We start from the raw sequence: 53,317 nt of genomic DNA, 5'->3' as shown, positions 1-53,317 counted from the left end.
AAGGCTGTACTGCTGATTGGCGTCCTGCTGACTTTGGCGCGTGTCGGCACACGCGCGGCTGAGCGCGGCCTTACGAACAATCAAGACATAACACCATCGATGCAGGTTCTTCTGGCCAAGGGTATTCAGGTGCTGCTCTACGGGGCGGTGTTCATGGCGGCGATCCGCACCCTCGGGTTTGATCTGACTGGCATAGCGTTGCTGTCCGGGGCCATTGGCGTCGGGATCGGGTTTGGCCTGCAAAAAGTGGTTTCGAACCTGATCTCAGGCATTATCATCCTGATGGACCGGTCGATCAAACCGGGCGACGTGATTTCACTCGGGGACACATTTGGTTGGATTAACGCGCTGGGCGCGCGCTATGTCTCGGTGGTTACGCGGGATGGTCGGGAATATCTGATTCCAAACGAAGATCTGATTACCAATCAGGTTGTAAACTGGTCGCATTCCGACCGTTTCGTGCGGTTGGATCTTGATTTCGGCACCAGCTACGACGACGACCCGCACAAAGTCCGCGCGACAGCGATCCGTGCCGTCAAGACGGTTGGTCGAGTGCTGAGTGGAGGCAAACATGAACCTGTCTGCCATATCACTGGTTTCGGTGACAGCAGCGTGGACTATGTGTTGCGCTTCTGGATCAGTGATCCGAACAAGGGTCTGACAAACATTCGGGGCAATGTTTTCCTGGCGCTGTGGGATGCGTTCAAGGTCGAAGACATCTCGCTTCCGTTCCCGCAGCGTGAAATCCGCGTATTGGGCGGCCCGGAGGCCGACGCCGAGGTGCAACATCTCGCCAAAGAGTGACTGGATGTGGGGCGCAGCGTCGGCCCTTTCATTGAAATGTTGCAATCCCCTTGTTACCCTATTAGTACCCCGGCGCCGGGGTTTGGCGGCGCGCAGCAAAGGAGGACTATGTCCTGTCTCTACATACACAGGCGGGTTTGCCCGCCGATGATGGGGCCGGTGTAATGGCCCACTCTCAGTCAATCAGCGACAAGCTGCTTGAACGTATCCTTTCCTCACTTTCCGATGACAAGGCCGAAGACGTCGTGCAGATCAACCTGCAAGGTAAGTCTTCTGTTGCGGATCACATGGTGATTGCCTCTGGTCGGTCGACCCGTCAGGTCTCGGCCATGGCGGAAAAGCTGACGGATCGCATCAAGCAGGAATTCGGTTTCACCTCGAAGGTCGAAGGCAAGGATGCCGGCGACTGGGTGCTGATCGATACGGGCGACGTGGTCGTCCATATCTTCCGCCCCGAAGTGCGTGAATTCTATCAGCTGGAAAAGATGTGGCTGCCTCAGGGCGGCAGCGCCTCGGCGAATTGAGGCGCCATCCCGGCCTGTATTGAGGGGCCGGAGGCGAGAGAGACATGCGTATCAGCATCGTTGCGGTCGGGCGATTGCGCGCCGGACCGGAGAAATCCCTGCTTGACGACTATCTGACCCGATTTGACCGGACCGGCCGCGCGCTGGGGCTTGGGCCTGCGCGCGTGATCGAGGTTGAAGACAAGAAAAACGCTGGCATGGGGGCCGAGGCCACCCTGCTGCGCAAGGCGCTGCCCAAAGGTGTGGTGATCTGTACCCTAGATGAGCGCGGACGGGTGTTGTCCTCGCCTGATTTTGCAAAAAAGCTGGGTGGATGGCGCGACGCGGGCCGACAGGATCTGGCGCTGATCATCGGCGGAGCGGACGGAATAGACCCTAATCTGCGGGCGGAGGCTGATTTTTCCCTATCCTTTGGGTCAATGGTCTGGCCCCATATGTTGGTCCGTGTGATGCTGGCCGAGCAACTTTACCGGGCCGCGACCATCCTTTCAGGCGGCCCTTATCACCGGGTCTGACATGGCGCAGCTATTGATCGTCTACCACTCGCGCACCGGCGGCACCCGGCAAATGGCTGAAGCCGCAGCCGAAGCAGCGCGGGATGAAGCGAACACCATCCTGAAAACCGCCGATCAGGCCGGGCCAAACGACCTGCTGGCCGCCGATGGCTATATCTTCTGCGCACCCGAGAACCTGGCTGCGATTTCGGGTCTGATGAAAGAGTTTTTCGACCGCTGTTATTATCCTGTGCTGGGGAGGATCGAAGGTCGACCCTATGCGCAGATGGTCTGCGCCGGATCAGATGGTGAGAATGCCGCGCGACAGATGGCACGGATCGCAACGGGGTGGCGGTTGAAAGAGGTGCAACCGCCCCTAATCATCTGCACTCATGCGCAAACACCCAAGGCGATCTTGGCCGAAAAGATCATTCCCGAAGAACAACTTGAAAACTGTCGTGAGGTTGGAGCGGCCTTGGCCGCAGGTCTCAGCCTCGGGGTGTTCTGAGGGTCAGTTCAGATCGACCACGGTCGTGTCTTCGCTCCAACCACCGACATTGTCGCGCGCCTGAATTTGCACCTGCGTGGTCCCGTCCGGAATCACCACCCCGCCAAGTGACCGTGTAAAGGGCTGCTCATCGACATGAGGGTGATGCAGCACACGCATCCCCAGCTCGTTCCCCTGCATATCCAGAACACGCCAGCCGTCGGCATAGTCATCCCATCCGGTGTCGGAGTGGCGGATCGTGACGTCGAAGCGCCAGGTATCCCCATTTGATTGGGCCGAAACCTGTTCGACCGTCGGAGGGTCGGCGAATGCGGGGCTGGCCAGTAAGGCGCTGAGAATCAGATATCGCATGGGGCCAAACTATGCGCTCGCGCATGGCATTGCGATCACGACTCTGTGTTTGGTGGCGCAGTCATGATTACGGTGCGCGAATGCGAGGCGAATTCGCGACGATAGAGCACACCGAATGTGACGATTGAGCTTAGGATCAGGGCTACCGGTCCAAGTATCCATGCGATTGAAGCCAACGCAAAATATGTCGCCCGCAACGCGCGATTGAAACTACGAGCCGCCGTGATGCAGATATCAGCGGATTGTGTGGCGCGTGGATAGGCCTGTGGATCATCGGGGTCATTTGGAACAGCGGCCATCAGGATTGCGCAATACCCAAACAGGCGATGCGACCAGACAAATTTCAGAAAAGCGTTCGACAGAAAAAGCAGAATAATCAGTATCTTGATTTCCCAAACCATGGCAGGCGCACGGCCGATGGCAAGATCTTCAGCAACCCCAGCAAGGCGTTCGGTATTGCCAAGCAATGCCAAACCGCCGCCTATTGCAATCATGATTGTCGAAGCGAAGAACGTGCTGCCCTGGCGCATGGCCGAGATCACTTGTGCATCGAACACACGCGGCTGGCGCGTCACCATTTCACGCATCCAGACCTTGCGGAAATCATCCATCATCAATGAAACCGACGGTTTCTGAGAGGACGGATTTTCGATCCTCCACCCAATCCCTAGCCATGTCGCGAACAACAACAAAACGGCTGCATAGTCCAGCGAGGAAAACAGTAATGTGCGGTCGATCCAGGTCATGCCGCGACACTATTGTTGGATTCGGTAACTTGCCAGCCGATAAAATTGGTAATATAATTTTACCAAATGGAGGATCAGCGATGGAAATGCCCAAGCCAAATCCGGATGTCTTAGCACGCAAGCAGGCATTGGTTGCGCGACTACAGCAAGTGCTGCCGAAGGATGCTGTTATCCATGAAGAGGCCGAGACCAGGGCTTATGAATGTGATGCGCTGACCGCCTATAAATGCCCGCCAATGCTGGCTGTACTGCCTTCGACCACGCAGCAGGTTTCCGATGTCTTGCGCATTTGCCATGAACTGGGTGTGCCGGTTGTACCGCGCGGCGCGGGCACGTCATTGGCCGGTGGCGCCCTGCCGACGGCAGATTGTGTGATTCTAGGCGTTGCACGGATGAACGAAGTTCTGGAAATCGATTACGACAACAGGTTTATCAAGGTGCAATCCGGCCGAACCAACCTGAGTGTAACCGGTGCCGTTGAAGAAGAGGATTTCTTTTACGCCCCCGATCCCTCATCTCAGCTTGCCTGCGCCATTGCCGGGAATATCGCGATGAATTCGGGCGGGGCGCATTGCCTGAAATACGGGGTGACGACCAACAATCTGATGGGTGTGACTATGGTCATGATGGATGGCAGCGTGGTCGAAATTGGAGGTGCCTATCTGGACGCTGGCGGGTTGGACCTGTTGGGTGTTATCTGCGGATCCGAAGGGCAATTGGGTGTCGTAACTGAAGCAACGTTGCGCATCCTGCGCAAACCTGAGGGCGCGCGTCCCGTTCTGATGGGCTTTGACGATAATGAAGTAGCCGGTCAATGCGTCTCTGACATAATCAAATCGGGCATATTGCCTGTCGCGATCGAGTTCATGGACCGCCTTTGTATTCGAGCCTGCGAGAATTTCGCCCAAGCGGGTTATCCTGATTGCGAGGCGTTGCTGATCGTCGAAGTTGAAGGATCAGAGGCAGAGATCGATAGTCAGTTGTCGAAGATTATCGAGATCGCCAAGCGGCATAATCCGGTTGAGCTGCGAGAAAGCCAATCGGCTGATGAAAGCGCCCGTATTTGGCTGGGGCGGAAATCGGCCTTTGGCGCGATGGGGCAAATCAACGATTATATGTGTTTGGATGGGACGATCCCGGTCTCATCGCTACCCTTCGTCCTGCGCCGGATCGGGGAGCTGAGCAAAGATTATGGCCTGCCAGTCGGCAATGTGTTCCATGCCGGTGACGGCAACATGCACCCCTTGATCCTGTTTGACGCCAACAAACCCGGCGATCTTGAGAAATGTGAAGCGTTCGGGGCGGACATCCTGAAGCTTTGCGTTGATGCGGGGGGCTGCCTGACTGGTGAGCATGGGGTCGGCATCGAAAAGCGTGATCTGATGACACACCAATATGAACCACAGGATCTTGAGGCGCAGATGGCGGTGAAAGATGTGTTTGACCCGAATTGGCTGTTGAACCCAGCCAAGGTGTTTCCGCTAAAGGCGTCTGCCACGCGCAGGATGGCTGCGGAATAGATGAGCCTTCCCCATCAATACCCAGAGTATTTGCGAAAAGATGAAGTGCCATGACACCTGAAACCGAGGCTGAACTTGCGGACATCGTTGCCGGCCTGGATGGCCCAGTGCGTATTGCCGGAGGCGGCACGCGCGGCCTTGATGGGCCCGAGCCTGTGCTGAACCTGTCGGGACTGCACGGAATTACACAGTATGAGCCGGGCGCATTGACTCTGGTCGCGCTTGCCGGGACTCCAGTGACTGAGATCGAAGCGGCTTTGGAGGCCGAGGGCCAGCAACTGGCGTTCGAGCCGATGGATCATCGCGGTTTGCTGGGCACCACGGGGGAACCGACAATCGGCGGTGTTGTCGCGGCCAACATCTCGGGGCCGCGTCGAATTCAGGCTGGCGCGTGCCGGGATTTCCTGTTGGGCGTACGTTATGTCGACGGGTTGGGGCAGGTGATCAAGAATGGCGGGCGGGTGATGAAGAATGTCACCGGTTACGATCTGGTCAAGCTCATGGCGGGTTCCTGGGGCACGCTAGGGGTGCTGTCCGAGGTCTCACTGAAAGTGCTGCCTAGACCTGAGATCGAGACCACTCTGGCAGTCGGGGCCGCTGATGTAGGAACCGCAGTTGATCTCATGTCCACTGCCCTGAAATCCCCCTTCGAGGTGAGCAGCGCAGCCTATGATCCACTGGGTGGGCAGGCGCTGTTGCGGATCGAAGGATTTGCCGACTCGGTTGCCTATCGGGTAGGTCGATTGCGCGAAATCCTTGGGGGCGAATGCACCGAGTTAGAGAATTCGAGGAACCGCTGGGTCGATCTGCGTGATCTGCGTGCGTTTAAGGATCTGCAAGGTGATGTCTGGCGCTTATCGGTGAAACCCGGCGATGCAGCCAGCCTTGCAGAACGGATAGACGCGGATCGAACCCTATTTGACTGGGGCGGGGGCTTGATCTGGGTATTGGTGCCAAAGGGCACCGATCTGCGTGCACGACTGGGTCACTTTGAAGGACATGCAACGCTGGTACGTGCAGAGGCTGACACCATTGTTGAATTTGGGCGGTTCCAACCGGAGAGCACGCAGATTCAGTCTCTAACAAAGGCAATTCGGAAGAGATTTGACCCTCGGAACGTGTTCAATCCGGGTCTGATGGGGTAGGCGATGCAGACGAAATTTACCGAAAAGCAGTTGCAAGACCCAGCGATTCAGCGATCCAATGAGATACTACGAAATTGTGTTCACTGTGGTTTCTGTACAGCAACCTGCCCGACTTATCAGGTGCTAGGCGATGAGTTGGATAGCCCTCGCGGGCGTATCTATCTGATCAAGGACATGTTGGAGAATGAGCGTGTTCCGGACGAAAAGACTGTCAAGCATATCGATCGCTGCCTATCTTGCCTCGCCTGCATGACCACGTGCCCCTCGGGCGTGCATTACATGCACCTCGTGGACCACGCACGGGAATATATCGAAGACAACTACAAGCGCCCGTTCTCGGATCGGGCTCTGCGCTGGATATTGGCCAGAATCCTGCCTTATCCGTCACGCTTTCGCTGGGCTCTAATCGGGGCAAAGCTGGGTCGTCCGTTCCGGTTTCTGATGCCGGATGCCCGGCTGAAGGCGATGCTGGACATGGCGCCGAGATATATTCCACCGGTTAGTCGCAATGATGACCCTCAGAGCTTTGCAGCAAAAGGCGCTAAGAAGAAACGCGTCGCCCTGATGACGGGCTGTGCGCAAAAAGCGCTCAACACCGACATCAACGACGCGACGATTCGCCTGCTGACCCGATTGGGCTGCGAGGTCGTTGTCGCCGAAGGTGCCAGCTGTTGTGGCGCATTGACCCATCACATGGGTAAAACCGGTGAAAGCCATGCGTCTGCTGCAGCCAATATCCGGGCCTGGACACGCGAAATGGATGGTGATGGTCTGGATGCGATCGTGATCAACACCTCGGGGTGTGGGACCACGGTTAAAGATTATGGGCACATGTTCCGCAGTGATCCGCTGGCGGTGGATGCGGGGCGTGTATCCGCCATGGCGATGGATATCAGTGAGCTTTTGGTGCAGCTAGAGATGCCGGACAGCGACAAGAAAGAACTGGTTGTTGCCTACCACGCGGCGTGTTCATTGCAACATGGGCAAAAGGTTACCTCTTATCCCAAGAACCTGCTGAAATCTGCTGGATTCACAGTGTTAGAGCCTAAAGATAGTCATTTGTGCTGTGGCAGTGCAGGAACCTACAACCTGATGCAGCCTGAGATTTCGGGTCAGTTGAAACAACGAAAAGTGCGCACGCTTGAGGCTAGGAATCCTGATGTTATCGCGGCAGGTAACATCGGATGCATGATGCAAATCGGCTCTGGGACTAACACGCCCGTTGTCCACACAGTCGAGTTGCTGGACTGGGCCACCGGAGGGCCGGAACCGCGCGCATTGCGCGACGGCATGGCTGGGGTACCCCAACTGCGCTGATCGATTGCTGCACTCGCGCATCAGGTCCGGTTGAAATTCATCCAAGGGTCAATTGCCCTATTTTCGCCGCACCAACGGCATACGAATCTTGGTCGGACCTCATGACCGGAGACCCGCGTGCGCAACTGGATCACGGCTATTGTCTTCAGCTTGCTGCCCTTGGCAGGACAGGCGCAGGATACTGGGCTTAGGAGCCTGGAAACCACCGATGCTGGGCGCGAGTGGATGGCAGTTGGTCGGCTGGATATCGACGGCACCGGGTTTTGTACCGGATCGCTGATATCTCCGACTCTGGTACTGACGGCTGCGCATTGTCTGTACGACAAAACCACGAAACAGCGAATTAATCCGGCCCGGATCGAGTTTCTGGCCGGTTGGCGCCTCGGTTCCGCCTCGGCTTATCGCCCGGCGCGTCGAACAGTGGTTCACCCCGACTATGTGTATGAAGGCAATGTTTCTGCAACGCGGGTGCGTCATGATATTGCGCTGATCGAGCTGTGGCAGCCGATCCGCAACACCTCGGTTATTCCTTTCGAAACCGGACGTCGTCCTGCCCGCGGTCAAGAGGTGGGGGTTGTCTCGTACGCGCATGACCGCGCCGAAGCGCCAGCACTGCAGGAAGTCTGTTCCGTCATTGGGAGACAGGCTGGAATTCTGGTTATGTCCTGCAACGTGGATTTCGGGGCATCCGGCGCGCCGATCTTTTCGTTTGACGGCGAGCGGCCACGCATTGTGTCGGTCGTTGCAGCGAAGGCCGAATTGCAGGGTCAACGCGTTGCGCTGGGCACCGCCTTGGATGAATCGCTGGAATTGTTGCGGGCCGAGCTTTCGCAGGGGCGGGGTATGAACGCCACATTGGACAACAACACCAAAAACCTCGGAGCAAAGTTCATTAAGCCATGATGCGTGTTTTTCTAAGTATCACCTTGCTTGTTTCTATTCTCGTAACTGCCGCGCAGGCCCAGACCAGCGGCAAGCGCCGACTGACGGATCGCGATGATCTGTATGGGTGGGAGGCGGTCGGACGTCTGGATATCGGCGAACAGGGCTTTTGCACCGGTACTTTGATCGCAAAGGACATCGTGCTGACAGCGGCGCATTGCGCTGTGAGCAAGGCCACCGGAAAACCCTATGCCCCCGGTGAATTGACCTTTCGCGCCGGTTTGAGCGACGGTAAGGCGCTTGCGGATCGCAAGGTCATCCAGATTGCGACCCATCCCGATTTTGTTGCCAATGCGCCGGTATCGGCGTCACGTGTTCGAATTGATGTGGCTCTAATGCGGCTGGAAGAGCCGATTCCCTATTCGATTGCTGATCCGTTCGCCCTGCACAGCGGCCGCGTCAGCGACAGCGAAATCAGCGTCGCCTCGTATGGTCGCGGTCGGGCCGAGGCGATCACGCGCCAACGCTCTTGCCGCATCCTGCAACGCGGGCAGGGGCTGATCAGCTTTGATTGCGATATTACATTCGGTTCGTCGGGCTCCGCTATTTTAGCAAAAAAAGGCCCGCGTTGGCAGATCCTGTCGGTTGTTTCGGCGGGCGCATCGGATGGTCAACGCAAGATCGGCTACGGGATGGAGCTGTCGGGGATTGTCTCGGAACTCAAGGCGATATTGCGTCGTGACGCGCCCCGACCCACGGCAACAATCCGCAGATTGCAGCCGGGTTCAGCCAAGTCCAATTCGGGTGCTAAATTCCTCAGCGCGGGCGGGTCTTGAACCCAGTCCTTTTACTTCCCATCTGAGTTTTACCGGATCGCCAAAGCTGGGGTCCGGCATAAATCACCGCCCGTCCATTTCGGAGGGCAATTTCGTGAATCGCTCAAAGATGAGGATACGACATGCGTACATTTGACTTCGCACCACTTCACCGCGCAACCATCGGTTTCGACCAGATTGCAGACATGATGGACCGGGTTTTGACCAATGACGTGGCTCAGCCCAGCTATCCCCCTTATAACATCGAAAAGACCGATGCTGATACCTACCGCATTTCGGTCGCTGTTGCCGGGTTTTCCGAGGCCGATCTGTCGGTTGAGGTAAAGGAAAATTCTCTGGTGGTTTCCGGCAAGAAAGCTTCGGACGAAAAAGAGCGCAGCTACCTGCACCGTGGCATCGCCACCCGCGCGTTCGAGCGCCGCTTTGCTCTGGCCGACCACGTTCGTGTCACCGGCGCGAGCCATGAAAACGGCATGCTGAACATCGATCTGAAGCGCGAAGTGCCAGAAGCGCTGAAACCGCGCCGGATCGAAATTTCGTCTGGCAAGGCCATTGAAAAGGACGTGGTTGACGCCAAAGCCGTGAACTGAGGCTGTTGATCACTTAGCGACAGTCCCGCCTCTCTGGATTGTCGCACCACACGCCCCGCGTTCCTCCAGGCGCGGGGCGAAGTTGCATCCATCGCAACAAGGACTTGGTGGGCAACACGTTTTCACGAAAATCTGGCAATAGTTTAGGTCGTCAGGCTAGTCTCTTCTGGAACACTTCAATGAACTGAATTTTGTTCACTGCCTACAGAGGGAAACGAAATAGATGCGAATGAAATCCGTTTTTGCCGCTATAGTCTGTGCCGTTGTTGCATCGACCACACTGACCGCGACATCAACCCGTGCCAACGATACAGGAGCGCTTATCGCTGGGGTCGCGTTGGGTGTGCTGGGAGCGTCGATCGCCAAACACCATCACAAGCACGGATCAAAATACCAGAAGCACACGCACGTTTCGCCCGAGGAGAATGCGATCGGGCTTTGTATGCATCGGACCCACACCGCCATGAGCAATCAAGGCTACTATGCCGTCGATTTTGAGCGGACGCTTTCCTATACGACAAATTCTGATGGCATCGATCTGATTGATCTGGAGGTCGCGCGCTCGAAGGACAGCAATGATGCGCGGAGCCACATAAAAGCCCATTGCGCTATTCAAGATGATGCTGTGGTTAATTTCCGCTACTCAAACTACTGAGCTTGCCCTTCGGCAACTTCAACTTAAGAAATCCAAGAGCTTCTATTTTCCCTTCTGAAAACCAGTAGGCAATGTGTCTCGGCCTTGTCTCTGCGTCTATCTTTTTAGCGTCGAGTTTGTCACAGTCTTGGTGATTTGGAGACCCAAGGGGATGTAAATTGCCATAACATTCCCTATGTCATTGGATGATAAGAAGAATAGGGATAGCAGATGTCGAACCAGCAATTCGAAGCATTGATTCAAGAGACGCAACAGAAAGTCCGCGAAAGCCAGTCGCAGATTGAAGGCTTGACCTCACGGATCGAAGCGGCGCGTGCCAAGATCGGAACCGCAGAGGCAGATATCGACATTGAAAATGCCACTTTGGAAGATGTGCACGCCCATACCGAGGTGATGAACGCCAACATCGCTGAGTTGATCATGGGGCTCGACGACGTGACCAACGCGTTTTCCAAGGATTTCGACGAAATGCGTTCGAAAACCGGGTGGGAGTCGTTCGTCGGCATCTTCGCCAAGGCCAAATCCGAGTCCATGCGGCAGGAACGCATGCGCACCGCCAATATTGATGACAAGCTGCAGGACCTGATCGCCAAGTCCGATGTGATCGTAAAATTGCTGGAAGGGCAGTTGTCGGTACTGGAGGAACAGCGCGTCAAGGTCGAAGACAACCTGACTGTCACGCTGGATGACCGTGAGGCGACGGTGGCCGAGTTGGAAGCACTGCGCGCCGAGATTCAGGGTATGGACCCAACAATCATCACGCTGGAAAACAAGATCAGCGTCGAACAGGATGCTGCCGCCCGCACCCAGTTAGAGACTGAATTGGCCGAATTGAACAAGCAATACAACGCCAAGGTTCAGGAAGAGCAGGTCAAGCTGGCCAAGTCTCAGACGCTGGAACGCTATATCGAAAAGGGCAAAACCTGGGTCGACTCACTGCAAAACCAGGCGGCGACGCAGATGGTGCTGATCAACAAGCTGCAGACAGACACGCAACAGCGCGTGGTGCTGTATGACGCCCTGACCAAATCGCTGAAAACAGCACAGCAGCAGGACGTGGCCCACCGCATCAACGAGATCGGTGTGCAGACGGACCAAGAGGCGCAGACCGCCATGGCCGCCATCGGCACCGCGACCAATCAGAAAATGGCCGACATGCTTGAGGCGCATGAGGACCACATGGTCTTTGCCCGCGACGTGCTGGAGAAAAAGGCCAAGGCGGATGAACGCTTTGCCCGCCGGTTCGCCTCGATTGTCGAGAAGCATGACAAGAATCTGTATGGCGGGTGAGGCGCTTCAGTGACGTTCCGTTCCAAAGGCAAGCCAAAAGGAATACGCGACAGGTTCAGAATAGGGATTCTCTTTGTTGTCTTTGGCGGGTTCCTAACTTTGCTTCTTCTGACAGCTGATTGGATGCCAGACCATTTGGTGATTAAACTTGTGCTGATAGCGGGTTTTCTTTTGGTGACATTCTGCCTCTGCGTTCTGTTCGCCAACGGTCTCATCAAGCTTGAACAGCTTGATGAGAAGTTGTTCGGTCGCCGACAAAGAAAAGAGCGCGTGGATAATGACTGACCCCACCCAAGACCATGTCGGTCTGACCGACACCTTTGCCTCGCGCCGCTATTTCCGCAAATTCGAGGTGATCACAGTCCACCTCCTACGCGTAGCCGCGACGATGGAAGTCGAGGGCGTGATCAGCAAGCAAGAGGTGCGGATCGTGTCGCGCTATCTCTCAGGGCTGCTCTACACCTTCCGCGCGCTCAGCATGAAATACCTGCTGGTCGGGCGTGATACGGGGCGGTTTTTTGGCAGCCTTGCGATGGACAAGCGCGATAGCGGGTTTCCGGTGGCGGCAGAGTTGCTGACCATGGCCAATGACGCGCAGCAGGCGCAGGTGCATCTGGCGAATATGCCGTCCGAAGATGACCTGAAAACAGACATGGTCCGCACGATCATTGGTGACCGGGAAATCCCCACCAAGTTGCAATTTGCGCTGTCCCAAAGGCTCTATTACCAGGAATTGCTGAAAGGTCAGCTGTTCTGGGCCCGCAACGATCCCGAGTGCCACTGGATCGGGAATGAGGGCGAACGGCGGAAGTTCATGATCCACTGGGCGGTCTATGACAGCCAGATCAACCTGCCAGTGATCTACCTGATGCAACTGGAGGACAGCGGCAAAACCGCCCTTCCCAAAGACCAACGCCGCTGGCCCGAAGTGCAGGCGCATCTGATGGCGCAGTCTCTGGGCGGGTTGAAACTGGTGACCATAGCCAAAGGGTTCGATCAGGATTTCGACGACCTGCACCCCAAACACCTGCGCCGCATTCATGTGGGGCCAATGTATTCCTCGGCCTATACCGAACAATCCGGCCCCCTGCGGCAGGTGCTGGAGGATGCGCAATCTCCGCAAGGTCAGGATTGGGCGCTGGCCTGGACCACGGAAGAGCTGGAAAGCGAAGATGTGATCGAAGAGCGGGCCGGATGGTTCTCGACCGTCGAACGCGAGGTTTTTGCCTTGGATCCGTTCGGCGGGCAGGGGGCCGAAACCGGCGCTACCCGTACCCAGCGGTCGATCATCCTGCCCCAGCGTCCGTTTCAGGTGCTGGCCGAACGCAATCCGCCGGGTTTTGCCGATGTGCGCAAGTTCGTGGTCAGCAAGGCCGGACAGGTGTTGAGATATTGAGACCAGAGGCGGGCTGAAGCCCGCCCTACGTGATAAGAGTAGGCCGGGCTTCTGCCCGGCATTGCGAGGAAAAACATGAGTTTGACGTCAGATCAGATGGAATTGCGCGAAGACGACATTCGTAAGCACTATCCGGCAGCGACCGCTTTGCTGAGCGGTTTCGAGCACGCTCCGCGTATTGCCAAAGCGGTTGAAACGACTGTCGAACGATCCCCTGGTGTCTCTACCGGGCGGCGGTTTCGGTCGACGACGCCGGGTCTGGTGACACGCCGTACTGCCCGCAGGGACGGGGTGCATCTAGTCGAACGGATCGAAGCGTCAGATGACGGGGATACTCTGGTCTCGCCGCCACAGGCGACTTTGCAACAGGCGATACGACGTGCCATCGCAATCGCTCTGGCCGTGGCCGAGGCTTATGCGGAACAGACTCCGCTGGCGGATCTGAAGCGCGCGAATTTGGCCGGAGATCTACCTGCCGCCCGCAAGACCGAATTCTCGGAACTGCTGACTGCCGAGGCTCTGATCACCTCGCACACCTTCGGCAATGCGCTGGCGTACTTGATCTCCTCGCATCTGGGAGAGACCACTGTCGATATCGGTGAGATCGAAGAGGTCCTGACCGACAACGGCCAACTCGCCTTGCACGGCGCGCTGTGGGAGTTGGACCAGACCCTTGCCAAACACGCCCCCGATGATGCCCACCTGATCGCGGCTACCAGCGCTTATGCCGAGCAACTGTTGGAAAAGGTCGCTCTACGCGCCCAGTCCGCAGGCCATCTGGCACCGTTCCAGAGTGCCGCTTGGCATATCGAGGCAGATGATCTGACCATCCGGGGCTTCGAACCGGCATCAAAGGCCAAATCCACCACCCTGACCATGACGTTCAAGAAACCGAACGAGGTGGTCGGCAACCATATCGCCAAATATCAGGCGATGAAGCTGGCCAAGATGGTGATGGCCTATGATTTCGACCGCCGTCTGAACCCGTTTGCTGAGCTTGGCGGGTTCATCTTTACCTTCATGGGTGATGGCAAACCGGGCACCGGCAAGACCACGCTGATCCAGATGATGGCCGGGCTGATCAACGACTATTGCCAGAACGCGGGCTATCCGTTCCGCTACCAGAACCTGAGCACCGATAATATCGACAGCTATCAGGGCAAATCCGGCCAGAATGCCAAGGCCTTTATCAACACGATCATCGACCCCTCGGTCATCGGTTTCGGCACGATCGACGATATCGACCAGCTTGCGGGCAAACGCGGCGATCGGCAGTCGTCAGCCGGGCAACTGGAAATCACCGCCGTTCTGATGGAGAGTTTTGCCGGGGCCAACACCGTCGTGCGCGGTAATTGCACCTTTGGCATGTTCTCGAACTACCCCGAGAATGTGGACGACGCCCTGCGCCAGCGGGCGGGCGCGCGGTTCCTGGTGGATGGGCCGCAAACGCGCGAGGATTACATTGACATCCTACACCTGCTGATGGGCCGTAACCACGACATCCCGCTGGGTGAACACGAAGCCTATGCCGCGCAGGAGATCAAAAAGGCCGTCGCCGCCAGTTTTGAAAGCCACTCCCGTCCACATGAGGATGCCCTGCTGCAGGTCTATGACCGGGTGTCTGGCGAGATCGGCCAGATGGACACGATTGCCAAGCTGGGCACCTACCTCAAGGCGATCCAGCAGGCGGATGAGCGGTTCACCGGCCGTGCGATCAAGAACATCACCGACGCGGTCAAGGTCCGCGCGATGGATTTCGAACTGCCCGACGAGTGGATGGAAAACCCCGACCTGTTCCTGTTCCGCGACTACGACATCAAGAAGGCGATGATCGACGACCTGCGCCAGCCGATCACGGTGGAAATGGTAATCCAGGAGATCAACCGCTACGCCGACAGCGAATTCCGCTATGCCGACAAGAGTGACGAGGTCGCCATCGAAAACGCCGTGCGTGAGATGGGTCGGATGGAAGAGGCCAAGCGGCGGTATCTGGAGGGAAAGGGGTGAATTATTTGATCGCTATAGGTCTGCCTCTTCTACTGAGCACTGTGGTTGCTATTCCAATAGGGTTCCGAGCCTATCGAGCATCTCGTGCGGCTAAAGAAAGCGGAAAGAAATGTTTTCTTCCTTTCTTCGTATATGGCGCGGTTTGCGCTGTTCTGGCAATTCTTACCAGCTACACTTTGATGGATTTTTTTGTCGACCGATTTGCCGTGGACGTTGGCAACGCAAATCCCGCAGATGTAATGGTCTATTTTCAGCTACAGTTCTGGTTGATTGCAGTACCCCTTGGTTTCGCGATCATTTTTGCATTTGCAAAAGGACTGCGAGCATGAGTTTCGAATTCTTGGAGCACAGGTTTCTGTTTGAGAGTGATATCGCGGCGCAGCCGCGACGCGCCCGACCCGGCCCCCAGGGCGGGCGCGTTCCGCACCCACCCTCAGGCCGGGCGCATCGCTACCGTTGCGCGGGAAGGCAATTGTTATGATCCGCCTCATCGAAAAAGGCCTGATGTTCGGCAACCTCGTCCACATCTCCAGCCCGGCCTTAGTCGAGCGATATAACCGCGCACTGCAGCATCTGGCGGGCAAGACCACGGCGCTGACGGATTTCCATGTCGATATCTCGGGCTATTCGCCAGAGGTGGGGATGGAGCTGGAGGACGAGCTTTATCTCAACCCCAACGGGATCAACCGGCAGTTCATCCTGCTGACGACCGAGCAGAAACGCGCGCCCCTTCTGAACGTCAAGTTCTCGACCTCGCGCGATATCCTGCGTGAGTTCATCGAGATGAACGAGGCGCAGCTGTTTGCTCTAACCGCCACCGATGCGGTGGCCGGAGAGCTGGTGAACTCGGTCATCAAACTCACCACCCCGCGCGACCTGTTGAACCTAAGCAAGATCGAGATCGAGGCCGACACCGTGGGCGGCACCCTGCGCAAAGCCCAGCAGCTAGCGGGCATGGTCGAACGCTTCAAAACCGAAGAGGATGCATGGTTCGACGATGTGCTGATCGCAAAGATGATCGAAACGGCCAAGGAAACCGGCGACGTCACCCGCAACCCCGTCCGCCTGCGCCACACCGCATTCGAGCAGCGTAATTTCTGGACGGCACACTTTGGCGGGCTCTACCTGTTCCCGGATATGGATCACCCGGCGGCGATTTGCATAGGCGAAAAGCCCGACGATATGCCGATCAAATACATTTTTGACCCGTCGCAGCGGAACCAGATTGCCAAGTTTCTCGACTACAACGATCTGGTTGAACCTATCGTTAAGGCGCGCGGCGTGGATGCTGCCGCGATCCTGCAACAGAAAATGGACTTTCTGACCATTGCTGCGGCTGCTGACGCAGATGTTGATCTGAGCGGGCTGGATCGCAGCGATATGCGACGACTGGCCCGCAATCACGCCGATCGCCTACCCGAGGCGTACCACGGCCTCGCACAACTGTTGCGCTGGGCGACGGATGGTGGGCGCTGGCCACGCATCACCTCGGATCATCCCGCCTATTTCTACACATTGCGCGCAGCCGATACGCCGAACCGCGATCTGGTGAATATGCTGTTGACCGAATTGGCTCCGCTGGATCCGCGGCAGATGTTCATCTGCCACAAGGAATTGTTTTATAGTACTTACAGGACCTGGCCCGAGACCAAAAAAGCCTATGTTGCCGACTTCCTTGCCCGCGAGTATCAGGTGGACAAGGCTGGTGCGCGGGCGGCTCTATTTGGTCATGAACCGGATATGACCGGCAATGACCGGGTCAGCGAAACAGTGATCGCACGGGTCGGCCCTTGGGGCGCGGTCAGGAGAGATTAAGATGTTCGGAGCGATGCGCCTGTTTCTGATCCTGCTGGTGATCCAGACGATTGCCTATTTCGCGCTGTCCTTTTACTCGCGAGGAGTTAGGCGGCGAAAGTTGGAGACGTGGTGGGACGAAAAGGGCAAAACCGGTAACAAAGAAGCGTTTGTTGCGCGTGGTTTGCACGTCTACGACAACTCATTCCGGCGCAAACTGATTTTGGGTGTCTATATTGTACCTTGGGTGGCGATTGGCGCGCTGATCTACATCGTGAATTACATGTGAGGGTTAAGGCATGGCCTATGTGAAATGGGCGTTCATTATCATCTTCTGGGGCACGATCGCCGTGATCTTGCAGTATTCCCTACCGCAGCACGATGTGGTGCGGATCGTCAACACCTATGAGGAACGTCAGGACCTGACGGACTGGACGCGGATCTTCTGGTCCGAGCCTGAAGATCAATCCACCAGCCTGTCAAACCGCGATGTACAGTTCATTCAGGCCGTACGCGCCAACGGGAAGCCGATTGTCTATCGCAACGAAGACACTGGTTGGGGCTGGCCGCCTTATTTCAAGTTCGACACTGCGAACCTTTACACCGAGGCCAACGATGCCAAGTCGACCAAAGATAACCCCGATTGGGTGGTCGTAACGCACTACGGCTGGCGGAATGAATTCATGTCGATTTTTCCCAACGCAATTTTCATCCGGCATGTCGAGGGGCCGGATGTCCGCATCATCCCCTGGTTCAATATTATCTTCCTGACTGTGCTTGCTGCGCTGGTTTGGGCCATTTGGGTTCGCTGGCGGCGGTTTCGGCAAAAGAAGATCGATCCTGTTTTGGAGAACATGGAAGATGGTCTTTACGCCGCTGGTGATGCAATAGATGAAAAGCGCAAGGGCTTTCGCCGCTGGCTGGACAGTTGGAAATCAAAGTAAAGTGGTACGCCAAAAGGCGTGCGCCGTGGTCTGACTGCTCATCTCACGATGAACTCAGCATGAAGCGCCCCGGCAGCCTTGATGGTTTTCAGGATGTCGATCATATCGCGTGGCGACACGCCCAAGGCGTTCAACCCGGCGACCACTTCGGACAAGGTGGTTGCCTCGGGGATTTCTGCAAGCCCCGTTCCTTCTTCCTCTTCGATCCCAGCGTAGGTGCGCGGAACAACGACTGTTTCGCCTCGCGCAAACGGATTTGGCTGAACTGCAATCGGGGCTTCCTCGACTGTGAGGGTCAAGTTGCCCTGCGATACCGCGACGCGTGAAATCCTGACGTCCCGACCCATGACAATTGTGCCCGATCTTTGATCCACCACGACGCGGGCTTTGCTTTCGGGTTCGACCAGAATGTTTTCAATACGTCCAATGGCATGCGCGGTTGATACGGCCCGCGTCGCCTCAATGCTCAACTCCACAGTGCCGGAATCGCGCATGAGTGCGACGGCGCGGTTGAATTCTCTGTTGATGGCGGCCTCAATGCGGCTTGCGGTCGTGAAATCCGGTTCTCTCAGCGCCAGCCTCAGTTGAGTCAAATCAGCAAGCTGAAAATCGATCTCGCGCTCCACACGCGCGCCCGAGGGTATGACGCCCGATGTCGGCACCCCGCTTACAACCGACGCTGCTTCGCCTTCAACCGCAGCGCCTCCGGCTAGCACTGTCCCTTGCGCCACGGCATAAATCTGACCATCTGCTGCATTCAGGGGTGTCATGATCAATGTCCCCCCAAGAAGTCCTTTGGAATCTCCGATGGCAGAGACGGTGACGTCAATCTGACCGCCGACGCGCGCGAAGGGTGGTAGGGTGGCGGTGACCAATACGGCGGCGACGTTTTTGGGGCGAAAATCCTCGCCATTCACGTTTACACCCAGCCGTTCGAGAATGTTGGACATAATCTCTTCGGTGAACGGAGAATTGCGCAAGCCGTCGCCGGTGCCATTCAGGCCAACCACAAGGCCGTAGCCAACCAGATCATTGCCGCGGACACCGTCGAAATCCACCAGATCTTTCAGGCGTATGGCCCCCGCATTGGCAATGCAGGGTAAGGTTATCAAAAGGAATACGAGTATCTTCATCTCAGGAAATTCACCAGTGACAGGTTGGCGTTGCGAACGGTCACGGAATACAGACTCTCCAGTTGGAACTGCACGGTTTGCAACTGTGCCGCAGTCTCATAGGGATCTGCAGCGATCAACGCATTGCGCGCATGCTCAGCGCTGGTCTTTGCGGCGGCGTTGCGCGTTGCGGCTTGCTCCACACGCGCCTCAGCCGCGCCGACCTGGGCGCGCAAATTGACCGTCGCATCCTGTGTATTGGCCAACTCAACACCAAGCTGCGTGAACAATGCGGTTCGTAGATCAGGTGTCCATCCAAGCGCATCATCTGTGGCCAGAGCCGCAACCGCAACATCGCGCAAAGCGTCCTTGAGCGCGGGGTCTGTCGCAGTGATCGGAAGAGTGATCCGCTCGTTCTCGGAAATCTGCATCGGAGCCAAGGTGTCTGTGCCACCTTGATACATCACCGCATCAAATCCGGCGGGGTCGTTGAACCAATCCTCAGCGGCCTGTTGGATATCTGTTAGGGAGGACAGCCCTGTCAATTCGGCCTGCAGCGCTGTCAATAATGTTTCAGCGGAGGGCAGAGGTGAGACGTCAGTCGACGTTCCGGAATACAGGCTGCGCCCTCCCGCCCGCGTATTCAGGGCTGAGATCATTGTGTCGAGCTCATTTCGTGCCTGAACCGATGCTTGTTCATGTGTCACGGTCTGGTTCGCCGTACCGAATGATAGCAGCGACGCTGACATCTCGGCGACCGAGCCGCTTAGCGTTGTCAGGCTCAATTGCATTGCGTCCGTGAATAGCCGCGCCTCGGCGGTGGCGATGGAAAGCGCGTCCAACCGTTCCAGGCTGCGATCTAGATCCAGTAGGTGCGAGTAATCACCACCCAGACGACCCGAGATATCCTGCACCTTGCCGGTGGACATCTCATACGACAGTGTTTCGATTTGTGATTTGATCTCGGCGCTGCGAGTTCTGAGGGTAAGGCCGCGGGCCAGATCCCCGATCGAATTCAGTGTCATGTTCATAACCTCAACAGGGTATCCATCAGTTCATCCACGACGGCGACGATGCGTGCGTTTGCGGCATAGGCCTGCTCGATCTGCATCAAGCGCTGCAGTTCCGCGTCACTGTCAACACCTTGCTCCGCGACGACTTTTTGCATTTCCAGCTGCGCGTTTGCTGCAAAACTGCTGCGCTGGTCAGCTGTGTGTGCGTTTGCCCCGGCTTTGGAAAGCAACGCCTCGGCGATCTCCGCCGCGCGCATCGTGCCTGTCCCAAACTCTACGCTGGGGGCCGGGCGCGAGTCGGTCAGAACGGCCCCAAAAGCTTGCAACTGGCTGGCATCACCCGGCGCACCGGGGGTCAATGCCCCCAGACCCGCACGTAATCTCCAGCTGTCACCCCCTGCATCCGGGTCGACCACAACATTTAGTGAGATGCGCGACGCAAGACCGGTTTCAGAAACCGGATCAAAGCGGCTGCCGTTATCCGTGAAGACGCCCGGATCGGTCGCGGCAGCGGTCGGGTCCAACCCGGTGGTTTCAAAGCGCTCGATCAGGTCGCGGGCGACGGCGTCCAGATCGGCTTGCGCTTCGACGGTCAGTTCGTCGCGGACCGAGAACTGGGCCATCAATGCGCCGCCTCGGATTTGGGCGAACTCTCCGCTCACGCGAACGGGTCGGCCGTTGATCTCGAGCCCGGACAACAACCCGTTACCAACGGTCATATGCGGCATGGTATCGCCTGTGGTCGAGAACGAAAACTCGGCCGCAGTTCCTTCCAGCAGGATCAACCCGCCATCGGAATAGAGGGAAATCTGATCATTATCGCGCGCGATCGCGTTGACAGGCACCAACTCGTTGACTTGATCGACCAGAATCTGACGATGATCCAACAGCGCGCCAATATCACCGCCCGAATTGCGGACAGCGGGGATACGAGCATTCAGTTTCTCGATGTCTTTCAGAGTCTGATTCAGCGTATCGACCTGTTTGCCTATCGTGCGATCCGCATCGGATCGCATTTGCCGCACCCCTTCGGACGCTGTATTGAGCGCTGTGCTCAATGTACCGCCTGCACGGGCAGCCTGATCCAGCCGTTGGGCTGAGCCGGGCAGGCTTGCAGCTGTAATCAGACTGCTTTCGAATTGGGCCAGTCTGGCCGAGATCGAAGTGGCATCGTCGGCTGCCCCCAACAGTTTCTCGTAACCTGAATGAAATTGCGCCACGGTTTTGGCTGCCATCAGGTCTGCATCGGTCGCACGGCGGTTTGCGATCTGTACCGGATCCTGGTGCCGGGTGATACCAACGACACGAACGCCATTACCGGAAACTGTGCTGGTCGCCAGTTCAAGCGATCTGCGGGCATATCCCGGGGTCAACGCGTTGGCAATGTTTCCTGAAACCACCGCCGCACCACGGCTGGCTGCGCTCAGCCCGCCCAGAGCGTTGTTCAGTGCTGTCGACATATTCATCGGACGCATCCCTTTCGTTGATCAATCATCATATCAGCGTTTGATATTGGTGGTTTCCTGCAGCATCTCATCCACAGTCTGAATGACCTTGGCGCTTGAGGAGTAGGCCCGCTGGGTCTGGATCATTGAGGTCAACTCGGTGGCGACATCGGTGGTCGATTCCTCGCGTGCAAAAGAAACAAGATCTCCTGTCGGACCTTCACCCGCGTTCCATAAGAAAAAGGTGCCGCTGTCGCGCGAGGGGGCATAGGTCTGACTGTCCAACGCCGTCAGACCGTTTGGATTCGGCACATCGGCCAGTGGAATCTGGAACATCCGGCGGCTGACCCCAGTATCATAGAAAGCATAGACATAGCCGTTCTCATCAACCTGTACGCTTGTCATCGTGCCAACGGCCGAACCATCGCGTGTGATCGAAACCGGAGCAAAGGTATCGGAAAGCTGTGTAATGCCGTCCGCATCGCCGATCTGGCCGATGTTGATCTCCATCGGTCCGCCGGCGACGTTGACGACAACGCTGCCGTTTGCCGGGTCATAGGCACCGCCGGTCACGGCGGTGACGCTGGCTAGTGTACCACCGGCTGTACGGCTATCGGTGAAGGTCAGGGTATATTCTCCGATGACAGCGCCGCCCGAGGCCGAATCGCGCAAGGTCATGGTCCATTCATTGCTGCTGCCGGTTGCAGGAACGGTGGGGACCAATTCGATATCGACGCTTTCAGACTTGCCCAAATTGTCAAAATACTCGACCGACAAGGGCTGCGTGTCACCCGGAGCACCGGCGTCGGTCGCTGTTGCAGGCAGGTTCATCCGCAGGTTCATGGATGTTGTGGGGGCGCCCGAAAGTTGATTAACGCTTAGCTGAATGGGTTCCAGAGCGGCGGGCGTATCCCTCGGGACGCTGGGGATCGAGCCATCTGGATTGGCACGCCAGCCAAGAAGTACAAGGCCGGATTGTGTGACAAGATACCCCTCCTCATTGGTGCGGAATGAGCCTGTCGTGGTCAGCAGCATCTCATTTGAACCTGACGCGATCTGCGAACTGGGACGGACAGGCAGCATGCCTCTGCCGCGCACGGCCAGATCGGTTGAATTGTTGGTGGTTACCAGCGATCCGCGCTGATCTATCAGGCGTTGGCTGGTGGTTCTGACCCCGCCTGCCGAATAGCTGCCGCCCTGACCAGATGTGACCATGGAGTGAAAGTCGGTCTCGACCCTTTTATAGCCAAATGTCGATGAATTGGCGATGTTGTCAGAGATCGTGGCCAGCCTGTTGGCGTTGGCCTTCAACGCTGCCACACCGGCATTCAGCGAAGAGGATATGGTCATCGGTACGCCCTTTTGTTGCGTCATTCGTTGATGCAACACGTACCGCACTGGCCCTTAACAGCCGGCTAACAGCTAAAATGCTGTCTATCCTTTACCCCCTAAGGGTTGCGTAAAAAGATGATCTCAATCCGATTATTGCGTACCGCCATGGGGTTTTTATCCGAAAGCTCTCGGTCCGCGTGCCCAGTCACGCGGTCCAACCGCTGTGGCTGGATGCCTTTGTTCTGCAGCAGTTGGCGGGTGCTTTGCGCCCGCGCGGTCGACAGATCCCAGACCGGGTTATTCGCCAACACGACGGGCGCAGACCGCACATGCCCTTCAACCGCGATTGCGTTTGTCACCAGATCAGAAGACCGCGCTACCAAAAGTGTCAGCGCGCGCATCATTTGGGTTGGCGTGTCTGTCCCCGATTCGAACAACGGTTGATCCTCAGTGGCGAACAGCTCGACCACCAGCCCTTCGTCGGTGACGCGGGTCACGATGTGCTTGCGCATCTTATCGGACACCAGGCTTTCCCCAGCGCGCCCCAGCAACTGCGCCTCGAGCGACGAGAAATCTTCGAACGCACCCTTACCGCCGCCTTTCGCATCCACGCCGGTTGATCCGCGCGCCTGTTTCGCCTCGGTGGGGTTCCGATTGCTGGCACCTGATCCATCCATAACCATGGTTTTTTCCGAAAACATGTTGTCACCGCCGAAGGCACCATCGCCACCGCCCGAGACCGGATTGACCGGTATCGTGGGCGAAAAATAATCCGCCAGACCCTTGCGTTGCGTCTCGGTCGTTGCATTCAGCAGCCACATCAACATGAAGAACGCCATCATGGCAGTGACAAAGTCCGCATACGCGACCTTCCACGCACCACCGTGGTGAGCATCGCCACCCGATACACGTTTCTTCTTGATGATGATTGGCGCCGCATTGGATTGCGCACCCATCTCCACCACCTTCTATTCACCCGCCTACTGGCCTAGCAGGGCAGGTGTTAAGGTGGGCTTAACACTTAAAACTGTTCTGAATTCTAAGACTGCGACACCGGGTTTACACCAGCGCGCCTTAAAACCAGAGATAATCGATTAAAGCTGTTTTCGATACCATCGGGATCGGCCTTCGCAAAAAAGCTATCTAGCTCTTCGTGGACCCGGACGGCGCGATCCAACAAAGGATCTGTTCCTTCGGCATAGAGACCGGCTTTGATCATCACCTCAGATTGCTCATAACTGCCGACCAGCTTGCGGGTTTCTGTAATCAACTGGTTCTCATCTGCGGTCGCCGCACCTGGTAGGCTGCGTGATACGGATCGGCTGAGGTCAATCGCTGGGAAGCGCCCGCGTTCGGCGATGTCTCGGCTCAGCACGACATGTCCGTCCAAGACGCCGCGCAGAATGTCCGCAATGGGCTCGTCCATGTCAGAACCCGCGACAAGAACACTGAAGACTGCGGTGATGTCACCTTGATCGGCAGTTCCGGGACCCGCCCGTTCGCACAGGTTTGCAATCAGCGGCGTGACCGATGGCGGGTAGCCACGTAGCGATGGGGCCTCACCCATTGCGGCGGCAATCTCGCGATGCGCTTCGGCAAAACGAGTAACTGAATCGGCCAGAAACAGAACGTTTAACCCTTGATCCCGCAGGTATTCCGCCACCGACATGGCCGACCATGCGCACCGTCTGCGTATCAGGGCCGATTGATCCGAGGTTGCGGCCACGACGACGGATCGTTTCAGACCTTCGGCACCCAGGGCGTTCTCGACAAACTCATTCACTTCGCGCCCGCGTTCGCCCACCAATGCAACGACCACAGCATCCGCCTGGACTGAGCGGGCAAGCGTCGCCAGAAGCGTCGATTTGCCAACGCCTGAACCAGCGAACAGGCCGATTCGCTGACCCTGGACAATGGGCAGCATCGTGTTGAGGATGGCCAACCCGGTTTCCATACGACCGCCCAGCGGCTTGCGCGATACCGCAGTTGGCGGGGCCTGCATAAGGTCACGTTTAAGCGTGCCAGGCAGCAGGGGCTTGCCGTCCAGAGGTTTGCCAAACGGATCGATCACCCGCCCAAGCCAATGCATTCCGGGCGCAAAGGCAGGCATCTGGTCGAGAGAGACCTGATCCCCCAGGCTTACGCCATCGGGTGCGGAGGCTGGCAGCATATGGATCGCGCCTGATTCGACATGCAGGACCTCGCCCGGCAGGTCCGGGCCTTTTTGTCGGCGCAGCGTCAGATGATCCCCGATCCGGGCTTGGGCGGTCAGACCATCGATTTCAACCACGCCGCGCGCAACACCGGTCACACGCCCGATATGGTGTACCGCCGACATCCTATCGAATTCGCATTTCAGACGCATCGGATCGAGATCGGCCATCGCAGGTCCTCCAAATAGATTTGTTGAAAACGGTTTCTAAAGGAATCGGGGTTAAGCCTTGATTGAAATTGATCGAGGGAGAAGCCCCGATGTTCAATGACCTGAACGTCTTTAAGACTGCGTACGCAATGGCAGCCCATGCCGGACAACGGCAAGCGGTTGTTGCGCGCAACATGGCCAACGCGGATACGCCGGGATACAAGCCCCGCGATATTGAAGCATTCCAGACAGCGTTTGAAAACACGAGCCGAGAGGTCGCGATGACCGCGACTCAGACGGGTCATCTGAATGGTGATGTGCGCGCTCAGCCTTGGGCTGAATTCACGGTCGCGGCTTCGAGCGATCCGAATGGCAATGGTGTTTCATTGGAAGAAGAGATGCTGAAAGCTGTCGAGGTCAAGCGACAACATGACCGGGCATTAGCGATCTACAAGTCTTCAATCGGTGTGCTGCGCACGAGCCTGGGCCGGGCATAGGGGAATTCACGATGAGCGATTTTTCCTACTCGCTGGACGCGTCGGCTAGCGCACTGCGTGCACAAGCAGCGCGGTTGCGTCATGTGTCCGAGAACATATCGAACGCCGATACGCCGGGATACCGGCGTAAGACAGTCCCGTTTGAGACAGTCGAACGGGACGGAAAAGAGATGGTTCAGGCGGGGCGCGTCAAACTCGATCGTCGCGACCTGAGCCGAATTTATGATCCTGGCCACCCTATGGCTGATGAGACTGGCCATTACAGAGGATCAAACGTCGATCTGATGATCGAAATAGCAGACGCCCGAGAGGCGCAGCGCAGCTATGAAGCCAACCTCAAGATGTTCGACCAGACCCGGCAGATGTCATCAAGTCTGATGGATCTACTCCGAAAATAAAGGAATACCAGAATGGATGTTCGCTCACTTACCGCCGCACAGAATTATACGGGTGCGCGCCCTGCAACGCAGGCCGACCCCGAACATCAGGGGACAGCGCAAGGGCTGCGATCCTCGTTTCAGGATTTCGTGGCGACGCTGAAACAAAGCGAGCAAGTGACGCAATCCTCGATGGTTGGGCAGGCCGACCCGCACGCTTTGGTTCAGGCGCTGGCGCAGACAGAGTTGGCAGTGGAAACGGCTGTGATCGTTCGGAACAAAGTCGTTGAAGCCTATCAGGAAATCTTGCGGATGCCGGTCTGAACGATGCTGAGCGAAGGTCTGTTCTACGACATCGTGCGCCAGGCGCTTTGGGTTGCAGTCATCACGTCGGTTCCGATCCTGGCGGTGGCGCTGATCTCGGGCCTTACAGTTGGTTTGTTTCAGGCGCTGACCTCGGTTCAGGAGATGACCCTGACCTTCGTGCCTAAGCTGATTGCAATCGTGGTCGTGTTCTGGATGTCGATGGGCTTCATGACCCAGACCCTTGTTACGTTTTTTACCGGGACATTGGTCCCGCTTATTGCCGGAGGTCGCTAATGGACACCGCTTATGTCACCTTGTCCCGCCAATCCGGTCTCATGGATGAGATGCGAATGGTGGCCAACAATATCGCCAATGCCAACACGACCGGGTATCGTCAGCAGGGGCTGGTGTTCTCCGAATTCGTCCGGGATATGCCGGGCAATCCTTCACTATCGCTCAGCCGTGCGCAGGTTCGAAACACTTCTCTGCAACAAGGTGTGCTGACCGAGACAGGCGGGGCCTTCGACTTTGCCATCGAAGGGGACGGGTTCTTTATGATCGAAACGCCCGCTGGGAACCGCCTGACGCGTTCCGGCAGTTTCTCACCCAATGCTGAGGGCGATCTGGTGACGATGGACGGGCACCGGGTTCTGGACAGCAATGGCGCGTCGGTCTTTGTCCCGCCCGACGCCGCAACGATCGATGTTGGCAGCGACGGCACGATGAGCGTCGATGGACAACTTCTGAGCCAGATCGGTGTCTACAACGTCGCCGATCCCGAAAACCTGGTGCGCGAAGGAAGCACACATTTCCGTGCAGGCGGGCAGGTGGACCCGGTGGACGAGCCGGTCGTGCTGCATCGGTTCCTCGAAGGATCCAATGTCAATGCCATTGGTCAGGTGACCCGGATGATTGAAATTCAGCGGGCCTACGAGCTCGGGCAGAGTTTTCTTGAGGCCGAAGACGAACGGGTTCGCGGGGCGCTTAAGGCATTGATGCGCTGATTACCGGAAGGAGAATACGACATGCGAGCATTGAAGATCGCGGCTACGGGCATGACCGCACAGCAGATGCGGGTTGAGACAATTTCAAACAACCTCGCGAATATGAATACAACCGGCTACAACACCCGCCGGGCCGAGTTTGCCGATCTGCACTATCAACAGATGGCGCGCGCCGGGGCGGTCAATGCCTCGGATGGAACGGTCCTTCCGACAGGTATTCAGTTGGGGTTGGGCGTGCGCCCTGCCGCCGTCACCGTACAGCTGGAACAGGGCGGGCTTTCGGCAACGGGCAGTGATCTGGATGTCGCCATCGAAGGGCGGGGTTACCTTGAGGTCACCATGCCGAATGGCCAATCCGCCTTTACCCGAGACGGAAGCCTGAAACGTTCGGCCGAAGGTCTGATCGTAACTTCTGATGGCTTTGCCGTTGCCCCTGAAATTACCATTCCAGACGATGCCAGATCGATCTCGATCAATGCGGCGGGTGAGGTCTATGCCTATTTCGATGATACGGCCGAGGGGCAGTTGCTGGGCGAGTTTACGCTGGCCAGCTTCTCGAACGCCAAGGGTCTTGAGGCCATTGGTAGCAACCTCTTCAAGGAAACCGAAGCCTCGGGTGCACCGGTGGTCGGCACCCCGGGCGAAGATGGGCTGGGCACATTGCGGCAGGGTTATCTTGAGGACAGCTCTGTCGATGCGGTGCGCGAGGTCACGGAACTGATCGAAGCGCAGCGTGGCTATGAAATGAACGCCAAAGTTATTTCCGCCGTCGACCAGATGATGGGCGCGACCACGCAGGTCCGGTGATGCGCCTGTTAACCCTCATACTATGCATGATGCCGATGCCAAGCTTGGCCGAGATCGTTGTGCCGACCCGCACGATCCGCGCCAAAGAGGTCATTGTCTCATCCGACCTCGAAATCAAAACCACTGAGGTCAATGGGGCGGTTCGTAGGCCAGAGGATCTTATCGGTCAGGAGGCACGTGTTGCGCTTTATCCAGGTCGGCCAATCCGCCCTGCCGATGTCGGTCCGCCTGCGATCGTGGACCGAAACGATCTGGTGACGCTGGTGTTCGATCACATCGCGCTATCGATCACTGCCGAAGGCCGCGCGTTGGGCCGGGGCGCAGCAGGCGAGCGTATCCGTGTCATGAATCTGGCGTCTCGCACAACAGTAACGGGCGTAATCCGTCCCGATGGACAAATTGAGGTTAAATGATGCCGAGCCTTTCGAAACCCCTGCTATTTGTCGTTCTGAGTGTTGCGGCGTGTGGACGATTGGACCACCTTGGCAAGCCGCCCAGCCTGACACCAAACACGGAATCGCCCGAACATGTTGCCATGCTGTGGCCCGGGCTTCCGCTGCACAGCCAGCCGCAGCGAACGGTCGACCAGTCCTCTTTGTGGAGCGGTGGGCAGCATTCTTTGCTTGGGGATCAGCGCGCGATGAAAAAAGGGGACATTCTAACGGTCGTGATCGAGCTGGATGAAAAGGCCGAAATTTCCAACGATACCAATCGATCGCGCGCGGGGTCGGAAAGCCTTGCAGTGCCGGAACTCTTCGGCTTGCCGCAGCGTGCAGGTGAACGACTACCTGAAGGGGCCTCACTTGATGATGCCGTTTCAATTGACTCGGCTTCGGTCAGCAAAGGGAAGGGATCGGTCAAACGCAAAGAAAAATTGACCTTGCGCGTGGCGGCAACGGTCGTCGACGTGTTGCCAAACGGTGTGCTTTCGATTTCTGGATCGCAAGAACTGCGGGTGAATTTCGAACTTCGGGAACTGCTGGTCTCGGGTTATGTCCGCCCCGAAGATATCTCGCGCAAGAATGAAATCACCTATGACAAGATCGCGTCAGCGCGGGTGTCTTATGGTGGCCGCGGGCAGATCACGGATGTGCAGCAACCACGCTATGGACAACAGATACTTGATACCTTGCTACCTTTCTGAGGGCCGCGCTTATGGGAAAACTACTACCGATCGTTTTTCTGGTTTTCGGCCTGGCTGCCGGTGCGGGCGCCCGGATCCTATTGTCCCCTTCCGGGGAAGCTGAAGATCTTGCGGAGGCTGGGCAAAAACCCAATGAAGACAAGAAAAACAAAACTAAACCCGGCAAAGATGATCAATCAGAAACACATGAGTATCTGAAACTCACCAAACAGTTCGTGGTCCCCGTGGTTTCCGAGGACGAGATATCGGCGCTCGTCACCATGTCCCTCAGCCTTGAGGTGAGGCCGGGGATTGCCGAAGCGTTTTATGAGATCGAGCCAAAATTAAGGGACCGGTTTCTGCAAGTTCTGTTTGATCACGCCAATATCGGCGGGTTTGACGGCGCATTCACGCGGTCAGACAACCTGACGGCATTGCGCAATGCGTTGCTGGAGGTTGCGAGAAAGGATCTGGGCGAAGATGTCTCGCAAGTTCTGATCATGAGTGTCAGCCGACAGGATACCTGAACGGGTTGGGGTTATGAATCCTGAGCCTTAGATTGTCGCACGCGTCGCTTGTGTTCCTGCAGGCGGCGCGACAGATCGGCAACGGCCAGTTTGCGCCCAAATGCCCCACGCAATTCTTCCATTGCCGCAAGCTTTTGTGATCGCAGGCGCGCCAACTCGGTGTTCAGGTTGCACCGTGTCAAAGATTCCCAACCGTGCCACAACAGGTCTGTGCCGGTGACCTGATAGCCATCCGACTGTGAACTCGTCGATTTTACTTCGGCTAATTGAGAATCCAGACGCGTCAATTGCTGAAGCAACTGGGCTTCGCGCTGCAACAAAGGGTGCAATTTTTGGTGTTCCCGTTGATAAACAGCTTCGACGACGGTCAAAAGGTTGTCTATGCGATCTTGCGTCATCCGACCTGGCCCTTCGCTCGTTTGCGCATGGCTTCGGCAAACCGAATAGCTGCTGCAACGGGTCGGTAGTATTCTTCGGTAATTTCCTGTCCGATCCCGACGGTCGCGTGCAATGCGCGTGCTGTTGGTGGATCGGAATGAATAGGAATGCCTGCGTCTCCGGCCGTGGCCCTGATTGTTGCCGCGATTTCATCTACCCCTTTGGCGACGCAAACCGGAGCGCTGCCACTTGCTCGCGACCATTTCAGCGCCACCGCATAATGCGTCGGGTTGACGATCACCACATCGGCCTTGGGCACATCCGCCATCATCTGATTGGTTGCTATGTCCTGCGCGCGTTGGCGACGCTGCTGTTTGACGTGCGGATCACCCTCGGAATCCTTGGTTTCATCCTGAATTTCTTTGCGTGACATTCTGTTTTTGCGAAGGTGTTCGGCATGTTGCCACAAATAGTCGATCATGCCGATCGCCAGCGCGATCATTATGACGATAAACAGAAATTGGCTGAGTAAGTTCATCATCAACAGAATTGAGGATCTCGGGGCGGCTGCACTGGCTGTCAGAATCTTGGGCAGGTGGGTGTGCAAAAATAGGGTCAGGCATGTTCCATAGATCAACAATTTAACAAAGCTCTTGGCGAATTCGAACAACCCGCCCCGGCCAAACTTGTTCTTTGCGTTTGAGACGATCGAGATGCGTGAACCGCGTGGTTTCAGCTTTTCCGGCGCGAAGATCAGTGCGCGCTGGGCGATCAGGCTGAGCAACACCGCGACTGCCGGAACGATAAACAACGCGGCGATTGGTGCCAGAGTTGATCTCAGAATCCCAGCGACGGTGGATGTCGCGGGTCCGACGGTCAGCAAGCTTGCGAATTGATCTGATTGGTCGATCAAGACCACGAACAGAGTCCCCAGATGCTCTGCCGTGAATTGCCCCGTGAGCAAAAGTGCGACGAGCAGTCCCATGTATGCAGCCACCACCGACAGATCATTGGACTTCGCCACCTCGCCTTTTTTGCGGGCTTTTTCCAGCTTTTGCGGGGTCGCCTCAAATGACTTATCACTGTCGTCTGATGCGCTCATCGCAGCCCTCCCAGAGGATTTTGGAGAAACGCGAACAAAGCGTCAGACCAGGTTGCCAGGATCAATGGTGCCCCGGCGAAAAGCAGGAAAAGGCCTGCGAAAGTGATTGCTGGGGCACCGACAAAAGCGACTATGAGCTGCGGCATGGCGCGGTTAATTACGCCCAGTGCGAGGTTGTAGATCAGCGATGCGATGACAAAGGGCATAGCCAGCGCAAAGGCCAGTCCAAAGCTGTGGGCGACTTGCGCAACGCCCCATTGCGACAGATCAGGCGCCGTTGGAAGCGCGCCCATCGGAAACAGCATATAGCTGTGGATCATGAACTGCGCTGCACGGATATGAAGGCCAAGCAATACCGCCAGCGCCAAGCCGGCCAGCGTCAGCAGATACCCCATCGCCGGGACAGGTTCTGCGGCCGCTCCGCCCAGGATCTGAGACAAGGATGTCGCTTGCGCCGCGATTGAACCTGCAGTTTGTAGTGCAAGGACAAAAAGGCGCAACCCGATGCCGAGCATAAGACCGATCAAGACTTCGATGGTGATTAATCCAATCATTTTGTGAAAGCCCGGCATAACACCCGATGCGGGTATGGCGGGAATGACAATCATTGTGAAAGCAACTGCCACGCCCAGTTTGACCCGCACAGGGACGCTGCGTTCACCAAAGGCCGGTAGCAGCGAAACCAATGCGGACACACGAAGAAATACGGCGAACAGATGCCACAGGTTTTGCCCCAGATGTGGCAAAAGCTCTAACGGGACTGAGATCACGCGGGCACCGTTCCGACCAAGGCGGGGCGCGCCTCAAGCCCGATCTCTTCAAAAGACAGGACGGGGTTGGCGACGCCGCGCGCGTGCATAATGGTACTGAGCAATCTGCGTCGTCGGGTCGTGGTTACGACCGCCGGGAACAACCCGTGATCTGCTGATTTTGCGACGCTATCGACAACTCCATCGGCCAGCTTATTGAACAGGTTGGGCGGTAGTGCCACGTCGATACCTGCGTTCGCGGCGTCGATCTGGTAGGTGGCAAATGTGTCCTCCCATTCCGGCGCGAGTTGGATCAGAGGGATCGAGCCGTCCTCGCGCTTCATGTCGGCAACCAGTTGAAAGCCCAGCCGCTGGCGGACCAGTTCGCAGATCCCTTCGGGCTGGGTGGTGGTCAATCGTGCTTCGGCCACGCTTTCAAGGATCAGCGCCATGTTTCGGATCGAGACCCGTTCGTCTAGCAACAGCCGCAGAACAGCATGCAGTGTGTCGATCGGCACCTTGTCTGGGATCAATTCGTCCAGCATTTTGCGGTTGGCTTCAGCTCGGGTCGGATCGCTGAGCCGCGTCATCTCGGACAGCAGGCGGCGAAGGGATTTCAGGGTCATAAGACGCGAGAAATTCTGTTTGATGATCTCTAGCAGATGGGTCGCCAGAATTTCAGGAGGGGTGACGATGGTGGCCCCATTCAGTGCGGCGACCTCCTGGTCCTTGGGCAATATCCAGCGCGCCGGGGCACCGTAGACGGGTTCGGTCACATCGGTGCCATCAGGTAGAAAGTCGTGCCCGTCCTGTACCAGTGCGAGCACGAGTTCAGAATTCAGAACACCACGCGCCTGTTCGACCCCTTGTACTTTGATCACATAAGTTCCGGTCGGAAGATCGGCGCGGTCAGTCAATCGAATTTCGGGCAGGATAAGCCCAAAGCTTGAGGCGACATAGGTCCGCATGTTGGCGATCCGCGCGTCAAGGCCGGTACCGGGGTTCAGCACCATGCTGACCAGATCAGGGGCGAATTCCAAGTGAACGTCGTCGAGGTCCAGGATATCACCGATAGCCTGCGAGACCGGAGTATCAGACTCGGCCTCGGGGGTCTGAGCCTCTGCCTCGCTGGCGTGGCGTTTTCTGAGACCTGAATAAGCCGCATAGCCCAGCACCCCCGCCCCAAGAATGAACGGTAAGAACGGCAAACCGGGCACCAGGGCGAACAGCACCATCAGAACCGCTACGGTGCTCAACGCCGCCGGGTGGCGTCCAAGTTGCGAGAAGAGCGCATTGTCGGTTGCACCCTGCGTACCGCCACGCGCCAACAGCAAGGCGGACGCAATCGAGATGATCACTGCTGGTATCTGCGACACCAACCCGTCCCCAACGGTCAGGATTGCGTAGGTTTCGAAGGCGGACGATACCGGCATCCCATGCACGATGACCCCCATGACCAATCCCATCACGAGGTTGAGAAGTGTGATCAGCAACCCGGCAATCGCATCACCTTTGACGAATTTCGACGCGCCGTCGAGCGAACCAAAAAAGGTGGCTTCCTGCTGCTCGCGCTCGCGTCGTTCTTTGGCTTGCTGGTGATCGATGGCTCCAGCCGACATGTCACTGTCGATGGCCAACTGTTTGCCCGGCATCCCGTCCAGCGCGAACCGGGCACCCACTTCGGCCATGCGGGCCGCACCCTTTGTGATGACCATGAAGTTCACGATCAGCAGAACGCCAAACACCACAAGGCCCAGAAAGATGCTGCCGCCCATGACAAACTGGGCGAAACCTTCGATCACGTCACCAGCGGCGTTGGTGCCGGTGTGCCCCTGACCGATGATCAGCTTGGTTGAGGACACGTTCAGCGACAAGCGCAACATCAGTGAGGCCAGCAGGATCGTCGGGAAGGATGAGAAATCCAGTGGCCGTTCGATGAACAGCGTCAATGTGAAGATCAGTATCGCCAGCGCAAAGGATGCCGCCAGCCCCACGTCCAGTACCCAGGCTGGCATGGGCAGGATCATCATCACGATGACCGCCATCAGCGCCAGCGCCAGCAATATGGTCGGAGAGAACAAGGTGCGCGGATCGATACGGGGCACTATCTGCTCCTAATTGAAAGCGATAAAGGCGGTGGCTGTAGAGGTTTCGGGAACCAGTGACCCCAGCGCGTTCTGGCCGACCGGATGAGCGTTCAGCGGGATGAGCGGACTGGCAGATGCTGTGAATGGATCGCGTTCGTGGGCTGTGCCCGAGCCATCCAGCTGCGCCAGGACGGTCTGAAAACGATCAGAATATGAGGCCGCAAGGTGCTGCGTGCGCGAGTGGTAGGCCCCGGCAGCGGCAGGCCATGATCCAAGTTCCGCATAAAGCTGGGCCAGAAACCGTGCTGCATAGGTTGCGTTTTCATCCGGATCGAACATCGCGTCGATCGAGCGAAAAGCCTTACCATGCCAACGATAATTGATCTGAAAGCAACCGACATCAAAGCTGCGTACACCGGATTTGAAGATGTCGAACACGTAAGACTTTGCCTCAACCTCGGAGGCAAACCAATATCCCTGTCCTTCACGATTGACGGTCCATGGCCAGGGTTCCAGTAATCCGTTCTGCGTGCGGCCTGTTTCTACGCGGGCAATTGCCTTGAGAACATCGAGCGGGACGCCTTCGGCCTGCGCAGCCCGCCGGGCCGCTTGATCACACAGCGCCGATGTTGGCGATGCGTATCCGGCCTGCGCCAGAAGGGCCTGCGCCAAGAGCGCGGAAACTAGTAGGTTTTGAGTTGGCATTCTGCCGGTCCGGAATTCTAATCAGTCCGGGCCAAGCTATCCAATCATCTGTTTACAGAGAGTTAGCGCGCCTTAGTTTCGATCAATCTTTCGGCCAAAAACCACACTGGTGTTGGTACGCAATACGCCGGGGATGCGCGCAAGTTCGTCGACCAGAATATCAAGATCATCGATCCGTGGCGCTTCGGCGGAAAGCAGCAGGTCAAATTCGCCATTGATTGACAAACACAGTTTGACCTCGGGATAAGCTTCAAGCCGCTTGATGATACGTGTGGTCTCTTTCTGCTGCACTTCAAGCAGGACGATAATCTGGACCCGTGGCGCGTCTACGGTTTCGCGCAGGACGACCGAGTAACCAGCGATGACGCCCCGCTCTTCCATTCGATTGATGCGTTCATGCACCGTTGTTCGGGCGACGCCAAGCTTAGAGGCGATGAGGGTCGTCGAATCGCGTGCATTGTGTTGCAAAGCGGCGATGATGCGTCGGTCAAGCTGGTCCATTGCGGCTCCGGGTTCAGGCAACTTCGCCTCGGTTTAGGGTAGTTTGGTGTTCGGGCTCAAGGCTGGTGCGGATAACGGGGATGCAGTTCATCAATGATGATCGGATGCGCATGAGGTTTTGGCCCAGACAGGTGGGGGTGATCCTGTGGAAGGTCAGGATGGTTATGGACCACCGCATTGTCTTCGCGCCGTGGCCAGGCAATGAGCACAAATACCAGACCCAGAATCGCGGCAGTTACCATTCCGGCCATGGCCACAGTTACGCCAAAGCGGGTCATCAGCCACCCGGCCAAGGGATAAAGCACCAGCCAGCAAGCATGAGACAGAGTGAACTGTGCGGCAAACACGGCGGGTCGATCTTCGGGGTGGGCTGATCGGGTCAGAAGGCGGCCCGAAGGCGTCAGCATGCTGGAATACCCAAAACCAATCAATAGCCATGTCGTTGTCAGCAAACCTAATGTCATCGGCAGAGTGACAGATAGCAGCGCTGCCATCGCCATGGTTCCCGTCGCCAATGATGCACCACCCAGCATGACGCGACGCTCTGGAATGTGATCCAGAAGGCGTGGCAGTGCAAATGCCGCGAGCATCGAACCGCCACCGAACCCGGCCAGTGCGATGGCAACGGCGCTTTCAGAAAGACCAAGATCGCCGCGCACGATCACGACCGTGTTGACGATGACCATCGAACTGAGCGCGGCCGCGCTCCAACTCAGCGCCAGCAGCCCCCGCAGGCGCGGGGTTTTAAGGTAAATTCGAATGCCGCGCGTGGTGCGGTCATAGATGCCACGCGGCTGGGATGGTTTGGGTGAGGGCAAAGTTGCAGACACCACAAGCAAGGCTGAGGCGACAAAACCGACACAGGTGCCCAGAAACAGGCTGTCGAAACTGACGAACAGCAGCAAGGTGGCGGCCAGCATCGGGCTCAGCAGGCTTTCCAGATCGTAAGCCAGCCGCGACAGGGACAGGGCTTTGGTATAGTCCTGTTCGTTGGTCAGCACATCCGGGATGGTGGCCTGAAACGCGGGTGTAAATCCGGCTGAGGCGGATTGCAGCACAAAGATCAGCACGTAGACCTGCCAGATTTCGGACACGAAAGGCAGGCAGAGCGCAACCACAGCGCGCACCAGATCCAGTGCGACCAGCATCCGGCGACGATCCAGCCGCTCGGCAAAGGCAGCAGCAAGCGGGGCAACGGTGACATAGGCGATCATTTTGATCGTAAGAGCGGTACCAAGGACCATCCCGGCGGCCTCTCCGGCCAGATCAAAGGCTAACAGCCCCAAGGCAACCGTCGCCAGCCCGGTTCCGGTCAGCGCCACGATCTGCGCGGCCAGCAGATGTCTGTAAGTGCGGTTTCTCAGGATGCTGAGCATTGTCGGAATTTCTCAATCGCGGTGTCGCCGATCCATAGTTCAAGTGTTGGCCATAAGGTCAAGGGGACGCTTTTCCAAGGACGGCGTTGAGTTTGCGGGCCAAACCGCCTATCTCGGGGCCGAAAGCGCACAAAGGACAATTCCGTGGCGAACCATCTGTATAAAAATGACCTGCCGGACGGGTTGGATTTGGGCCCCATCGTGGCCATCGACTGTGAAACTATGGGGCTGAATCCGCATCGAGATCGCCTGTGCGTGATCCAGATGTCAGGAGGGGATGGCAACAGCCATATCGTTCAGGTCGAGAATGGGCAGACGCAGGCACCGAACCTTTGCGCGATGCTGGAGAACCCGAATGTTTTGAAGCTGTTCCACTTTGGTCGCTTTGACATCGCTGCGATGTATCACACCTTTGGGGCGCTGGCCGCACCGGTTTATTGCACTAAGATCGCCAGCCGCTTGGTGCGCACATATACCGACCGGCATGGTCTGAAGAACCTGTGTCAGGAACTGATCGGCGTCGATATCTCGAAACAACAACAGATGAGCGATTGGGGTGCGGACACACTGACCGATGCTCAGTTGGAATATGCTGCGTCAGATGTTCTGTACCTGCATCAGCTGCGCGAGGCTCTGGACGGGCGGCTGGCCCGCGAAGGTCGAGCCGAAATGGCACAGGCCTGCTTTGACTTCCTGCCGATGCGTGCGAAGCTTGACCTCGCAGGCTGGCCCGAAACCGATATTTTTGCGCATTCATGACTGATACCGAAGCATTCCTCAGAACCGCCCGGCAGGTTGTCACCGACGAAGCCCGTGCGCTGGATGTCCTGGCCGATGGCTTGGACGAGCACTTCGCCGAGGCCGTACAGCTGATCCTGCAAGCCACTGGCCGCATCATCATCAGTGGTATTGGCAAGTCGGGACACATTGGCCACAAGATTGCAGCCACTTTGGCCAGCACCGGAACACCGGCGTATTTCGTCCATCCTGCCGAGGCCAGCCATGGTGATCTTGGCATGGTGTCGAAAGGCGATGTGGTTCTTGCCATCTCGAATTCTGGCGAAGCACCGGAACTGGCCAACCTTCTGGCCTTCACCCGTCGCTTCGGAATTCCGCTGATCGGTTTGTCCAGCAAGCCCGAAAGCACGTTGATGAAACAGGCGGATGTGCATCTGCTGATCCCGTCACTGGGAGAGGCCTGTGGTTTTGGGATGGTGCCTTCAATCTCGACGACGCTGACACTGGCGATGGGCGACGCGCTGGCGATTGCGCTGATGAAGTACCGGGATTTCAAACCCGAAGATTTCCGCGCTTACCACCCCGGTGGAAAGTTGGGGGCGCAACTGTCTACTGTGCGTGATCTGATGCATGAAGATTTGCCCTTGGTGACCGCTGGCACCCCGATGAGCGAGGCGCTGCTGGTCATGAGTCAGAAGAGCTTTGGTGTTGTGGGAGTCACTGATCAGGCAGGTCGTTTGCTGGGTATTGTGACCGATGGCGACCTGCGCAGGAACATGGACGGGCTATTGAGCAAAAACACCGAAGAGGTGATGACCGAAAATCCAATGACCATTGCGCCAAGTGCCATGGCGGAGGAGGCAGTTGCAATCATGAACGATCGCAAGATCACGTCACTCTTTGTGGTTGATCCTGACACAAATGGCCCAGCCTTGGGTCTGCTGCACATACATGACTGTCTGCGTGTAGGATTGGGTTAGGAAGATGGCTGAAGTTGATCGCCATTCCCGATGGGTGCAGTTCCTGAAGGTGCTGCTACCGCTTGTGGCGATTTTGTTGCTGTCTTCTGTCTTTCTTCTTTCTCGCAGCGTTGACACCAATGTCTCGGTGCCGTTCAGTGATCAGGATATTGATGACCGGCTGACAGATCAGGTGGTCACGCGGCCCGACTATAAAGGTGTCACCAGCAAGGGCGAGGAAATCCGAGTCGAAGCCCGAAGGGCCAGTCAGGGTGGCGATGGCGACACGCCGACGGCAGCCGAAGTGCAGGGTCGCTTTGGACTAAGCAATGGGGGCGAGATCACACTCGAGTCCAACACAGGCATCATCAGGCCAGACAAGGGTACTGCAACGTTTGCAGGGGATGTGGTCATCACCACCAGAGACGGCATCCAGGTCACCACCGACCTGTTGAATACGTCGCTGGATGAAATACGTGGTGATAGCCCTGGACAGATTGACGGAACCGGTCCGATTGGCGACTTTACTGCCGGAAGAATGGTGTTTGGGACCGAAAAAAAGGACGGTCCGGTTCATATTCTTTTTACAGGCGGCGTGAAGTTGATATATGAGCCGCAAAAAGCAGAAAGATAACTTGTGTTCGATTTACGTGTCGCCTTTTTGTGTCTAGCCGTGGCTGTCGGAGCCACACCTGTTTCTGCACAAGAGGCTCAGGTGGCGTTCGGCTCGGTCAATGCCGACCCGACGCTGCCGGTCGAAGTGACGTCCGAGACATTGAACGTGAATCAGGAAGATGGATCGGCCGAGTTTATCGGCAACGTCATTGTCATCCAGGGCGAGATGCGCCTGACGGCAGACCGGGTTCTTGTCATCTATAACGAAGAACGCTCAGCCATCGAACGGATGGAGGCCACCGAAAACGTGGTTCTGGTCAGTCCGCCCGACGCAGCCGAGGGCGATTGGGCAGAATACACCATCGATTCCGGCGTGATTGAGATGAAGGGCAACGTGTTGCTGACGCAGGGCCCAAGTATCATCAGCGGCGACGAGATGATTGCAAATCTGACCACGGGAACCGCGACGATGTCAGGGCGTGTCAAAACCATTCTGCAACAAGGTGGCAACTGATGAACCGGCCCGAACTCTCCATCGCTGAAGGTTCTTCCGGTCTGAAGATCGAAAAGCTACGAAAGTCTTATCGCAAGAAGACCGTCATTCGCGATGTGTCCATGGAATTGAACCGCTCCGAGGTCGTAGCGTTGCTAGGCCCGAACGGATCGGGCAAGACCACCACTTTTTATTCTGTCGCGGGTCTGGTTTTCCCCGAAGCGGGCACGGTCACGATTGATGGGCAGAGCGTCACGACCCTGCCGATGTATCGTCGTGCCCGGATGGGGATCGGATATCTGCCGCAGGAGATGTCGATTTTCCGCGGGATGAGCGTTGAAGACAACATCGCTTCGGTTCTAGATATCACGGTTAAACATGCCCATCGCCGCAAGGAGCGGCTGGAAGAGCTGCTATCGGACTTTTCCATCGAACACCTGCGCCGAGCGCCTGCATTGGCATTGTCCGGCGGGGAACGCCGCCGGGTCGAAATTGCGCGCTGTCTGGCCGCCGATCCGAAATATCTTCTGTTGGACGAACCATTTGCGGGTGTCGATCCGATCAGTGTCGGTGATATCCGGCATCTAGTGGCCGATCTGAAAAAGCGTGGCATCGGAGTACTGATCACGGATCATAACGTCCGGGAAACGCTGGAGATTGTGGACCGGGCCTATATCCTGCATGATGGCCAGGTTTTGATGTCAGGCACGCCCGACGAAGTTGTCGAAAACGAAAATGTTCGCCGGGTCTATCTGGGTGAAAACTTCCGTATTTCATAAGGTTGTGCGGAGATGCGCCTGACGCATGACGGAAATCACGTATATACACACCTGTTTTGATTGACTCTTCCCTCACCTCTTGGCTCAATTGGCATATGGCATTTCTTCGGTTCCAAACTGGATCTCGATCTCCCTTCGTTGAAGGGCCGGGCCAACGGCAACCGCAGAACATGCCGATACCCCCCACCCGATAAAAACAAGTCAGTCGCGTTACGCGGCGTCAGAATGGGTGTGAATTGTGAAGGAGATCACATGCGTTACCAAATCAGCGGAAAACAGATCGACATCGGTGCGGCCCTGCAGACCCATGTGCAGACCGAACTGGGCGAGGTCGTGGGCAAATATGCCCAGCGGCCTACAGACGCCAATGTCGTCTTTTCCCGTTCGGCGCATGAATATGTATGCGAAACCACCGTGCATCTGTCGACCGGCCTGACCGCACAGGCCAAGGCGCACGCGACCGAGATCTACGCGGCATTCGAAGGCTGCTGCGACAAGATGGAGACACAACTGCGACGCTATAAGCGCCGCCTGAAAGACCACCATAAGGATCGGTCCGAGCCGGTTGAACTCTTTGGCGCGTCCTCTTATATCCTCGCCTCTGACGAATCGGAGACGGCAGACGAACCCGAATCGCTGCAGCCTATGATCGTGGCTGAGATGGAAACCAAGATCCCATCGCTCAGTGTTGGTGAAGCCGTCATGCAGATGGAACTCGCTGGTGCTCCGGTACTGGTGTTCCGAAATGAGAACAAGGACGGATTGAATGTCGTTTATCGCCGCGAGGACGGCAATATCGGTTGGATCGATCCGTAACAGGCAAGACAAATCGGCCTGCCCCCGAATAGCCGGGGGCACGGCTTAGGAGCAAAATGATGGAGCTTTCGAGCATTCTAAAGCCAGAAGCGGTGCGTGTACTGTCCGCTGCTTCCAGCAAGAAGCGTTTGTTTCAGGAAATTGGCGATGTGGGCGCCGCGACGCTTGGGCTGGATGCTCAGACGATCGTAGACAGCCTGCTTGAGAGGGAGAGCCTTGGACCAACTGGTGTTGGACATGGTGTTGCACTTCCGCACGCACGGCTTTCTGAACTGGAATCGGTTTCGGGCGTGTTTGTCATGCTGGAAAAGCCCATCGACTTCGGTTCGGTCGACCGTCAGCCGGTCGATTTGGCGTTTTCCCTGTTTGCGCCAGAAGAGGCGGGGGTTGAACACCTTAAAGCACTGGCGTTGGTCTCGCGCACGCTGCGCGAGCAATCGGTCTGCGCCAAGCTGCGGGCCAACCCTGACCCGGTAAAGCTGTATGCCATTCTGACTGAAGCGCAATCGATGCAAGCTGCCTGATTGGCCCACTTATCAACAAATAAAGCCCCCGATTTGTCGGGGGCTTTTTTTGTTTCATTAGCTGGCGTGATCAGCCGCCGGATCCCATTTCCAGCGTCCACCAGATCTTGCCACCGCCTTCTTGGTGCCAGGCGAATCCCATCTGGGTGGCGCGCGGGTCCATGATCACAGCACGAGGACCGGGTTCCTGCATCCATGCGGCCAGCGTTTCGGTCTCGGTCTCAAAGGTTTCCGAGATCGCTTCACCCAGGAATGTACCGAAGTAACCGGCGCGCGCCGCGCGATCCAACGGAGACGAACCGTCCGAACCAAAATGCCAGGGCCGATTCTGTCGCGCCATGTCTTTCGCATGAGTGGCGGCAGCTGCATTCAGTTGCGAGTTCAATTGGACCTGTTGCAAGCCAGATGCCTGCCGCAAGGCATTCACCGAATCCAGCATTCTAAACTGCAGCTTTTCAGGGTTGCCACGAATTTTGTACACGGATGGCAGCGGCCTGCCATCGGCGCCAATAGCGGATGTGCCCGAATCGGTACATGCCGCAAGTGCGACAAAACAAATCGCTAGTAGAGAAAGAATACGTGTCATGATCGGCCTAAATATTGTGTCGAGAAGGGAAATAGCCTGCTTGACCGCCCGGAGCAAACCTACAATGCCCCAACCTTGCGTGATTCTGCCGGTTTGATTTGCGACTGAAGCATTCTGGCCATAAAATGCCTTAGATTTTGCATTTGCTGTTAGCAGAGGACCGATCTCCATGGTCAAGAAACATATTCTTACATCGACGCGCCGGGGATTCCTGGCCGGTGCAACCGCCAGCTTGGCCTCGCCTGCGTTGGCTCAGTATATTCCGGGCGACCCGCTACGCCCCGCCCCGGAACCGGAAGCTCCGGTACGCCGCAATGTGTCGGGATTCCGTGCGCTGGACTGGCAGCCCTATTTTTCGAACACAAGAAACGGCGCCATTCTGGTGGATACCGTATCCAGAGCGCTGCATTATTGGTCAGATGATCAATCCGTATACAAACTGTACCCCTCTTCGGTGCCTCTGACCGAGGAATTGACCCGTCGCGGACGCACCAGTGTCATTCGCAAGGTGGAAGGCCCAAGCTGGTCACCGACGCCATCGATGAAGAAGCGCAACCCTGAATGGCCGGACTATATTCCGCCGGGTCCCGATAACCCGCTGGGAACACACGCTTTATATCTGAGCTGGAAGTATTATCGCATCCATGGCACCCACGATACGCGTAAAATTGGACGCCGGTCGTCGAACGGGTGCATTGGCTTGTTCAACGATGACATCGCCGAACTGTTTTCTATGGCCAAGGTCGGCACGCAAGTGTTGCTAATTTGACGACATTTTCGCGCACGAACCCGCTTGCGGGACAAGTTGCAATTGCAATCCGCCTGCATTGCTGATTAGAAAAACTCACGAGGTAAGTCTTAGATGCGTGGTTTCGCTATTGGGAATCGCGCAAATTCTGGAGGTTAATATGAAGAAACTCGTTCTCGCTGCTGCTCTGACCGCTGCTGCTTCGACCGCATATGCTGGCAACCTGGAAGAGCCGGTTGTTGAAGCACCTGTTGTTGTCGAAGAGACCCAAGGTTCGTCGCAGGGCATCATCCTGCCGCTGATCCTGCTGGTTGTTGTTGCCGCAGCTGTTGCAGCAAGCTAAGTCGACGAGACTTTATGCACTTAAAAGGCGGTGGTGCAAACCACCGCCTTTTTTCGTGTCTGGTGAAAGCGCGCGATTAGTCTAACCAACCACGCAGATTGTCTTCGATCACTTTAATCAGCGCGGCGATATGCGAATCATCGTCGTTAAGGCAAGGGATATAGGTAAACGATTCACCACCTGCCTCTTCGAAGCTCTCTTTGATCTCTTCGTTGATCTCTTCCAGCGTCTCAATGCAATCGGCGGAGAAGGCAGGTGCGATGACGGCGATGTTCTTATTACCCTGACGCGCCAGATCAGCCACGTGATCAACGGTGTAGGGCTTCAGCCATTCTTCCGGTCCAAAGCGCGATTGAAAGGTCGAGATCAGCTGATCATCCGTCCATCCCAGACGCTCTTTCAGTAGCCTTGATGTTTTCACGCATTGGCAGTGGTAGGGGTCCCCTTGCTGCAAATAACGCTGGGGCATCCCGTGATACGAGCAGACCAAGACATCCGGTTTTGTCTCCATATCTGCATAGGCGCGCTCGACCGAGCTCGCCAACGCATCGATATAGGCAGGTTCGTCGAAATAGGCCGGAACAGTTCGGCTGGCAGGCTGCCATGACTCTTTCATCAACGCGCGGAAGAACTGATCATTTGCTGTAGCAGTCGTGGCACCGGCGTATTGCGGGTAGAGCGGGAAGAACAGGATGCGATCACAGCCTTCTTCTACCATCTCCCGGACCTTCGACGGAGTTGAAGGATTGCCGTAGCGCATGCAAAAATCCAGCATCACCCGATCGCCATACCGCTGCTGCATCGCTGCGCGCAGCTTGGCAGTCTGATCTTTGGTGATCGTCATCAACGGGCTTTCGCCCTTATCGTGATTCCAGATTGACTTGTACGCCTCACCCGAACTGAAAGGCCGCTTGGTCAGAATGATGCTTTGCAGAATCGGCTGCCACTTCCACGCCGGGTAGTCGATCACGCGCTTGTCCGACAGGAACTCGTTCAGATACCGCCGCATAGGCCAATAACTGTAGTCATCTGGAGTTCCCAGATTAGCCAGCAGGATGCCGACGCGGCCCATCTTGACCTTGGGATGGTCTGCAGGGGCATGGGTTGGACGAGTGGCATCAAACATTGAAAGCTTCCTGATTTGTGGTGTCTGGCCTGAGATATAGGGAAAAGGCCGGTCGTCAATCGGGCAGTTTGCCCTCATCCGTACCTAGCGCATCAGCCAGCCGCATCTTGGCGGATCCCGGACGCAAAGGTTTGGGTTGGCTGTCATCGGGGGCCCAGCCCGTCAGACAGATCAATTCAAATGTTGCCGCCAGGCGGCCCTGTGGCGATGCGTAATGCCCGGCGTAGATGTCCTGCGCTTTGTCAAAAACAGCGCGTCGGGTCGGGTGTTTCAGGCGATCCGCCAAAGCGTTGGTTTCCCCCATCGCACGCAGATCACGCATCAGATGCAACAGATCGCGATATTCTGCGGACAGCGTCGCCTTGTCGGCGACCGGCAAAGCCAGCCCGGCCCGTTGTAGCAGCCCCCCCAGATCACGAAGCTCGGCCATGGGGGCGATGCGGGGGCTGAGACCGCCGGTCTCCTCTATCTCGGCCTGACCCAGAGCGGCGCGCAATTCCTGAAGGGTGTCACCCCCCAAACATACCGCCAGTAGCAATCCATCGGGTTTCATGGCGCGATGGCATTGGATCAGTTGGCCGACCGGGTCGTTTGCCCAATGCAGCGCCATCGCATGTATCACGAGATCATGCGCACCTGGCGTCAAGTCGAGAACATCTTCATCCCCAATCACCCGAGCCTCGGGCCACAACCCCTCCCAGATATGGGGGAAGGGGGTCACGACGGCGGGCGCCTTAAAGGTTTTGTTAACCATGGACAGACGATCCTGCACTTCGTCAACGGCGGCACGGTGCAGGAAAAGCGCCTCGTCCCGCACGCGGCCGCGGTGAAGCGCAAGGACGGCGCGGTCAAACAGAGAGGGTGTAGTGTCGGACAGAAGCTTCATAAGCCGCAAGTATCGCATTCGTCAGGGGATTCAAACCGCTGTCGAGATGATCTACCCACCGCGTTGCCTGTCCTGCGGAGCACTGACCGAATCCGATTTCGGCCTCTGCGGCGCATGCTGGCGCGACACGCCGTTCATCGGTGGCACCGTCTGCGAAAGCTGCGGCATGCCACTTCCCGGCGCGCAGGACGGACACCGGATTGAATGTGATGACTGCCTCAGGGCACCGCGCGCGTGGCAGCATGGTCGGGCAGCGTTGCTGTATCAGGGGGGCGCGAAGGCACTTATACTTGCCTTTAAGCACGGGGATCGGCCTGAGCTGGCCCGCCCTGCCGCCCGCTGGATGGCCCAAGCCGGGCAAGAGCTGTTGCACCCGAACATGCTGATCGCACCGGTTCCGCTGCACTGGACCCGGCTGATCAAGCGTCGCTACAATCAATCGGCGCTGCTGGCGGGGCATCTGGGCCGGGAAGCGGAGTTGAGTGTCTGCCCCGATCTTCTGGTACGCACGGTACGCACCCCTGTTCTGGATGGAAAAACTGCTGTTGAGCGATCCCTTGCGTTGTCCAACTCCATATCCCTGCACCGAAAACGTGCTCCCATGATCAGAGGCCGGGATATTCTTCTGGTCGATGATGTTATGACCTCGGGTGCGACGTTGGACGCCTGCGCGCGTGTCTGTCGCGCGTCAGGGGCAAATCATATTTTCGTGTTGGTACTGGCGCGCGTTGCCAAGGATGCCTAATTCGCCCAAGAATGTGCGAAACCCAAAGGGACGGAATATGAAGCCGGTAGAAATCTACACCTCGCCGCTGTGCGGCTTTTGTCATGCGGCCAAGCGGTTGTTGAAACAGAAAGGCGTCGAATTCAAGGAAATCGACGTGCTGATGCATCCGAAACGCAAACCTGAAATGATCCAGCGCGCGGCAGGAAAACGCACTGTGCCGCAGATTTTTGTGGGCACCACCCATGTTGGTGGGTGCGACGATCTTTACGAGCTTGAACGTCAGGGCAAGCTGGACCGCCTGCTGGCGGCTTGATGAAAACCGCTTTGCTGCAGATCACCGCGTCGGATGATCCGGCTGAGAATCTCGAGATGGTGCGTGCCATGATGGCCCACGCGGCAGCGCAGGGTGCGCAGTTCATTCTGACGCCCGAGGTCACGAATTGCGTCTCCACCAGCACCACACGCCAGCACGAGGTTCTGCAGCACGAAGAAGACGACATTACTTTGGCGGGTCTGTGCGAACAGGCCGCCAAATTGGGTGTCTGGCTGCTGATCGGGTCACTTGCGATCAAAACGCATGACTCGGACGGGCGCTTTGCCAACCGTAGCTTCATGGTCAACCCGCAGGGGCAGATCGTGGCGCGGTACGACAAGATTCACATGTTCGACGTGCAGGTCACGGAATCCGAGACCTTCCGCGAATCGAAGAACTATCGCCCCGGTCAGAAAGCGGTGATTGCCGACACCGATTTCGGTAAAGTCGGCCTGACCATCTGCTATGATATTCGATTTCCCTACCTGTATGCCGCTTTGGCGCAGGCGGGCGCGCGGATTCTCACCGTCCCGGCGGCGTTTTCGCCGGTCACCGGTGCGGCCCATTGGGAAGCACTGCTGCGCGCGCGGGCCATTGAGACCAGCTGCTGGGTGCTGGCTCCGGCACAAACGGGTGAGCACCCTAAAACTCGCGGCAAGACGCGATATACACACGGCCACAGTATGGTTGTCGCCCCGTGGGGAGAGGTGCTGATCGACGCAGGCACCGATCCGGGCATTCACTTTTTTGATTTGGATGATAGGTCTGTTACAGAGGCGCGAAGACGCGTGCCTTCACTAACACATGTCCGCCCCTTTGACGGACCCTGATCCAGAACCGGACCATGACTGACGAAAAAAATGCCCTGGCGGTCACGCTGTTCAGCGAGATCCTGACCGCCGATCAGCTATTGCGCAACCGGCTGAGCCGGGTGCTGCCCAAAGGCATGGAGATCTCGCATTTCTCGGTGCTGAACCATCTGGTGTTTGTCGGCGACGAGCGCACCCCGGCGCAACTGGCCAACACGTTCCATGTGACGCGCGGGGCGATGACCAACACTTTGGCCAAACTAGAATGGGCCGGTTATATCCACATCCGCCCCGACTGGGACGACGCCCGCCGCAAGATGGTCGCCATCAGCCCCGCAGGCCGACGCGCACGCGATCAGGCGATTTCCTCGATTGCCCCGCTGATCAACCGCGTGGTCGGAGAGCTGGGGCTGGAGCGGGTGCGCAGCACGCTGCCCGTGCTACGGGATTTGCGGTTGCAGTTGGAGGGGGAGTAGGGGCTTTACGCCAACTGCGCCAAAGGATCGTAAAAGATGACGGATGAAATTTGGGTTTCAGACATTACCGTCGGGATGGACCTGCAGAGGCCATTCCGGGCGCTTGTCCCCGATGATTTTCCTGAAGAACCAAGTGAACGCTTCAAAGCCTTCAGGTGGCAACCCGGATCAGGTTATCATGCGAATCTGTATCGTTGGCAGCGCCACGGGGAACCGCTGGAGCAGCAAGATATCTTGCCGGATTTCTTTCAAGAGGTTGCACCTGAAGATCATGATTTTGAGCCTCACTACGGGAAGTATTCTCCTGTAATCACTTTGTTTGGAATTCTGGCGATCCGATCAGATGTGGCTGATATCCTCAAAAATCTCGAATTAGGGCAAGGGGGGCTTTATCCCGTCAACCTGTTCGAAAGAGACAAGATCACACCGATTGAGCAGGACTACTCGATCCTGTGGATCGCAAACAAATCCGGCACGCTGAACATTGCTGAGTCAAAAAGTCTTCGACGAGCCCGACCCGACCGGGATGACCTTTTCCGACTTCCTGAATGGAAGGATGCCAAGCCCGGGGACGTTGTCTGCAATGCAGATGCGGCGTCCGGGATCGACATTTGGCGCGACCCGGGCGTACCACATCGCGTTTTTCTAAATGGGCGTCTCAAACACTCGTTGGACGAAGCTGGTTTTGCCTCAGCGTTCTACCTTCACCGTTTAGCCGTAAAATAATCAAGCGTAGGATGGGTTTTAACCCATCGCTTAAGATCGAAAACGCTTGCAAGATGGGTTGAAAACCCATCCTACCTAGGCTTCACACTCGCCGTCACGTAATTCACGCTCAAATCCCGGTCCGAGATCGACCAGCTCCACAGGATCGGGTTGAAGACGAACCCCTTGCGGTCCACCGGTTCCAGCCCGGCCTGGCGCAGCAGGTCGAACAGCTCATCCGGGGTGATGAACTTGTTCCACTCGTGCGTGCCGCGCGGCAGCCAACGCATGACGACCTCGGCCCCGATGATGGCCATCGCGTAGGATTTTGGGTTGCGATTGATGGTTGAGCAGATCAGTAACCCGCCCGGTTTCAGCAATTGCTGCGATGCGGTCAGGAAACCCAACGGATCAGCGACGTGTTCGACCACTTCCATATTCAGCACCACATCGAACTGTTCGCCTGCGGCGGCCATGTCTTCGGCGGTAGTGTGGCGGTAGTCGATCTGCAGCCCCGATTGCTCGGCATGGATGCGAGCGACCGGCAGGTTGCCTTCGGCGGCGTCGGCGCCCACGACCGTGGCGCCCAAACGCGCCATCGGTTCGCTCAATAACCCGCCGCCGCAGCCGATATCCAGCAGGCGCAAGCCTTCGAAGGGACGCGGAGCTTTCAGATCACGGTCGAACTCGCCTGCGATCTGCTGTGTGATATAATCCAGGCGACACGGATTCAGCATGTGCAGAGGTTTGAATTTCCCATGCGGGTCCCACCATTCCGCAGCCATCGCCTCGAATTTTGCGATCTCGGACGGGTCAACCGTGTTCGGATGCGCTTGCATTCCTGTCTCCGTGTGCTCTTTTACGCTTAAGGACTATATAGGGCCGTAATGGATAAGTACCCGGACCAAAAGCGCGCAGTTCAATATCTTTACCCGCCGATCGATCCGTTCGATCAGCGCGTGGTCGATATGGGCGATGGGCACCGTATTTATGTGGAACAATGCGGTAATCCCAATGGGATACCAGTGGTGATCCTGCATGGCGGGCCGGGCGGCGGCTGCAGCCCGGCGATGCGACGGTATTTCAATCCGGATGCCTATCGGGTGATTCTCTTTGATCAGCGCGGATGTGGCCGGTCGCGGCCAACCGCGTCGGTCGAAAACAACACGACATGGCATCTGGTGGCGGATATCGAGCGTCTGCGCAAATTGTTCGACATCGAAGATTGGATCGTCTTTGGCGGCAGCTGGGGCGCGACACTGGCATTGATCTATGCCCAAACACATCCAGATCGGGTAAATCGGCTGGTATTGCGCGGCGTGTTTCTGGCCACACAGGCCGAGCTGGACTGGTTTTATGGCGGTGGTGCGGGCAAATTCTGGCCTGAACAATGGGCCAAGTTCACCTCTCTCTTGCCCGAACATGAAGTAAATGACGCAATTGCGGCCTACAACAAGCGCCTGTTTTCGGGCGACCGCGCGACCGAGATCCTGTATGCTCGCGCCTGGTCACATTGGGAAAACGCTTTGGCCTCGATCCACACCAACGGGTCGGTCGGGGAAAGCCCCGGCGAATACGCGCGAACTTTTGCGCGGCTTGAGAATCACTATTTCACGAACAAGGCGTTTCTTGAGTATGACGGGCAAATTCTGGATCAGATGGACCGGATTGCCCATATTCCCGGTCATATCGTTCAGGGACGCTATGACATGATCTGCCCACCGCAGGCTGCATGGAACCTGTCCGAGCGCTGGCCCAATGTCGAACTGAAGATGGTGCGGCAGGCCGGTCACGCCCTGTCAGAACCGGGCATCAGCGCGGAACTGGTTCGGATCATGGATCGCGTGTCGGAGGAAACGGTATGACTCGCATCGACCGTCGCGCATTATTTGCCTCGGGCGCCGCCGCCGCTTTGCTGGCGGCGACAGGAGCGTCTCTGGCCGATACGCCGAAACAGGGTGGCACCTTGCGGCTGGCGGTGCCACGCGACAACAGTCTGGAACAGGTGGCTCGGGGCGCAGTCTTTGACAGCCTGACCGAGATCGCGCCCGATGGTACCCTGCGCGGAGAGCTGGCTACAAATTGGCAGACCGATGCTGATGCGCGGGTCTGGAACTTTGATCTGCGCGATGATGCTGTGTTCCACGATGGCACCAAGCTGGACGTGAACGATGTTCTAGCTGTTCTGGAAGATATTGGTCAGGCCGAGGCCATTGCACCTGATCGTGTGCAGTTGCAATTGGCTGAGGGCAACCCGGGACTACCATTCTTGCTGGCTGGGTCACGGTTTGTCATTGCGCGAGGGGGCGTGACGCCACTGGCTCTGGCCAACGGCACAGGATGCTACCGGGTTGAGCGGGCCGAGGATGAACGTCATTTCCGCGCACGCAGGGTGTCCAATCACTACAAAAGCGGAACGGCAGGATGGGTCGATACGCTTGAGATTATCGTGATCCCGGACGCCGGGGTGCGGGCCGAAGCATTGCGCGATGGATATGTAGATATCGCAGCGCTCCCGGCTGGTGAGGAGCTAACCGCGCAACGCGGGCTGCGATTTCATCCGTCTGAGGCCGAGATGGCGTTGGCAATGGCCTCTCATGTCGGTATGCCGCGCCAGATCAGCCGGGCTGCGCTGGATGATGGGCGCATCGCCGAACGGTGGTGGCTGGCGTAAATTTGATCACGATTTGCGCCGGGGGTTGCAGACTCAGGAACTCCTGCGTATATGCAGTTGCAACAGCGGCGCGTCGGACTTCTGGTCCGGGGCTCCACCGGAAAATTCGACGGGCCGCGCGCCCGTTTTTTTGTGCCCGATAACAGGGTAGAGAACCTGAATGACAAACGACCTGATAGCCAAAGCTGCCATCGACCGGCGACTGGCCGAGATCATCACCCCTGTGATCGAGGATCTGGGGTATGAGCTTGTCCGCATTCGGCTGATGAGCGGCAAGACCACCACGATGCAGATAATGGCAGACAAGCCCGATGGCGGAATCGAAGTGGATGACTGCGCCGAGATTTCCAATGCGGTCAGCGCCACGCTGGATGTCGAAGACCCCATTTTGGACGCCTACACGCTTGAAGTTTCCAGCCCTGGAATTGACCGTCCTCTGACCCGTCTCAAAGATTTTGAGACGTTCGAAGGGTATGAGGCCAAGATCGAAACCGCAGAACTGATCGACGGTCGCCGCCGCTTCAAGGGCGAATTGGCCGGGATCGAAGGGGATGAGGTTCTGATCAACATCCCCGAGGGAGACGAGACCATTACCATCGGTCTGCAATTTGACTGGCTGAGCGACGCCAAGCTGGTTCTGACCGATGATCTGATCAAGGAAATGCTGCGCCAGCGCAAAGACGCTGGTGCCCTGAACGAAAACGCTTTCGACGAGATTGAGACCGAAGGGTCCGAAGAGGAGACGAACTGATGGCAATCACCTCAGCCAACCAGCTGGAGCTGCTGCAGACCGCCGAGGCCGTGGCCCGCGAAAAGATGATCGACCCCGGTCTGGTTGTCGAAGCGATGGAGGAGTCGCTCGCCCGTGCCGCCAAAAGCCGTTACGGCGCCGAGATGGACATCCGCGTCAGCATCGACCGCAAGACCGGCAAGGCAACCTTCACGCGCGTCCGCACCGTGGTCGAGGATGAAGAGCTTGAGAACTATCAGGCCGAGATGACCGTCGAGCAGGCCAAGCAGTACATGGAGGCGCCAGAGGTTGGTGACGTCTTCGTTGAAGAAGTCCCGCCCGTGGAAATGGGCCGTATCGCTGCTCAGTCCGCCAAGCAGGTCATCCTGCAGAAGGTTCGCGAAGCCGAGCGTGATCGTCAGTACGAAGAATTCAAGGATCGTGCCGGCACCATCATCAACGGTGCGGTCAAGCGTGAAGAGTTCGGCAATGTGATCGTCGATCTGGGCGGTGCCGAGGCCGTTCTGCGCCGCAATGACAAGATCGGTCGCGAAAGCTATCGCCCGAACGACCGTGTGCGCGCCTATATCAAAGAGGTTCGCCGCGAGGTGCGTGGTCACCAGATCTTCCTGTCGCGCACTGCGCCGGAATTCATGGCCGAGCTGTTCAAGATGGAAGTACCGGAAATCTATGACGGCATCATCGAGGTCAAGGCCGTTGCTCGTGATCCCGGCTCGCGCGCCAAGATTGCCGTGATTTCTTATGACGGCTCGATTGACCCCGTCGGCGCTTGTGTTGGTATGCGCGGCAGCCGCGTGCAGGCCGTGGTAAACGAGCTGCAGGGAGAGAAAATCGACATCATCCCGTGGAACGAAGATCAGCCGACTTTCCTTGTGAACGCTCTGCAGCCCGCCGAAGTTTCAAAGGTGGTTCTGGACGAAGAAGCCGGCAAGATCGAAGTTGTGGTTCCCGAGGAGCAACTGAGCCTTGCCATTGGCCGTCGTGGTCAGAACGTGCGTCTGGCCAGCCAGCTGACCAATCTGGACATCGACATCATGACCGAAGCCGAAGAATCGGCGCGCCGTCAGAAAGAATTCGAGGCTCGTACCCAGTTGTTCATGGAAACGCTGGATCTGGACGAATTCTTCGCTCAGCTGCTGGTTTCTGAAGGCTTCACCAACCTCGAAGAAGTGGCATATGTTGAAATCGACGAACTGCTGGTCATCGACGGTGTCGATGAAGGTACCGCGCAAGAACTTCAGACACGTGCACGCGAATTCCTGGAAGCTCAGGCCAAGGCGGCGCTGGATGCAGCCCGTGCGCTGGGTGCCGAGGACAGTCTTATTGAATTCGAGGGCCTGACACCCCAGATGGTAGAGGCGCTGGCCAAGGATGATGTGAAGACTCTGGAAGACTTCGCAACCTGCGCCGACTGGGAACTGGCCGGTGGCTGGACTACGGTCGATGGCGAACGCATCAAGGATGATGGTGTACTGGAGCCCTTCGGCGTGACGCTGGAAGAGGCGCAGGATCTGGTCATGACCGCGCGCATCATGCTGGGCTGGGTTGATCCGGCCGAGCTGGAGCAGGCCGAAGAAGACGGTGAAGCAACCGATGAGGAGGTCGAGGCCTGATCTCAGGCCTCGGGTGGCTGACATGGGTCG

66 protein-coding genes (2 of these 66 running past the window's edge) are annotated in these 53,317 nt (G+C 57.2%); 47 read left to right on the top strand and 19 right to left on the bottom strand.

Annotation, left to right across the window (positions count from 1 at the left end; translation table 11 throughout):
• From ACR0AW_RS20285 to ACR0AW_RS20270, 4 genes are all read left to right on the top strand, one after another.
• Nucleotides 1-804, top strand: the 3' portion of a protein-coding gene (locus tag ACR0AW_RS20285; RefSeq protein ID WP_170734173.1) for a mechanosensitive ion channel domain-containing protein. 558 nt of this gene lie to the left of the window's left edge; 804 of the gene's 1,362 nt are visible here — the last part of the coding sequence; its start codon lies beyond the left edge, outside the window; its stop codon occupies nt 802-804.
• Nucleotides 805-968: 164 nt separating this feature from the next.
• A complete protein-coding gene (gene rsfS / locus ACR0AW_RS20280) occupies nt 969-1,328 on the top strand; it encodes a ribosome silencing factor (protein ID WP_039541351.1) in 360 nt (119 codons plus the stop codon).
• 44 nt (nt 1,329-1,372) lie between these two features.
• The gene (rlmH, locus tag ACR0AW_RS20275) at nt 1,373-1,843 is read left to right on the top strand and encodes a 23S rRNA (pseudouridine(1915)-N(3))-methyltransferase RlmH (protein WP_170408706.1); all 471 of its coding nucleotides are present in this window, start codon (nt 1,373-1,375) and stop codon (nt 1,841-1,843) included.
• Between the two features lies 1 nt (nt 1,844).
• On the top strand, nt 1,845-2,330 hold the full coding sequence (locus tag ACR0AW_RS20270; protein ID WP_170423281.1) for an NAD(P)H-dependent oxidoreductase: 486 nt from the start codon (nt 1,845-1,847) through the stop codon (nt 2,328-2,330).
• A gap of 3 nt (nt 2,331-2,333) precedes the next feature.
• Here ACR0AW_RS20270 and ACR0AW_RS20265 read toward each other — a convergent pair whose 3' ends face one another.
• Nucleotides 2,334-2,681, bottom strand: a complete 348-nt coding sequence (locus ACR0AW_RS20265; protein WP_170395187.1) for a hypothetical protein — start codon at nt 2,679-2,681, stop codon at nt 2,334-2,336.
• Between the two features lie 35 nt (nt 2,682-2,716).
• Nucleotides 2,717-3,427, bottom strand: coding sequence for a DUF599 domain-containing protein (locus tag ACR0AW_RS20260; RefSeq protein ID WP_170395190.1), 711 nt, complete (start codon nt 3,425-3,427; stop codon nt 2,717-2,719).
• 80 nt (nt 3,428-3,507) lie between these two features.
• On the opposite strand from ACR0AW_RS20260, the gene ACR0AW_RS20255 reads away from it, so the two are divergent.
• The 15 genes from ACR0AW_RS20255 (at nt 3,508) to ACR0AW_RS20185 (ending at nt 17,803) form a co-directional block, all read left to right on the top strand.
• On the top strand, nt 3,508-4,947 hold the full coding sequence (locus ACR0AW_RS20255) for an FAD-linked oxidase C-terminal domain-containing protein (protein WP_170423285.1): 1,440 nt from the start codon (nt 3,508-3,510) through the stop codon (nt 4,945-4,947).
• Between the two features lie 50 nt (nt 4,948-4,997).
• Nucleotides 4,998-6,092: an FAD-binding protein gene (locus ACR0AW_RS20250; RefSeq protein ID WP_170734171.1), complete on the top strand. Its 1,095-nt coding sequence runs from the start codon at nt 4,998-5,000 to the stop codon at nt 6,090-6,092.
• A gap of 3 nt (nt 6,093-6,095) precedes the next feature.
• Nucleotides 6,096-7,409, top strand: a complete 1,314-nt coding sequence (glcF, locus tag ACR0AW_RS20245) for a glycolate oxidase subunit GlcF (RefSeq protein ID WP_170734170.1) — start codon at nt 6,096-6,098, stop codon at nt 7,407-7,409.
• 117 nt (nt 7,410-7,526) lie between these two features.
• Complete coding sequence (locus tag ACR0AW_RS20240) at nt 7,527-8,312, top strand: trypsin-like serine protease (protein WP_170395202.1); 786 nt, start codon at nt 7,527-7,529, stop codon at nt 8,310-8,312.
• Nucleotides 8,309-9,127: a trypsin-like serine peptidase gene (locus ACR0AW_RS20235; protein ID WP_480439496.1), complete on the top strand. Its 819-nt coding sequence runs from the start codon at nt 8,309-8,311 to the stop codon at nt 9,125-9,127. The genes ACR0AW_RS20240 and ACR0AW_RS20235 overlap by 4 nt, the downstream gene beginning before the upstream one ends.
• Before the next feature lie 122 nt (nt 9,128-9,249).
• The gene (locus tag ACR0AW_RS20230) at nt 9,250-9,717 is read left to right on the top strand and encodes an Hsp20 family protein (protein WP_170395206.1); all 468 of its coding nucleotides are present in this window, start codon (nt 9,250-9,252) and stop codon (nt 9,715-9,717) included.
• A gap of 223 nt (nt 9,718-9,940) precedes the next feature.
• Nucleotides 9,941-10,372, top strand: coding sequence for a hypothetical protein (locus tag ACR0AW_RS20225; RefSeq protein WP_170734169.1), 432 nt, complete (start codon nt 9,941-9,943; stop codon nt 10,370-10,372).
• A 210-nt stretch (nt 10,373-10,582) separates the two neighbouring features.
• Nucleotides 10,583-11,662 carry a coiled-coil domain-containing protein gene (locus tag ACR0AW_RS20220; RefSeq protein ID WP_170423295.1) on the top strand — a complete coding sequence of 360 codons (1,080 nt, stop codon included), beginning with the start codon at nt 10,583-10,585 and terminating at the stop codon, nt 11,660-11,662.
• A gap of 9 nt (nt 11,663-11,671) precedes the next feature.
• Complete coding sequence (locus ACR0AW_RS20215; RefSeq protein ID WP_170734168.1) at nt 11,672-11,947, top strand: hypothetical protein; 276 nt, start codon at nt 11,672-11,674, stop codon at nt 11,945-11,947.
• The gene (locus tag ACR0AW_RS20210) at nt 11,940-13,058 is read left to right on the top strand and encodes a hypothetical protein (RefSeq protein ID WP_170734167.1); all 1,119 of its coding nucleotides are present in this window, start codon (nt 11,940-11,942) and stop codon (nt 13,056-13,058) included. The genes ACR0AW_RS20215 and ACR0AW_RS20210 overlap by 8 nt, the downstream gene beginning before the upstream one ends.
• A gap of 75 nt (nt 13,059-13,133) precedes the next feature.
• A complete protein-coding gene (locus ACR0AW_RS20205) occupies nt 13,134-15,065 on the top strand; it encodes an ATP-binding protein (RefSeq protein WP_170734166.1) in 1,932 nt (643 codons plus the stop codon).
• A complete protein-coding gene (locus tag ACR0AW_RS20200; protein WP_170734165.1) occupies nt 15,062-15,394 on the top strand; it encodes a hypothetical protein in 333 nt (110 codons plus the stop codon). The genes ACR0AW_RS20205 and ACR0AW_RS20200 overlap by 4 nt, the downstream gene beginning before the upstream one ends.
• Nucleotides 15,395-15,542: 148 nt before the next feature.
• Nucleotides 15,543-16,880 (top strand): DUF6638 family protein, encoded by a 1,338-nt coding sequence (locus tag ACR0AW_RS20195; RefSeq protein ID WP_170734164.1) that lies wholly within the window; start codon nt 15,543-15,545, stop codon nt 16,878-16,880.
• A gap of 1 nt (nt 16,881) precedes the next feature.
• Nucleotides 16,882-17,148 (top strand): hypothetical protein, encoded by a 267-nt coding sequence (locus tag ACR0AW_RS20190; RefSeq protein ID WP_170395242.1) that lies wholly within the window; start codon nt 16,882-16,884, stop codon nt 17,146-17,148.
• Between the two features lie 10 nt (nt 17,149-17,158).
• Complete coding sequence (locus tag ACR0AW_RS20185; RefSeq protein ID WP_170567482.1) at nt 17,159-17,803, top strand: DUF1523 family protein; 645 nt, start codon at nt 17,159-17,161, stop codon at nt 17,801-17,803.
• 38 nt (nt 17,804-17,841) lie between these two features.
• Here the strand turns inward: ACR0AW_RS20185 and ACR0AW_RS20180 are convergent, their stop codons facing one another.
• The 6 genes from ACR0AW_RS20180 to ACR0AW_RS20155 all read right to left on the bottom strand — a co-directional run bounded on the left by ACR0AW_RS20180 (nt 17,842) and on the right by ACR0AW_RS20155 (nt 25,070).
• Nucleotides 17,842-18,936: a flagellar basal body P-ring protein FlgI gene (locus ACR0AW_RS20180; RefSeq protein ID WP_170734163.1), complete on the bottom strand. Its 1,095-nt coding sequence runs from the start codon at nt 18,934-18,936 to the stop codon at nt 17,842-17,844.
• Nucleotides 18,933-19,940, bottom strand: a complete 1,008-nt coding sequence (locus ACR0AW_RS20175; protein WP_170734162.1) for a flagellin — start codon at nt 19,938-19,940, stop codon at nt 18,933-18,935. Before ACR0AW_RS20175 ends, ACR0AW_RS20180 begins: the two co-directional genes overlap by 4 nt.
• 2 nt (nt 19,941-19,942) lie before the next feature.
• A complete protein-coding gene (flgK, locus tag ACR0AW_RS20170) occupies nt 19,943-21,394 on the bottom strand; it encodes a flagellar hook-associated protein FlgK (protein ID WP_170734161.1) in 1,452 nt (483 codons plus the stop codon).
• Between the two features lie 33 nt (nt 21,395-21,427).
• Nucleotides 21,428-22,723, bottom strand: coding sequence for a flagellar hook protein FlgE (locus ACR0AW_RS20165; protein ID WP_255611994.1), 1,296 nt, complete (start codon nt 22,721-22,723; stop codon nt 21,428-21,430).
• 98 nt (nt 22,724-22,821) lie between these two features.
• Complete coding sequence (locus ACR0AW_RS20160) at nt 22,822-23,661, bottom strand: flagellar motor protein MotB (protein ID WP_170567488.1); 840 nt, start codon at nt 23,659-23,661, stop codon at nt 22,822-22,824.
• An 83-nt stretch (nt 23,662-23,744) separates the two neighbouring features.
• Nucleotides 23,745-25,070: a FliI/YscN family ATPase gene (locus ACR0AW_RS20155; RefSeq protein WP_480439526.1), complete on the bottom strand. Its 1,326-nt coding sequence runs from the start codon at nt 25,068-25,070 to the stop codon at nt 23,745-23,747.
• A gap of 107 nt (nt 25,071-25,177) precedes the next feature.
• On the opposite strand from ACR0AW_RS20155, the gene ACR0AW_RS20150 reads away from it, so the two are divergent.
• Genes ACR0AW_RS20150 through ACR0AW_RS20110 form a run of 9 tightly spaced genes read left to right on the top strand, consistent with a single transcriptional unit; the run spans nt 25,178 to nt 29,708 of the window.
• Nucleotides 25,178-25,564 (top strand): FlgB family protein, encoded by a 387-nt coding sequence (locus tag ACR0AW_RS20150; protein ID WP_170734159.1) that lies wholly within the window; start codon nt 25,178-25,180, stop codon nt 25,562-25,564.
• 11 nt (nt 25,565-25,575) lie between these two features.
• Nucleotides 25,576-25,962: a flagellar basal body rod protein FlgC gene (gene flgC / locus ACR0AW_RS20145; protein WP_170395265.1), complete on the top strand. Its 387-nt coding sequence runs from the start codon at nt 25,576-25,578 to the stop codon at nt 25,960-25,962.
• Nucleotides 25,963-25,974: 12 nt separating this feature from the next.
• Nucleotides 25,975-26,265, top strand: coding sequence for a flagellar hook-basal body complex protein FliE (gene fliE / locus ACR0AW_RS20140; RefSeq protein WP_170734158.1), 291 nt, complete (start codon nt 25,975-25,977; stop codon nt 26,263-26,265).
• Nucleotides 26,266-26,268: 3 nt separating this feature from the next.
• Entirely contained in the window at nt 26,269-26,541 is a 273-nt protein-coding gene (locus ACR0AW_RS20135; protein WP_170395271.1) for a flagellar biosynthetic protein FliQ, read from the top strand.
• A complete protein-coding gene (locus tag ACR0AW_RS20130; RefSeq protein ID WP_170734157.1) occupies nt 26,541-27,251 on the top strand; it encodes a flagellar hook-basal body complex protein in 711 nt (236 codons plus the stop codon). Before ACR0AW_RS20135 ends, ACR0AW_RS20130 begins: the two co-directional genes overlap by 1 nt.
• 21 nt (nt 27,252-27,272) lie before the next feature.
• On the top strand, nt 27,273-28,058 hold the full coding sequence (gene flgG, locus ACR0AW_RS20125) for a flagellar basal-body rod protein FlgG (protein ID WP_170395277.1): 786 nt from the start codon (nt 27,273-27,275) through the stop codon (nt 28,056-28,058).
• On the top strand, nt 28,058-28,471 hold the full coding sequence (flgA, locus tag ACR0AW_RS20120) for a flagellar basal body P-ring formation chaperone FlgA (protein ID WP_170734156.1): 414 nt from the start codon (nt 28,058-28,060) through the stop codon (nt 28,469-28,471). The genes flgG and flgA overlap by 1 nt, the downstream gene beginning before the upstream one ends.
• Nucleotides 28,471-29,202 carry a flagellar basal body L-ring protein FlgH gene (gene flgH, locus ACR0AW_RS20115; protein WP_170734155.1) on the top strand — a complete coding sequence of 244 codons (732 nt, stop codon included), beginning with the start codon at nt 28,471-28,473 and terminating at the stop codon, nt 29,200-29,202. The genes flgA and flgH overlap by 1 nt, the downstream gene beginning before the upstream one ends.
• 11 nt (nt 29,203-29,213) lie before the next feature.
• A complete protein-coding gene (locus tag ACR0AW_RS20110) occupies nt 29,214-29,708 on the top strand; it encodes a flagellar basal body-associated FliL family protein (RefSeq protein WP_170408681.1) in 495 nt (164 codons plus the stop codon).
• Nucleotides 29,709-29,719: 11 nt separating this feature from the next.
• Here the strand turns inward: ACR0AW_RS20110 and ACR0AW_RS20105 are convergent, their stop codons facing one another.
• The 7 genes from ACR0AW_RS20105 to ACR0AW_RS20075 form a co-directional block, all read right to left on the bottom strand.
• The gene (locus ACR0AW_RS20105) at nt 29,720-30,106 is read right to left on the bottom strand and encodes a hypothetical protein (RefSeq protein WP_170734154.1); all 387 of its coding nucleotides are present in this window, start codon (nt 30,104-30,106) and stop codon (nt 29,720-29,722) included.
• Complete coding sequence (gene flhB / locus ACR0AW_RS20100) at nt 30,103-31,188, bottom strand: flagellar type III secretion system protein FlhB (protein WP_170734153.1); 1,086 nt, start codon at nt 31,186-31,188, stop codon at nt 30,103-30,105. Before flhB ends, ACR0AW_RS20105 begins: the two co-directional genes overlap by 4 nt.
• The gene (locus tag ACR0AW_RS20095) at nt 31,185-31,958 is read right to left on the bottom strand and encodes a flagellar biosynthetic protein FliR (RefSeq protein ID WP_170734152.1); all 774 of its coding nucleotides are present in this window, start codon (nt 31,956-31,958) and stop codon (nt 31,185-31,187) included. The genes flhB and ACR0AW_RS20095 overlap by 4 nt, the downstream gene beginning before the upstream one ends.
• Nucleotides 31,955-34,042, bottom strand: coding sequence for a flagellar biosynthesis protein FlhA (flhA, locus tag ACR0AW_RS20090; protein ID WP_170734151.1), 2,088 nt, complete (start codon nt 34,040-34,042; stop codon nt 31,955-31,957). Before flhA ends, ACR0AW_RS20095 begins: the two co-directional genes overlap by 4 nt.
• A 9-nt stretch (nt 34,043-34,051) precedes the next feature.
• Nucleotides 34,052-34,729: a lytic transglycosylase domain-containing protein gene (locus tag ACR0AW_RS20085; protein WP_170423333.1), complete on the bottom strand. Its 678-nt coding sequence runs from the start codon at nt 34,727-34,729 to the stop codon at nt 34,052-34,054.
• A gap of 72 nt (nt 34,730-34,801) precedes the next feature.
• On the bottom strand, nt 34,802-35,230 hold the full coding sequence (locus tag ACR0AW_RS20080) for an Lrp/AsnC family transcriptional regulator (RefSeq protein WP_170734150.1): 429 nt from the start codon (nt 35,228-35,230) through the stop codon (nt 34,802-34,804).
• A gap of 56 nt (nt 35,231-35,286) precedes the next feature.
• Entirely contained in the window at nt 35,287-36,606 is a 1,320-nt protein-coding gene (locus tag ACR0AW_RS20075; protein ID WP_170734149.1) for an MFS transporter, read from the bottom strand.
• Nucleotides 36,607-36,750: 144 nt separating this feature from the next.
• Here ACR0AW_RS20075 and ACR0AW_RS20070 point away from each other — a divergent pair, with 144 nt between their 5' ends.
• From ACR0AW_RS20070 to ACR0AW_RS20040, 7 genes are all read left to right on the top strand, one after another.
• A complete protein-coding gene (locus tag ACR0AW_RS20070; protein WP_170734148.1) occupies nt 36,751-37,365 on the top strand; it encodes a ribonuclease D in 615 nt (204 codons plus the stop codon).
• A complete protein-coding gene (locus tag ACR0AW_RS20065; protein WP_170515699.1) occupies nt 37,362-38,324 on the top strand; it encodes a KpsF/GutQ family sugar-phosphate isomerase in 963 nt (320 codons plus the stop codon). Before ACR0AW_RS20070 ends, ACR0AW_RS20065 begins: the two co-directional genes overlap by 4 nt.
• 4 nt (nt 38,325-38,328) lie before the next feature.
• A complete protein-coding gene (locus tag ACR0AW_RS20060) occupies nt 38,329-38,937 on the top strand; it encodes an LptA/OstA family protein (protein ID WP_170734147.1) in 609 nt (202 codons plus the stop codon).
• A 3-nt stretch (nt 38,938-38,940) separates the two neighbouring features.
• Nucleotides 38,941-39,432, top strand: a complete 492-nt coding sequence (locus tag ACR0AW_RS20055) for an LptA/OstA family protein (protein WP_255611996.1) — start codon at nt 38,941-38,943, stop codon at nt 39,430-39,432.
• Nucleotides 39,432-40,190, top strand: a complete 759-nt coding sequence (lptB, locus tag ACR0AW_RS20050) for an LPS export ABC transporter ATP-binding protein (RefSeq protein ID WP_170395315.1) — start codon at nt 39,432-39,434, stop codon at nt 40,188-40,190. The genes ACR0AW_RS20055 and lptB overlap by 1 nt, the downstream gene beginning before the upstream one ends.
• 252 nt (nt 40,191-40,442) lie before the next feature.
• Nucleotides 40,443-41,006 (top strand): ribosome hibernation-promoting factor, HPF/YfiA family, encoded by a 564-nt coding sequence (hpf, locus tag ACR0AW_RS20045; RefSeq protein ID WP_039541074.1) that lies wholly within the window; start codon nt 40,443-40,445, stop codon nt 41,004-41,006.
• A gap of 59 nt (nt 41,007-41,065) precedes the next feature.
• A complete protein-coding gene (locus ACR0AW_RS20040; RefSeq protein ID WP_170395318.1) occupies nt 41,066-41,530 on the top strand; it encodes a PTS sugar transporter subunit IIA in 465 nt (154 codons plus the stop codon).
• 70 nt (nt 41,531-41,600) lie between these two features.
• On the opposite strand, the gene dalA is transcribed toward ACR0AW_RS20040, so the two are convergent.
• On the bottom strand, nt 41,601-42,116 hold the full coding sequence (dalA, locus tag ACR0AW_RS20035; protein WP_255611997.1) for a divisome-associated lipoprotein DalA: 516 nt from the start codon (nt 42,114-42,116) through the stop codon (nt 41,601-41,603).
• Between the two features lie 169 nt (nt 42,117-42,285).
• On the opposite strand from dalA, the gene ACR0AW_RS20030 reads away from it, so the two are divergent.
• Both ACR0AW_RS20030 and ACR0AW_RS20025 read left to right on the top strand, forming a co-directional pair.
• Nucleotides 42,286-42,885 (top strand): L,D-transpeptidase, encoded by a 600-nt coding sequence (locus ACR0AW_RS20030; protein WP_170395325.1) that lies wholly within the window; start codon nt 42,286-42,288, stop codon nt 42,883-42,885.
• Between the two features lie 139 nt (nt 42,886-43,024).
• Nucleotides 43,025-43,207, top strand: coding sequence for a hypothetical protein (locus ACR0AW_RS20025; protein ID WP_010442520.1), 183 nt, complete (start codon nt 43,025-43,027; stop codon nt 43,205-43,207).
• Nucleotides 43,208-43,283: 76 nt separating this feature from the next.
• Here ACR0AW_RS20025 and hemH read toward each other — a convergent pair whose 3' ends face one another.
• Both hemH and ACR0AW_RS20015 read right to left on the bottom strand, forming a co-directional pair.
• Nucleotides 43,284-44,333 carry a ferrochelatase gene (gene hemH / locus ACR0AW_RS20020; protein ID WP_170734146.1) on the bottom strand — a complete coding sequence of 350 codons (1,050 nt, stop codon included), beginning with the start codon at nt 44,331-44,333 and terminating at the stop codon, nt 43,284-43,286.
• A 55-nt stretch (nt 44,334-44,388) separates the two neighbouring features.
• Entirely contained in the window at nt 44,389-45,219 is an 831-nt protein-coding gene (locus tag ACR0AW_RS20015; RefSeq protein WP_170734145.1) for a methyltransferase domain-containing protein, read from the bottom strand.
• On the opposite strand from ACR0AW_RS20015, the gene ACR0AW_RS20010 reads away from it, so the two are divergent.
• From ACR0AW_RS20010 to ACR0AW_RS19990, 5 genes are read left to right on the top strand one after another with little or no spacing between them, the layout of a single operon-like run.
• Nucleotides 45,200-45,964: a double zinc ribbon domain-containing protein gene (locus ACR0AW_RS20010; protein ID WP_480439504.1), complete on the top strand. Its 765-nt coding sequence runs from the start codon at nt 45,200-45,202 to the stop codon at nt 45,962-45,964. The two genes, ACR0AW_RS20015 and ACR0AW_RS20010, sit on opposite strands and share 20 nt — an antisense overlap.
• A gap of 37 nt (nt 45,965-46,001) precedes the next feature.
• Nucleotides 46,002-46,259: a glutaredoxin 3 gene (gene grxC / locus ACR0AW_RS20005; protein WP_170395334.1), complete on the top strand. Its 258-nt coding sequence runs from the start codon at nt 46,002-46,004 to the stop codon at nt 46,257-46,259.
• Nucleotides 46,259-47,089 carry a carbon-nitrogen hydrolase family protein gene (locus ACR0AW_RS20000; RefSeq protein ID WP_170567518.1) on the top strand — a complete coding sequence of 277 codons (831 nt, stop codon included), beginning with the start codon at nt 46,259-46,261 and terminating at the stop codon, nt 47,087-47,089. The genes grxC and ACR0AW_RS20000 overlap by 1 nt, the downstream gene beginning before the upstream one ends.
• A 14-nt stretch (nt 47,090-47,103) precedes the next feature.
• Complete coding sequence (locus ACR0AW_RS19995) at nt 47,104-47,544, top strand: MarR family winged helix-turn-helix transcriptional regulator (protein WP_170395340.1); 441 nt, start codon at nt 47,104-47,106, stop codon at nt 47,542-47,544.
• A 36-nt stretch (nt 47,545-47,580) separates the two neighbouring features.
• Complete coding sequence (locus tag ACR0AW_RS19990; RefSeq protein ID WP_170734144.1) at nt 47,581-48,270, top strand: hypothetical protein; 690 nt, start codon at nt 47,581-47,583, stop codon at nt 48,268-48,270.
• A 71-nt stretch (nt 48,271-48,341) separates the two neighbouring features.
• Here the strand turns inward: ACR0AW_RS19990 and ubiG are convergent, their stop codons facing one another.
• On the bottom strand, nt 48,342-49,088 hold the full coding sequence (gene ubiG, locus ACR0AW_RS19985) for a bifunctional 2-polyprenyl-6-hydroxyphenol methylase/3-demethylubiquinol 3-O-methyltransferase UbiG (protein WP_170408667.1): 747 nt from the start codon (nt 49,086-49,088) through the stop codon (nt 48,342-48,344).
• A 48-nt stretch (nt 49,089-49,136) separates the two neighbouring features.
• Here ubiG and pip point away from each other — a divergent pair, with 48 nt between their 5' ends.
• The 5 genes from pip to ACR0AW_RS19960 form a co-directional block, all read left to right on the top strand.
• A complete protein-coding gene (gene pip, locus ACR0AW_RS19980) occupies nt 49,137-50,114 on the top strand; it encodes a prolyl aminopeptidase (protein ID WP_170734143.1) in 978 nt (325 codons plus the stop codon).
• The gene (locus ACR0AW_RS19975) at nt 50,111-50,923 is read left to right on the top strand and encodes an ABC transporter substrate-binding protein (RefSeq protein WP_170734142.1); all 813 of its coding nucleotides are present in this window, start codon (nt 50,111-50,113) and stop codon (nt 50,921-50,923) included. Before pip ends, ACR0AW_RS19975 begins: the two co-directional genes overlap by 4 nt.
• A 160-nt stretch (nt 50,924-51,083) precedes the next feature.
• Nucleotides 51,084-51,674, top strand: coding sequence for a ribosome maturation factor RimP (gene rimP, locus ACR0AW_RS19970; RefSeq protein WP_010442531.1), 591 nt, complete (start codon nt 51,084-51,086; stop codon nt 51,672-51,674).
• Nucleotides 51,674-53,287, top strand: coding sequence for a transcription termination factor NusA (gene nusA, locus ACR0AW_RS19965; protein ID WP_170423355.1), 1,614 nt, complete (start codon nt 51,674-51,676; stop codon nt 53,285-53,287). The genes rimP and nusA overlap by 1 nt, the downstream gene beginning before the upstream one ends.
• A gap of 22 nt (nt 53,288-53,309) precedes the next feature.
• On the top strand, nt 53,310-53,317 hold the start of the coding sequence (locus ACR0AW_RS19960; RefSeq protein WP_170734141.1) for an RNA-binding protein. Its footprint extends 616 nt past the window's final position; only the first 8 of its 624 coding nucleotides appear in the window; its start codon is at nt 53,310-53,312; its stop codon lies beyond the right edge, outside the window.

The organism is Ruegeria sp. C5 (assembly GCF_056537605.1).
Note: the sequence above shows the minus strand (reverse complement) of the source record. Positions and strands in the feature narration are given on the sequence as shown.

What these genes read in the sequence shown, in the direction of transcription:
- flgG (WP_170395277.1), top strand. Translation starts at nt 27,273, where the DNA reads ATGCGAGCATTGAAGATCGCGGCTACGGGCATGACCGCACAGCAGATG.
- ACR0AW_RS20220 (WP_170423295.1), top strand. Translation starts at nt 10,583, where the DNA reads ATGTCGAACCAGCAATTCGAAGCATTGATTCAAGAGACGCAACAGAAA.
- ACR0AW_RS20085 (WP_170423333.1), bottom strand. Translation starts at nt 34,729, where the DNA reads ATGCCAACTCAAAACCTACTAGTTTCCGCGCTCTTGGCGCAGGCCCTT.
- rlmH (WP_170408706.1), top strand. Translation starts at nt 1,373, where the DNA reads ATGCGTATCAGCATCGTTGCGGTCGGGCGATTGCGCGCCGGACCGGAG.
- ACR0AW_RS20260 (WP_170395190.1), bottom strand. Translation starts at nt 3,427, where the DNA reads ATGACCTGGATCGACCGCACATTACTGTTTTCCTCGCTGGACTATGCA.
- ACR0AW_RS20175 (WP_170734162.1), bottom strand. Translation starts at nt 19,940, where the DNA reads ATGACACTGAATTCGATCGGGGATCTGGCCCGCGGCCTTACCCTCAGA.
- ACR0AW_RS20000 (WP_170567518.1), top strand. Translation starts at nt 46,259, where the DNA reads ATGAAAACCGCTTTGCTGCAGATCACCGCGTCGGATGATCCGGCTGAG.
- ACR0AW_RS20185 (WP_170567482.1), top strand. Translation starts at nt 17,159, where the DNA reads ATGGCCTATGTGAAATGGGCGTTCATTATCATCTTCTGGGGCACGATC.
- hemH (WP_170734146.1), bottom strand. Translation starts at nt 44,333, where the DNA reads ATGTTTGATGCCACTCGTCCAACCCATGCCCCTGCAGACCATCCCAAG.
- ACR0AW_RS20025 (WP_010442520.1), top strand. Translation starts at nt 43,025, where the DNA reads ATGAAGAAACTCGTTCTCGCTGCTGCTCTGACCGCTGCTGCTTCGACC.
- flgK (WP_170734161.1), bottom strand. Translation starts at nt 21,394, where the DNA reads ATGAATATGTCGACAGCACTGAACAACGCTCTGGGCGGGCTGAGCGCA.
- ACR0AW_RS20235 (WP_480439496.1), top strand. Translation starts at nt 8,309, where the DNA reads ATGATGCGTGTTTTTCTAAGTATCACCTTGCTTGTTTCTATTCTCGTA.
- dalA (WP_255611997.1), bottom strand. Translation starts at nt 42,116, where the DNA reads ATGACACGTATTCTTTCTCTACTAGCGATTTGTTTTGTCGCACTTGCG.
- ACR0AW_RS20060 (WP_170734147.1), top strand. Translation starts at nt 38,329, where the DNA reads ATGGCTGAAGTTGATCGCCATTCCCGATGGGTGCAGTTCCTGAAGGTG.
- rimP (WP_010442531.1), top strand. Translation starts at nt 51,084, where the DNA reads ATGACAAACGACCTGATAGCCAAAGCTGCCATCGACCGGCGACTGGCC.
- ACR0AW_RS20130 (WP_170734157.1), top strand. Translation starts at nt 26,541, where the DNA reads ATGGACACCGCTTATGTCACCTTGTCCCGCCAATCCGGTCTCATGGAT.
- ACR0AW_RS20195 (WP_170734164.1), top strand. Translation starts at nt 15,543, where the DNA reads ATGATCCGCCTCATCGAAAAAGGCCTGATGTTCGGCAACCTCGTCCAC.
- flgC (WP_170395265.1), top strand. Translation starts at nt 25,576, where the DNA reads ATGAGCGATTTTTCCTACTCGCTGGACGCGTCGGCTAGCGCACTGCGT.
- ACR0AW_RS19975 (WP_170734142.1), top strand. Translation starts at nt 50,111, where the DNA reads ATGACTCGCATCGACCGTCGCGCATTATTTGCCTCGGGCGCCGCCGCC.
- pip (WP_170734143.1), top strand. Translation starts at nt 49,137, where the DNA reads ATGGATAAGTACCCGGACCAAAAGCGCGCAGTTCAATATCTTTACCCG.
- flhB (WP_170734153.1), bottom strand. Translation starts at nt 31,188, where the DNA reads ATGAGCGCATCAGACGACAGTGATAAGTCATTTGAGGCGACCCCGCAA.
- ubiG (WP_170408667.1), bottom strand. Translation starts at nt 49,088, where the DNA reads ATGCAAGCGCATCCGAACACGGTTGACCCGTCCGAGATCGCAAAATTC.
- ACR0AW_RS20110 (WP_170408681.1), top strand. Translation starts at nt 29,214, where the DNA reads ATGGGAAAACTACTACCGATCGTTTTTCTGGTTTTCGGCCTGGCTGCC.
- ACR0AW_RS19995 (WP_170395340.1), top strand. Translation starts at nt 47,104, where the DNA reads ATGACTGACGAAAAAAATGCCCTGGCGGTCACGCTGTTCAGCGAGATC.
- ACR0AW_RS19990 (WP_170734144.1), top strand. Translation starts at nt 47,581, where the DNA reads ATGACGGATGAAATTTGGGTTTCAGACATTACCGTCGGGATGGACCTG.
- ACR0AW_RS20270 (WP_170423281.1), top strand. Translation starts at nt 1,845, where the DNA reads ATGGCGCAGCTATTGATCGTCTACCACTCGCGCACCGGCGGCACCCGG.
- ACR0AW_RS20105 (WP_170734154.1), bottom strand. Translation starts at nt 30,106, where the DNA reads ATGACGCAAGATCGCATAGACAACCTTTTGACCGTCGTCGAAGCTGTT.
- ACR0AW_RS20155 (WP_480439526.1), bottom strand. Translation starts at nt 25,070, where the DNA reads ATGCGTCTGAAATGCGAATTCGATAGGATGTCGGCGGTACACCATATC.
- flgA (WP_170734156.1), top strand. Translation starts at nt 28,058, where the DNA reads ATGCGCCTGTTAACCCTCATACTATGCATGATGCCGATGCCAAGCTTG.
- ACR0AW_RS20075 (WP_170734149.1), bottom strand. Translation starts at nt 36,606, where the DNA reads ATGCTCAGCATCCTGAGAAACCGCACTTACAGACATCTGCTGGCCGCG.
- ACR0AW_RS20190 (WP_170395242.1), top strand. Translation starts at nt 16,882, where the DNA reads ATGTTCGGAGCGATGCGCCTGTTTCTGATCCTGCTGGTGATCCAGACG.
- ACR0AW_RS20205 (WP_170734166.1), top strand. Translation starts at nt 13,134, where the DNA reads ATGAGTTTGACGTCAGATCAGATGGAATTGCGCGAAGACGACATTCGT.
- ACR0AW_RS20255 (WP_170423285.1), top strand. Translation starts at nt 3,508, where the DNA reads ATGGAAATGCCCAAGCCAAATCCGGATGTCTTAGCACGCAAGCAGGCA.
- ACR0AW_RS20230 (WP_170395206.1), top strand. Translation starts at nt 9,250, where the DNA reads ATGCGTACATTTGACTTCGCACCACTTCACCGCGCAACCATCGGTTTC.
- ACR0AW_RS20225 (WP_170734169.1), top strand. Translation starts at nt 9,941, where the DNA reads ATGCGAATGAAATCCGTTTTTGCCGCTATAGTCTGTGCCGTTGTTGCA.
- ACR0AW_RS20265 (WP_170395187.1), bottom strand. Translation starts at nt 2,681, where the DNA reads ATGCGATATCTGATTCTCAGCGCCTTACTGGCCAGCCCCGCATTCGCC.
- lptB (WP_170395315.1), top strand. Translation starts at nt 39,432, where the DNA reads ATGAACCGGCCCGAACTCTCCATCGCTGAAGGTTCTTCCGGTCTGAAG.
- ACR0AW_RS20180 (WP_170734163.1), bottom strand. Translation starts at nt 18,936, where the DNA reads ATGAAGATACTCGTATTCCTTTTGATAACCTTACCCTGCATTGCCAAT.
- ACR0AW_RS20150 (WP_170734159.1), top strand. Translation starts at nt 25,178, where the DNA reads ATGTTCAATGACCTGAACGTCTTTAAGACTGCGTACGCAATGGCAGCC.
- ACR0AW_RS20040 (WP_170395318.1), top strand. Translation starts at nt 41,066, where the DNA reads ATGGAGCTTTCGAGCATTCTAAAGCCAGAAGCGGTGCGTGTACTGTCC.
- flgH (WP_170734155.1), top strand. Translation starts at nt 28,471, where the DNA reads ATGCCGAGCCTTTCGAAACCCCTGCTATTTGTCGTTCTGAGTGTTGCG.
- ACR0AW_RS20065 (WP_170515699.1), top strand. Translation starts at nt 37,362, where the DNA reads ATGACTGATACCGAAGCATTCCTCAGAACCGCCCGGCAGGTTGTCACC.
- hpf (WP_039541074.1), top strand. Translation starts at nt 40,443, where the DNA reads ATGCGTTACCAAATCAGCGGAAAACAGATCGACATCGGTGCGGCCCTG.
- ACR0AW_RS20160 (WP_170567488.1), bottom strand. Translation starts at nt 23,661, where the DNA reads ATGGGTGCGCAATCCAATGCGGCGCCAATCATCATCAAGAAGAAACGT.
- nusA (WP_170423355.1), top strand. Translation starts at nt 51,674, where the DNA reads ATGGCAATCACCTCAGCCAACCAGCTGGAGCTGCTGCAGACCGCCGAG.
- ACR0AW_RS20080 (WP_170734150.1), bottom strand. Translation starts at nt 35,230, where the DNA reads ATGGACCAGCTTGACCGACGCATCATCGCCGCTTTGCAACACAATGCA.
- ACR0AW_RS20165 (WP_255611994.1), bottom strand. Translation starts at nt 22,723, where the DNA reads ATGACCATATCCTCTTCGCTGAATGCCGGTGTGGCAGCGTTGAAGGCC.
- rsfS (WP_039541351.1), top strand. Translation starts at nt 969, where the DNA reads ATGGCCCACTCTCAGTCAATCAGCGACAAGCTGCTTGAACGTATCCTT.
- fliE (WP_170734158.1), top strand. Translation starts at nt 25,975, where the DNA reads ATGGATGTTCGCTCACTTACCGCCGCACAGAATTATACGGGTGCGCGC.
- grxC (WP_170395334.1), top strand. Translation starts at nt 46,002, where the DNA reads ATGAAGCCGGTAGAAATCTACACCTCGCCGCTGTGCGGCTTTTGTCAT.
- ACR0AW_RS20210 (WP_170734167.1), top strand. Translation starts at nt 11,940, where the DNA reads ATGACTGACCCCACCCAAGACCATGTCGGTCTGACCGACACCTTTGCC.
- ACR0AW_RS20015 (WP_170734145.1), bottom strand. Translation starts at nt 45,219, where the DNA reads ATGAAGCTTCTGTCCGACACTACACCCTCTCTGTTTGACCGCGCCGTC.
- ACR0AW_RS20250 (WP_170734171.1), top strand. Translation starts at nt 4,998, where the DNA reads ATGACACCTGAAACCGAGGCTGAACTTGCGGACATCGTTGCCGGCCTG.
- ACR0AW_RS20135 (WP_170395271.1), top strand. Translation starts at nt 26,269, where the DNA reads ATGCTGAGCGAAGGTCTGTTCTACGACATCGTGCGCCAGGCGCTTTGG.
- ACR0AW_RS20030 (WP_170395325.1), top strand. Translation starts at nt 42,286, where the DNA reads ATGGTCAAGAAACATATTCTTACATCGACGCGCCGGGGATTCCTGGCC.
- glcF (WP_170734170.1), top strand. Translation starts at nt 6,096, where the DNA reads ATGCAGACGAAATTTACCGAAAAGCAGTTGCAAGACCCAGCGATTCAG.